Origin of the sequence: Sulfurimonas autotrophica DSM 16294 (genome assembly GCF_000147355.1) — a bacterium.
GTDB lineage: Bacteria > Campylobacterota > Campylobacteria > Campylobacterales > Sulfurimonadaceae > Sulfurimonas > Sulfurimonas autotrophica.
In genome coordinates this window covers 461,372-518,892 of the sequence record NC_014506.1, presented here as the reverse complement: position 1 = coordinate 518,892, position 57,521 = coordinate 461,372, and the positions used below count along the sequence as shown (strand labels likewise).

Below are 57,521 nucleotides of genomic sequence, written 5' to 3'. Positions count from 1 at the left end.
CCCTTGTCAGCGGTCGTGTCACACGTGTCGATGCACAAAACAACACATATATAGAAGTAGATGAAATTCGTGCAGTGCTGCCGATGAAAAGTCGTATAAAAGGTGAAATATTCGATGTAGGCGACCATATAAAAGCTGTTGTAAGACGTGTAAATATGGACAAAGAAAACGGTATGCAAATCGAGCTTTCACGAACAAGCCCAAAATTTTTAGAAGCACTGTTAGAGCTTGAAGTACCTGAAATAGCAGAAGGTTCTGTAATTATAGAAAAAGCTGCACGTATTCCAGGTGAGCGTGCAAAAATCGCTCTTTTAAGTACACATCCTCAAGTAGATGCTGTCGGTGCGACTGTCGGTGTAAAAGGTGTACGTATAAATGCGGTAAGCCAAGAACTTATCGGTGAAAACATTGACTGTATAGAGTACACAACTATTCCTGAACTTTTTGTATCTCGTACTATGAGTCCTGCTATCATCTCTCATGTAGAGATTGTCAAAAATGAAGAAGGCGAAAACGAAAAAGCCATCATCACTCTGCCTGCAGATCAAAAAAGCAAAGCAATCGGAAAAAGCGGTATCAATATCCGTCTGGCTTCAATGCTCACAGGCATGCAGATAGAACTTCTTGAAAATGATGCTGTCACTACAAATGAAGATGGTACAGTCGAAGAGAAAAAAGAAAATGTTGACGCGTTAGAGGCACTTTTTAGTTAATAACGTTTACATGTAAAAATGGAGTTGTGTGTCTCTAAAGCCTAAAAGGCAAGGTTAAAACCTTGCTTCCGAAGAGAATGTTTTTCGGAACCTAGGACTGTACGTCTTTCAAGCAACACAGCCCCCGAGTTCCCTACCCTCTACTCATATACGGATTCAATTTCACAAGTATCAAATCCGCTATCATATTCCCCAGTAATGTCAGTAATGCCGTTATCATTAGTATTCCCATAATTATAGGATAATCACGCGAAAGTGCTGATATATAAAATAACTGCCCCATTCCCTCTATACCGAAAATTGACTCCAAAATAACACTTCCGCCGATAAGCCCAGGTAATGAGAGTCCTAACAGAGTTATAATCGGCGGCATTAAATTCGGCAGTATATAATACCGCAGCAGCTCTTTTTCTTGTAATCCTCGCGACAAAGCAAAAAAGTAATAATCACTTTTGAGTATTTCCAAAGTCAGCGAACGCACATAAATAATCATGCTTCCAAGCCCTGTAAATATCATCACAGCTATAGGAAGAGTCACATGCCATGCCATATCTATATAGTTTGCAAAGCCTTCTTTTGGCTCAATGGCGTGCAGCCCTGCTATAGGAAACCACTCCAGTTTAATAGAAAACACAATAATCAACAGCAGTGCAAGATAAAATGAAGGCATGGAAAAAGAGACCAAAGAGATTTGACGTATAATATAATCACTTTTTTTTTCAAACGAAAGTGCCGCTTTTATGCCCAAATACAAAGACAAAACAAAAACAACGACAAGAGAGATGATGTTCATCCACAGTGTAATAGGCAGCCGTTTGAGTATTTCACTGCTTACATCCTGCCCGCTGACAAAAGAGATACCGAAGTTCAGTGTTAAAAGATTTTTTATCCAGTCAATATACTGAGCAAAAAGAGGTTTATCAAGCCCGTACACGGCTTTAAGTTTTTCTATTGCCTCTTTTGTCATATTTGGATTCAGTTCCCCTGCTCCAAAAAAGCTGTTTGGTGCTGCGTGTATTGCTAGAAAGGAGATGATGGAAATGAGTAATAACATAAAAATAATGTAAGAGAGTTTTTTTATAAGTGTTTGCATAAAAAATTATAACATAAAAGAAAAGATGATTATGAACTTGTCTTTGAAAGTTTTAAAAGAGGGGAACTAACTCCCGTCAGGGAATTAGTTGTACTTCGAGTTTAGGGGTTAGACTAGAAGTTTAATGTTAAATAAGCTTGAATTGCATTTGTTGTTTCATCATCACCAACAGTTGCAGTTTTAACATCTGAATAGATATAAGCTAAAGTTGCATCTAATGGTCCAAATGATTTACCAGCAGTTAAAGTAAATTCAGTCATATCATTATCACCTGCAGCTGCAGTTTGATCTGCATCAGTATAGTAAAGACCTAAGTCAAATAAACCTTGAACCGGAGATGTAATAGTAATGTTATATGCATCAGTATCAGTTTGAGTTATTTTCCCATAGTTCCACCATGCTTCAGTATATAATTTTGATTGTGCTGTACCAGCTGCTGTTGCAGTATTGAAACCAGCATAACCAATTGTACCATTATCATTCACTGAAGAATAAGCTATGCTTGCAGCAAATAAATCTTTCATTTCATAACCTAATTTTACTGCATATACATTATCTGCTTTAGCACCAGAAGCAACAGATTTTACAGAAGTATATTGAACGCCAGCAGTAAGACCTTCAGCGCCTAAAGAACCAGCATCTAAATCAGCTTGTAACCAATATGCATCTGCAACAGCAGTTACGTTATAATACCATGCTTGAGCAGTTAATGGTTTAAATGAGTTATTAACTACACCGATAGCATAAGCACCTGATTTACCATAAGTGTCAAATGCACCATCTTGGTTTACTACTGCACCCATTGCAACAGGACCTTGAGGCATAGTTGAACCACCAAGACTTTCTGTACCATTTCCATTCCCTACATAAGCACCAACTAAAGTAGTATCAGGGACATCTTGATTTATAACTACTGCCGCTTCAAAAGTATTTTTCTCAATTGTCCAAGTTTCTGTAAATGCTAATGGAGTGTCTAATTCCATACGACCGATTTTTGCAGTAGTTTTACCAGCAGTTGCTGCCAACCACGCTTCAGTCATCCAGTTAGGAGTACTTACATGTGCACCACGGCTTGATGAGTTTCCCTTAATACCATGAGCTCCACCCCATACAGAGCTAACAAGGTTTTGCTCTAATCCAAGAGTAGAAAGTACTGTATAACCAGCACCTGCACTCACTGCAACAGTACTGTTTTTAATTAAGTCTGTTGTAACATTTAAGTTAATAGCAGTATCTGCTGCACTATTATCTTTATCAAATAAAGAATTACTTCCTGCATCAGTTGTGTTGTAGAATAAGTTAGCATCACCACTAACTTTTGTGTTTTCAATTGCAAATGCACTTGAACCTATTAGTAGCGCAGCCACCAAACTCATTTTTGTAAATTTCATATTTTCTCCTTATCTTTTTACAAATTTCACGGGTAGTATAGCATAAGTCTTTCTTAACTTTCGATTAAAATGATTAATTATTATACAAAATAAGATATAATTACCATATGAAACAATTAATTACAACATCACTAACAGCATCTCTATTTATTTTACTGAGTGGTTGCGCTACTGACGCTCCTGTGGCACCATCACAAAATAGTGATTTAAATAAGATAACTAATTCAAACGGCAAAGAAAAACCGGGTTTAATACAAAAAAGTCTCGATAGTTGGCTCAAAAATGAGTGGACACTTACTGTAAATAAAGACAAAAAGGTACAAAAGAAGTATCTTAAAAAAGCAGATGGAAGTCTTAGTAAAGACACGAACAATAGCACTGAAAAAATAGACAACGATACTGAAGTAAAATATGTAGAGAAAGAGGACAGAAACTTTACACTTCAAGAGTATATTGATAAAGCATCAGCGTATATGAAAGTACATCCGTCTGATGATAAAGATTCTAATGTTCAAAAATTGGAGAGTATGCCTGTTATTGGGAAGTAAGCTTACTTACATGTAAGCTTATTTACAAGCATCCCAGGAAAGCACTGTTTTCCCCTCTTCATTTGTCTCAGCCATTGCCATACCCATAATGTTATAACCTGCATCTACATAATGAATCTCACCTGTTACACCTGAACTTAAATCACTCAGCAGGTACATAGCAGAATTGCCCACCTCATCTATAGTGACGTTTTTCTTCAGCGGTGCATTCACTTCATTCCAGTTAAGTATCTGTTTAAAGTCACCTATACCCGCTGCGGCAAGTGTTCTGATTGGTCCTGCTGAAATTGCATTAACACGCTGTCCTTTTTTACCTAAATCTACTGCCATATATCTTACACTTGATTCTAGTGCTGCTTTTGCAACGCCCATAACATTGTAGTTGACTATGTATTTTGGTCCGCCAAGGTATGAAAGTGTCAGTATTGATGCATCATCAGACAAAACAGACTCCAAACGGTTTGTTAAATCAATGAAAGAGTAAACTGAAATATCCATAGCGATTTGAAAAGCCTGTTTTGTTGTTTTCATAAAAGGTTCAGAGAGTGCCTCTTTTGGTGCAAAAGCAACAGAATGTACTAAAAAGTCAATTTTTCCGAAATCTTTTTCGATTTTTGCAGCTATGCCAGACATATGCTCTTCGTTTGAAACATCAAGTTCATATACATATTCACTGCCAAACTCTTTGGCTATGGGTTCAACTCTTTTTTTAAGTGCATCATTGAGGTATGTAAAAGCCATCTCGGCACCTTGTGCTGCACATGCTTTTGCTATTCCGTATGCTATTGATTTATTGTTTGCAAGGCCTACGATTAGGCCTTTTTTTCCTTTCATTAACATCTGTGTTTTTTCCTTATAATTAAATTTTAATTTTTAAAGACTCAAGAGGCAAGGTTACAGAAAAAATTTAGTTTTTTCCTAATTCCTCTGCTGCTTGTATCATGGAGCAAAAGTGGTCTGCATACAGAGCCGCACTTCCTACTAAAACACCATCAACATTTTCTACTTTCAAAATATCTTTGACATTGTTTACTTTGACACTTCCTCCATATAAAAGCGGTGCGGATGATTTTTTCTTCAGCTCTTTATGTATGTCTTGTATATCTTCTAGTGTCGGTACTTTTCCCGTGCCTATTGCCCATACAGGTTCATACGCAATAACTAGGTTTTCATACTCCGTGTCGATACCTTCATATTGATTATATATATATGTAAGCATTTCTTCTTTTGAGGACTCCCTCACTGCAAGAGGCTCACCCACACAATAAACGATTTTAAAACCCTGTTCTTTAAAATAATCGAACTTTTTTGCTATAAATTCTTGACTCTCACCTAAAATATGACGACGTTCACTATGTCCTATAAGTATAGTTTTAATTCCAAACTCGTTTAAATGATCAAGTCCTATTTCCCCGGTAAAAGCACCATGCTCTACAGGGTAGGCATTTTGCGCTCCGATAGTTATCTTTGTGTCATAACCGTCAAGTGATGATGTTGCAGGAAAAACCAGAACCTCTTGTGAACTGTTTTGTACACATGTTTGCAATTGTTTTATATACTCATGTGTCGCACTTCTTGTAAGGTTTGTTTTCAAATTCGCTGCAATTATCATCTTTTAGTCCTTTGTTTGAGTCATTTTAATCATTAGCGGTTCAACACCGGGAAGCGTTTTACCTTCTAAAAGTTCCAGCGAAGCACCGCCTCCTGTTGAGATAAAGCTAATATCTTCATCAACACCGACTCTTTGCACCAAGTCAGCCGTATCTCCGCCGCCGACAACAGTTGTAGAGTAGCTGTCTGCCACAAAATGCGCTATCTTAGATGAACCTCTTGCAAATTTATCCATTTCATAGACACCCATAGGTCCATTCCATAAAATAGTCTGCACATCATTGAGCCCTTCTCTGTAAAGTCTCACAGTGGCCGGACCGATATCCAGTCCCATCCATTCATGCGGAATTTCCTGTGCGGTTACAATTTTACTTACCGAATCTTCTGAGAACTTTTGTGCTGCAACAACATCAACCGGCAGATAAAACTTCACACCGAGTTTTTTAGCTTCATCCATTATATGCTGTGCTTCTTCAAGCAAATCATCTTCTACCAAAGAAGCTCCGATCTCATAGCCCATCTGCTTTAAAAATGTAAAAGCCATACCGCCGCCGATAAAAATCTTATCTACTTTTGGAAGTAAATTAACGAGAGCTTCAAGTTTTCCAGAAACTTTACTCCCGCCTACTATGGCTGCAAAAGGGCGTACAGGGTTATTCATCAATTTAGAGAAAAAATTTATTTCTCTCTCGAGTAAAAAGCCTGCAGCTTTATGCTCATTATCAAAAAACTTTGTAATACCATGAACAGAAGCATGCGCGCGATGACTTACACCAAAAGCATCATTCACATAAAACTCTGCCATTGAGGCAAGTTTTTTTGACAACTCTTCATCATCTTTTGTTTCACCCGGTTCAAAACGTAAATTTTCAAGCAACAGCACTTCATGGCGCGGAAGTTTGCGTGCTATTTGCATTGTCACATCATCTACTACACCCGGTGCTAATTCAACATGACGTTTTAAAAGCTGCTGCAGTCTTCTTGCTATCGGTGCCATAGAGTATTTTTCTACAACCTCACTTTTTGGACGTCCAAAATGTGATGCTAAAATAACAGCACAATCCTGGTCAAGACAATAATTTATAGTAGAAATAGCAGAACGAATCCGACGGTCATCCGCGATATTGCCAAATTCATCCATCGGTACATTAAAATCACATCTTATAAAAACTTTTTTATCTTTTAAATTTAATTTTTTCAGTTGTAGTAGTTCCAAATTGTTTCCTATTTTGAAATATGGAGTGCCATATCTAAGAGTCTTGATGAATATCCCCACTCATTGTCATACCATGCCATAACTTTTATCATATTGCCGCCGATAACCTGTGTCAAATCTTCTGCGACGATTGAGCTATAGTTACACCCTACAAAATCCTGAGAAACTCTCATCTCTTTGTCCATCAGTAAAAGACCTTTAAGTCTCGTATTTGCCATTTCATTAAATACAGCAGTCACTTCTTCTTTTGTAGTGTTTTTTGAAACAACAACATTTAAATCAACCATGGAAACGTCAGGCGTTGGAACACGTACTGACTGGCCATGAAGCTTGCCTTCAAGCTGAGGCATAACAAGACTGATGGCTTTTGCGGCACCTGTCGTTGTAGGAATCATATTTATAGCACCGGCACGTGCACGACGTTTGTCTTTTGTATGCTTTACATCTAAAATATTTTGATCATTTGTGTAAGAGTGAATAGTCGTCATCAAACCTTTTTCAATGCCAAAAGCATCGTCAAGCACACGGGCAACAGGACCAAGACAGTTTGTAGTACATGAAGCGTTTGATACTATTTTTTGTCCTGCATATTTTTCTTCATTTACGCCCATTACAAATGTCGGTGTCGCTTTATCTTTTGCCGGAGCAGAGAAAAGAACTTTTTGAATACCATTGTCAATATGCACCTGTGCAGACTCTTGTGTTAAAAACACGCCTGTACACTCTAAAACCATATCAGCGCCGCAATCAGCAAACTTCAGATTTTTAGGGTCACGGTCAGAAAAAACTCTTATTTTTTTACCGTCAATTGCAATATTTTCATCATCAAGCTGCACAACTTCGCTCTCAAATGTTCCGTGAACAGAATCATTTTTCAACAGATACATCATCATATCTATACTTGCAGTGTCGTTTATAGCTACAACTTCCACATCATCTCTTTTGTGTGCAATACGTGCTACACAACGACCTATTCTACCAAATCCATTAATTGCTATTTTTAGTGCCATTATATATCCTATATAAAATAATTGGGTAATTTTATCCAAAATTAGTTATAATTCGCATTAAATGAAAACAATAGCACTTTACGGAGGTTCATTTGACCCTCCACACCTCGCGCATGAGGCAATAGTCAAGGCTTTAAGAGAACTGGATTTTATAGATAAAGTGGTAGTGATGCCTACTTTTTTAAATCCGTTTAAAGAAACTTTTACAGCTCCGGCTGAGCTGCGATTACAATGGCTCAAAGATATTTTTTCATCTTATGAAGATGTCCAAGTCAGCTCGTATGAAGTCGATTTGAAAAAAAAAGTACCGACTATTGAGACGGTAAAATATTTACTCAATAGTTACGACAAAGTTTATTTGATTATTGGCGCTGATAATTTAAAGTCACTGCATCAATGGTATAAATTTGATGCACTAAAAAGAGTGGTAACATTTATAGTTGTAACAAGAGATGAAATTGCTATACCAAAAAATTTCATTCGACTTGATTTACATGAAGATATTTCTTCATCAGATTTAAGAAAAAATTTTGACAGCTTAAAAATACCAAAAAAAGTTAGAGATAAAATAACACAATATTACAAGGAACACAATGCAAAACAGAATACAAAAAATAGCAGATACACTCGATAAGAACAAGGCCGAATCTATAGAGGTTTTTGACCTCCGTGATAAAAACTACTTTGTAGATTATGCCATTATAGCTTCTTCACTTGGACAAAAGCATACAACTGCACTTTTAGACCATTTAAAAAATGACTTGAAGCCAGAAGAACATTTTAATAATGTTGATGAGAGCGGTGACTGGGTTGTCGTTGACTTAGGCGATATACTTATTCATATTATGACTCCAGAATACAGAATCAAATACGATATGGAAACATTTTTAGGTGAATTAGGGAATCACTAAAGCCTTTTTTTGTTTATCTAAAATATCTTTATAGTTGTATATAGATTCAACATATTTTACAGGTTCTGCTCCTCTTGCATATCCGTATTTCAGATTTCTGTAATACTTTTTTTGTGAAAGCAGCGGCAGGACTATTTTCAAATCACTCCAAACATTCTGATTTAACCCAAGTTTTTTTGCCAATCTTTGCGCATCTTTTATATGTCCCATTCCTATGTTGTAAGCGGCTAGTGCAAATTTTAATCTGTTTTCGCCCTCTACCTCTTTTGGAACAAATTTTATCATCTGTTTGAGATGTCTTGTGCCGCCAATAACACTCTGTTTGGGATTAAGTCTGTTTTTAACGCCTAAAATTTTTGCTGTACGTTTTGTCAGCATCATCAAACCGCGCACGCCTGTAAAACTTTTCGCCCGCGGATTCCAGTGTGATTCCTGATACGCAACAGAGGCTAAAAGCGTCCATGGAATTTTAAATTTTTTAGCGGCACTTTGAAAATATTTTTCATATTTTGGCAGTCTGCTTTTCATCCTTTTATAAAACATTTTTGTATTATAATAATCAAAAAAGAGTATATAGCTGTAGTAGTGGTCTTTTAACTGTGTCATCATTCCTTTTTGATTATAATCGTTCAGCCAGGCATACATATCTGCTTCAAGTTTCTTTTCATTTTTTGGTAATAACCATGCCAGTTGTTCTCTGCCGCTGACAGAAAATGCAAGGGCAATTTCGGGGAAGTATCGTAAATTCAACGCATAAATATTTGAGTCGGCTATTGTACAGTCTATTTCATGGTTGGCAACTTTTTCAAGCAGTTCTTCTGTGGAGTATTCTGAGGTTGTTGTAGCATTTATTTCAAAGCCGTCTGCTTGAAGTGATTTGATTGTTTCGCTGTAACTTGTGTCATCGCCTACCATGATGCTCAGTCCTGCCAAATCTTCAACATCTCTTGGAAACTTTGAACTGCGCAGCATTCCCCGGTTACATATCACCTGTTCTTGTACTTCAAAATAAGAAGGACCAAAATGAAACTTCTGCTCTCTTTGTGGTGTTTTTGCCAAAGATGCCGATGTTATATGAATATTGGGATTTTTAGATAATTCTATAGCTTCTTTAATAGTATGAGCAGCCGTAATATTTAAATCTACACCTAAATGGTCTGCATATGATTGAAGTAAATCATATTCAAACCCCTGTGGTCCTTCTGTTCCGATATAATAAGTTGAAGGAGCATTTAAAAGCACTACATTCAAGTTCTTTGCTTGTTTGATTCTATCTAAAGTAGAAAGCTCTTCTTTTTTTATATATGGCACATACGCAGTATGGCTCAACCAGCCAAATGCAAAAAAAGAAAGTGCAAAAAAGAGGAGTAAAAAGCTGTCAAGGTATTTATTCATTGCATTAGTTTACATTTTTAAACTTATGCGAATATAAAACGATTGACTCCATTTTCATACTCATGTGCTAAGACTTCTCCATGTGCTTTTAATATAGAATCAACAAGATAGAGTCCTAACCCAAAGCTGTTTTTTGATGGGTTTTCTTTTGTAAAAGGCTCTATATAATACTGCAAAGGATGTGCCAGACACTCGCCTTTACTTTCAAAACAAAGTTCATTTTTGTCATTCATAAGAATTGTTATATGCGAATCAGTTGAATACTTCATAGCATTATCTATCATGTTCTTAATAGCTGTTGTATAGAGTCTGTAGTTTACATGTACTTTTATTTTTCCACTGATTTTCATTGTTACATGTTCTTTGTCAACCATAGCCATGTCTATGGCGCCGTCTATCACATCAAGCAGCCTATACTCAGAAAAATCCTTTTTATCATCCAGACTTGTCACCTCTTCTATCATGGCAAATTCAGTAACTAGCGTTTCTAAACGTTTAAAAATAGAGCTGAACCTGTCTCTTTGTTTTTGAGAATCGAGCATCTGAGTAGCAATTGTACCCTTGGCAATCGGCGTTTTAAGCTCATGCATCAGATTTCTCAAAAAGAGCGTACGGGATTCTAAAATAGTGTTTATTTTTTGTCGTGCATGTTCAAGTTCATTGGCAACGGCCCCAATTTCATCATCTCTGTTTGTTTTAAAAGATATGTCCATATTTCCATTACCGTAAAGTTCAATCTTTTTTCTCAATCTGATTAATGGGCGTAATCTTTGCAGTATCAAAATAAAAGAAAGGCTGATAATCATAAATATTGTAATATATGAGTAAAGCAAATTAATATAACTGTATGGCTTTAGTTCATTGTCTTTAATCAAAATATCGCCGTTTGGCGTCTCTATATGAAAATATATATTTCTTTTATACTGAATCATTGTCGCCCGGAGGTTTGTCACGACATTTTTTGTATATAAACCTTTGTCGTTTATAAGCAATGAAGTGTTAAAACTTTTAAAACCTTCCCTCTTGAGGATTTTGCCTTTTTCAAATATCTCTTTTTTAAGTTTTTCATCTTTTGTTACTTCTAAATTATACACAGCCAAATTGGCTTCAAGCATAATCTCAGAACTTTGACGCTGCTGATGCTCACGATAAATTTGGGTAATAACTGAATATTTTGTAAAAATATGGTTGATGTACTGCTCTTTATTGAGTTTGTAAAACTCCCAAAAGATTGCACTCAAACTCACGAGAGAGACTGTCAGTGCAAAAAGAACAGTAAGTAAAACAGCGTGGCGTTTTATCATTTGAGAAGTTTGTACCCTACTCCGCGGACGGATTCTATAAGAGATTTGTCTCCGAGTTTATTTCTAATACGTCCCACCATAACATCTATACTTTTGTTGGATGAGTCTTCATTGATGGCATTGACGTTATGAATCAAATCTTCACGTGAAACGACTAAGCCCTGTTTGCTAATCATATAGGATAATATGCCGAACTCTGCATTAGTAAGATCTATATTACGACCTTTATAGCTAATAGTCATCGTTGATTTATCGCATTTAAAATCACTTTTAGACTCGGCTTTTTCTTCACTTTTTGCTTCATAACGACGCAGTACGGAGTGAATTCGTGCTTCAAGTTCTCTCGGGTCATACGGCTTTGGCAGATAATCATCTGCACCGAGTTCAAGTGCTTTTATTTTATCAGTTACATCACTTCTCGCACTTGATATAATTATAGGAATATCCTGACGCTCGCGAATAGCCTCGCATACTTCCAGCCCGTCCATACCCGGCAAAGTAAGATCCAATATAACCAAGTCAAAAGGTTCTAATTTTAATATACTTACTGCTTTAAAAGGGTCATCTTCGGTGATAACCTCAAACTCAAATTGTTCAAGATACTCTGTAAGTATCTCCGCCAGTTCCAAGTCATCTTCAATCATTAATATTTTTTGCATAATTTATTTTAACTAATATAATCTAATATTGAGTTAATAACCCAGCAGTAATGTTATATGATATGCCAAAAATGCAAGAACATATGCCGTTATGGTAGTAAATGCCAGTAAATAGAAGAAATATTTAATCCCTCCTGCTTCACGGGTAAAGACAATCGAAGCTGCAAAACACGGCAGATACACCATAATAATCACTATAAATGCCACAGCTGAGGCAAAAGAGATATTTTTACTGATGGCATCTTTAAGAGAGTAAGTCGTTTCATCTACATTCTCACCCAGTGCATAGAGTACACCCAATGTTGATACGACCACTTCTTTTGCCGAAAGTCCTGCTTCAAGTGCTACTGCCATTTTCCAATCTAAGCCTAAAGGTCTAAAGACCGGTTCTGAAAAGGCTCCTATACGTCCTAAATAACTCTGTTCTAAATTTTTACTTGCAAGTTCATTTGTCAACTTGTTTTTTTCTTCTTTTGATTGCACCTGTGCTATTTTAGCTTCATAACTTTTTTCCAATTGGGTATCATGTGGATAGTTACTCAAAAACCATATAAGCACCGTAGCACCGGCGATGAATGTTCCCGCTTTTTTCAAATACATCAAAGTTTTTGAAAGTACTGTGTGCCAAATCAGCTTTGCTGAAGGCAGACGATATTTTGGCATTTCCATGACAAAAGGCTCATCCTCACCCTTAAATGCTGTCATTTTCAAAACTTTAGCAGCTATAAGACCGAGCATTGCTCCTGTTATATAAATCGCAAAAAGAACATTTCCCGCAATTGATTCACTGAAAAACGCTCCTGCAAAAAGCACATATACAGGAAGTCTCGCTCCGCAGGACATAAAACTTATAATAAAAAGCGTTAAGAGTCTGTCTCGGTCATTTTTAAGAATTCTAGCACTCATATAAGCCGGAATAGAACATCCAAAACCGGTTACCAAAGGAATAAAGCTCTGCCCGTGCAGACCAAATTTATGAAAAAATCCATCAAGTAAAAAAGCAACCCTTGACATGTAACCGGTACTCTCCAGCAAAGCAATTCCAATAAATAAAATAATAATATTGGGTGTAAAAAGAATTACCGCACCGACACCGGCTATAAGCCCGTCAACAATTAAAGAACGCATATCATCATTGGTAATTGTAGCGCCTACAGCATCACCGAACCAGCCAAAAAATGCATCAATCCAGTCCATAGGGACAGCACCCAACACAAAAGTAAGCTGAAAAAGTCCCCACATTAAAAATAAAAATATAGGAATACCATATACAGGATGGATTAAAATCGAATCTATCTTTTCTGTAAGCGTTTTTTCCTCTTTTTCCTGCTTTTTCACTTTAACAACTTCGGCCACAATACCTCTGTTAAAAGATGCATACTCTTCAGCAAATGCTTCTTTAATATCATCTGTATTATGATGCAGTTCTATATGTTTTGATGCTTCTATTAAGATAGGTTGCAACTCTGTCCAAATTGGATTATCATGCAGTTTTTCATAGGTTTTTTTATTTTCTTTTAAAAGGTTTGTTGCAATATTTCTATAACTGTTTGTTGCTTCGTATTTATGTTTTTGTAAATATGTAACTATATTTTCTGTTTCCTCTTCTACAGCCTCACTAAAAACAAGCTTAGGCTCTGCTTTTGGTTTTTCATGTACTTTTACTACTGTATTAATTAACTCTTCTATACCTGTTTTTTGTGCTGCTGAAACTTTTACACAGGGGATATTGAGTAGTTCAGACATATACTCGGCATTAACTTCTATGCCTTCTTTTTCGGCCTCATCACTCATATTTAACGCAATGACCATTTTTTTACTCATAGTAAAAAGTTCTGCCGTGAGTTGAAGGTTTTTCTCCAGATTCGTAGAATCCACAACATTAATAATTATGTCATAATCTTCTGCACAAAGATAATCTCTTGTCACTCTCTCTTCTATAGTATAATCTGTAAAAGCATAGGTTCCCGGTAAATCGACGACCGTAAAATGATAGTTTTTATAATCAAACAATACTTCAGTTTTATCAACTGTCACTCCGGAAAAATTACCTACATGTAAGTGCGCATTTGACACAGAATTAATAAGCATACTTTTACCGACATTTGGCTGTCCGACTAGTGCTACTTTTATATGATTCGCTATTATAGGACATGTTTTAACATCTTCATTCATACTTCTTCAACCTCAATCAATTCTGCTTCTTCGGCGCGTAACGCTATACGCATTTTACCGACTTTGACTTCTATTGTTTTTTTTCTTGGCGCATGTTCCAGCACTTGAATCTGTGCATCTTTCATAACACCAAACGAAATTAGTCTCTGTTTTAAATCATAATTTGCATCTAATTTTAAAACTTTTACTTTCTCGCCTTTTTCACAATCTATTAATCTTTTCATATTTTATTCTTTTTAAAAATTATAATTTACCATGAGTTGAAAACGATTCCAATCATGGTCTGTTTTTACAGAGTTTGCTTTGTCCTCTTGCATAGCATATACACAAGCAACTAAAAACTCATCATTCACATTATACTCTAAACTTACATCTTGTTCTATTATATGGGCTTTCTTGCCTAAACTGTCGGCATCTCCTTTAAAATCTCCATATGCATACAAAAAACTAAAATTCTGTATCTCATACCCTATACTCGGTACCAGCGAGTGTGTATCTCTGTCATCGGCTATATCATCCAAGATGAGTGTATCCATACTTGTAAAAAGTGTTCCGCCTCCAAAACCGCTGAAACTCATTTTTGATTGAGTGCCAAAAGATTTGTTATAAGCAATGCCTACACTGACACCATGCGATACAAATTCAGCCATCGCACCGTATATTGTACTTTCATACCCGCTTAAAGCTAATTCATTTTCATCTAAATACTGTACCATAGCGTGTATCAATATATCTTTATTTATGTTATATTCAATACCACCGTCAAAATAAAAAGCATTAACGACATCTGTAATATTATAATACCAAAGATTAAGTTCCCATACATTATTATACGCAACACCGCCAAAATTCGTACCGTTTTTACCTGTTTTTTCCCAGGGTGTATCTAAACCGGCATCATATCCCTGCCAAGACTGAATATTTCCCGCCATAAATTCAAAACCGTTGTAGTTATATGTTGCCACATATGCTTCAAAACTATTGCTTATCATTCTAATATCGTCGCTATCTGCAAGCGGCGTATCTAAAACCTGACGTCCTGCTCTGAAATTAAAGTCCTGATACTTATAGTTTAAGTATGCCTCAGCCGTTTGCGTATAACTGCCGTCGCTTGAGGAAAGTTCATTATTGTGATATGTATTATCTCCGCTTGCAAAATTCAAATCATGTGATGTATAAAAAGCAACACCTGCATTAAAACCCTGCAGTTGCGCCAACTCGTACTTTAACTTGCCCCCAAGAGCCGTTGCATAATTATTATCTACATTTTGTTCTTTTTGTTCATACCCTGCATACATAGCTCTGATTTGCCCTGAGACTTTAGCATCTTTAAACATATGTTTCAAATTGTCTGTTACAGAAACCTCTTTGACTTCCATTACTGCTTCTTTATCTATATTTTCTCTTACAGAGTGAAGACGTTTATCTTCTCCTATTTCTTGTTCTGCAGCAGCAAGCGCTGTAAAAAGGGACAAACAGAATATACTTACTTTAATGATATTGCTCATAAAATTTCCTATTTTATTTTTGATTTGCAAATGATAATCTATATCAACTTAGATACAGCTTAATAATATTGATAATATTTATCATTTGTATCTTCACTCTGTTTAATATGATTTTGCTATAATTTCAGTTATCAATTATGAAGGTAAATATTTATATGAAATTCTTATGGACACCCTCTTCACACTTTAATCTTGCAAATATGTTTACATTTGTCAACATTACAGCCGGTCTTATGGCAACCTATTTTATAACACAAAACAATTTTACTTTAGCAATAATTTTAGCATGGATTGGCGGTGCTTTTGATATCTTTGACGGTAAGATTGCCAGAAAATATAAACTTTCAAATGAGTTTGGTGTACAACTTGACAGTTTTGCAGATTTTTTAAGTTTTGTGCTTGTACCTGTGTTTTTAATATTTCAAGCTTCTTATGCACCGTCTTTGCATGGATTTTGGCTTATTGTAGCAGCAATTGTAAGTATATACTATGTAATATCAGGACTTCGCCGTCTTATACATTTTAATTTAAATGCAGATGCCGGTGCGATTGAGAAGTATTTTACAGGAGTGCCTACTCCGCTTGGAGCGATTCTTCTTTGGCTTGTATATTTGTTAAATGCGTATAATATTTTACCGGCATACGGAGTTATGTTTTGTATGTTGGTGATTGGATGGAGTCTAAATTCTACTATTAAAGTACGACATCCGTAACTAAAAACTCTGTTTGCTCTTCGGAAGCAAGGTTGAAACCTTGCTTCCGAAAAAGTTTACGAGCCTACATGTAAAAGATAATACCTATTTAGAATTTACTGCATATTTCCCACTACCTAACAACACAACAAGTAAAGACATTATAAAGTAAAACAATGGAGTTTCCCATGCAAGCCCTCCGAATTTTGAAAGCGTCAGAGAAAACCCATAGGCCAAATATATGGCAACAAACATATTCAGTGCCAGAACTGTAGAAGCAACTCTCGCATACAATCCTAGTATAATAAATATTGGAGCAATTAATTCTCCAACATAAACACCATAGGCAAAAAACTCCGGCAATCCTGCACTCACAACCATACTCTTCACTCCGCCGATTCCATGTATCACCTTATGAATACCGTGAAAAAGAATCAAAACACCTAAACTGACTCTGAGCAATAATTTTGCTATATCCGGATTTATAAACATTTTTTGTCCTTTTATTTTTGCAGTCGAAACTTACATGTACCGACACTGATTTCTTTTCCATTTTTAATAGCTTCTTTTATATAGACAAGCGTACCCTGCGCACCATCACTGCTGCCCACTTCTTCTTCTATAATTTTAAGCAAATCTTTCTCCTGTGTCAGCGTCCATACTTTTTCATAATTGTAGCGCGTCTCTATTTTCATACTTCTTCCATATCATTTTCACTCTGCAGCGGCAGCTCTTTTTTAGGTTTTAACCCAAGCGCTTTCATATTTTGCGCTCTTTTTATAACATTACCGCGTCCAGTGCTAAGCCTGTTCATGGCTTTATCATAAGAGTCTTGTGTTTTTTGCAAATGCGTTCCTATATGCTTCATCTCATCAACAAAAAGTACAAGTTTGTCATACATAGCCTCGGCTTCGGCAGCTATTTTTTTTGCATGTTCTTCTTGTCTTTGTGTTCGCCAGATATGCTCAATAGTTCTAAGTGTTACAAGCAGAGTCGAGGGTGATACGACTAAAATATTGTTCTCATAAGCACGTTTAAAAAACTCTCCATCTTGCTCCAGGGCAAGCAAAAAAGCCCCCTCAATCGGCATAAAAAGCAAGACAAAATCAAGTGTGTTTACGCCTTCAAGCTTTTCATAATTTTTTGCACTCAGCTCTTTGATATGAGAAGATATACTTGCTATATGCTCTTTTAATGCTTTTGCCTTTTGCTCCGGCTCTTCGACATTGACAAATCTTTCGTACGCTGTTAAAGATACTTTAGAATCCACTATAATATCTCTGTTTTGCGGCATATGAATTATGACATCGGGCCTGTAAGCTTTCCCTTCGTTTGATTTTAATGTTGCCTGGAGTTCATACTCAACACCTTCGCGAAGCCCGGACTGCTCCAAAATGTTTTCTAAAACCAATTCTCCCCAGTTGCCTTGCGTTTTATTCTCACCTTTGAGCGCATTAGTCAGATTCAGTGCTTCTTGCGCAAGAGTCTCATTCATAAGTTTCAAACGCCCGAGTTCATCTTTTAGCAGATGTCTCTCTTTTAACTCTACTTCAAATTGTGAGCGAGCCTCTTTGGAAAAATTTGTTATCTGTTCTCGAAACGGTTTTAAAAGCAGTTCTAACTGCTCTTTATTGGATGATGTGAACTGTTTTGATTTGTCTTCAAAAATTTTGTTTGCCAAAAGTTTAAACTCCTGAGAAAGCTCGTCTTTTGCATTTTTGAGTACTTCTAATTTCTCACTTGATGCTTTCATTTCATCTGTATATCTAGCACTTAATACTGCATATTCAATTTCTAAGGCATTATAATCTTCTTTTAACTGCTCATATGAATTACTAATCGTAAAATAAGAATTTTGTAACTCTTCTGCCTTTACATGTAATCTTTGATTCATGTTTTTTTCTTTGAAATAAAAAAACAAAACAATCAAAAAAGACAAAACTAAAAAAGCAATTACTGCAAAATATATATTTTCATTCATACAAAACCTTATGTAATTTTAATTTATGTATTATACTGAATTTTTACATGTAATGATAATTTGTAGCATTATAAACTTAAGTAATTTAAAATATTCATTACTTTAATCTAAACTTAGTAAAATTTGGGTATAATTCCACAAATATTTTAAGGGGAAGATGCCCTGATAGACTTAAGTGGAAATTTTAGTAGAACTTGCGTCATCTCCTTATGTATAAAAAGACTTTTAGAAGTCTCATTAAAGGATAATGATGCAAGAAAATGCACAACAAACAAACAAACAAACAACAAATGAAGAACCTACAATCACTTTTGATTCTTTAGGCTTAAAACCGGAAATACTTAAGAGTGTTAAATTTGCAGGATTTACAATACCTTCACCTATTCAGGCACAAGCTATTCCAATAATACTAGAAGGCCGTGACATGGTCGGTCAGGCACATACAGGTACAGGAAAAACAGCAGCTTTTTCACTGCCGGTTCTCTCAAACATGAAACTAGACGGCAGTGTAGAGATGCTTGTCATCACACCTACACGCGAGCTTGCAACACAGGTCAGTGATGAAATCTTCAAATACGGACGCAACTTAGGCGTAAAAACCGTTACAGTATACGGCGGAAGCTCATACAAGCGTCAACTTGACCTTATCGGACGCGGTGCTAGTGTTGTCGTAGCAACGCCGGGAAGAATGTTAGATCTTTTAAAAAGAAATATGCTTAATAACTTTGCACCAAGCGTGGTTGTGCTTGATGAAGCCGATGAAATGCTTGATATGGGATTTTTGGATGATATTAATGAAATTTTTTCATACCTTCCGACAAACAGACAGACATTGCTATTCTCAGCAACTATGCCACAGCCTATAAAAAACCTTGCAAACAGAATTTTAAAAGATCCTGCTTTTGTCTCAATCACAAAAGGTGAAACGACAAATACAGATATTGAACAAGAGTATTATGTAATTGACGAGCATGAAAGAGATGATGCAATTATTCGTCTTATGGATGCAGAAGATACAAAAAAAGCAGTAGTATTTTGTAGAACAAAATCTGAAGTTGACAGACTCAGTAACGTACTCTCAAATGCAGGTTATTTGGCAAACGGACTTCATGGAGATATGGAGCAGCGTCAACGTGAAACTGTCATTAAAGGTTTCAAAAACGACTCTGTAAAAGTTCTTGTTGCAACTGATGTTGCAGCTCGTGGTATACATGTAAACAACATTTCACACGTATTTAACTACCATATTCCATTTGACCCTGAGTCGTATGTTCACCGTATTGGTAGAACAGGACGTGCAGGTACTAAAGGAAAAGCTATTACACTTTTAACTCCTTTGGAATTTAAAGAACTACAGCGTATTAAGCAAAAAGTAGGCACTTCCATGAACCATGCTTTTGTGCCTAGTAAAAATGATTTAAAAGCTTCTACTGTTGATAAAATGGTAAAAAGCATTGAAGATCAAAAAATTTACGATGAAGCGCACAAAGTTCTTGACCGTTTAAAAGAAGATATAGATGAAGAGACAATTATGTTCAAACTTATCTCTATGATTTTAGACAGACAAGACATTAAAGGACCAAGTAATATTGGTATTCCTGCTGATAAGCTTACAGCTATTTTAGAACGTGCCTCTAAGCGTAATGACAGTCGTGGACGTAATGGAAGAAGCCGTGGTGGATTCCGTGGTAACAGTCGTAACCGTTCAGGCGGTGATAGAAATCGTTCTGGTGGAGAAAGAAATCGTGACGGTGGTGGATACCGCGGAAATAGAAGTTCTTCTAATAGAAATAGAAACAGAGACTAATGACTCAAGTTCCCATCTTTGAAAATGCTCATTTATATGTAGAAAAAGAAGCCAGTGAAATTCCCTGGCTGAAAATCTTCACAAAAGAGCCCTACAAAGAGTTGGGAGATGTTCCAAAAGAGTTGCGCCTGCAGCTCTTTGAAGTCTTTGATATCATTGAAGACGAAATGAAAAAATACTACAAACCTACAAAAATCAATATGGCTTCGTTTGCAAATATGCTCCCACGTGTACATTTACATGTAATGGCAAGATTTGAAAATGACAGCTACTTTCCTAACCCGATGTGGGGTGCAAAATTAAGAGATGCTGATTTGGATTTACCTGATGAGGAAGAGTTTCATAAAAGAGTTGTTGAGGCTTTAAAACAGCTCAGTCTAGACTGAAGTCTTGTTTCAAAAAGACAGACAATAAAATAAATAGAATAAGTACACTCTTTTAATTTAGCTTGTTAAAATTCACAATTTTGTTTAAATTCAAGGCGGATTTTTATTTTTAAGAGGAGCATACTTTAGTATGTGACGAAGAAAAATTAAAGTCCAACGCAGAAGTTGGACAAAAGTGTTATTTTAACGGGCTAAATGGGACTAGGGCGCTTCCCCAGGTTAATCCTCCGCCAAACGCGTCAAGCAACATCAACTCACCTTTTTCAAGTTCACCCGCTTCATATAAATCATTGATAGCCATCGGGATTGAGGCACCGGAAGTATTTCCATATTTTTCTACAGTAATAACAACCTGATCATCTCTCATTTTCAAGGCATCACCGACAGCTTTAATGATTCTCAAGTTTGCCTGATGCGGAATAAAGTGTTTAATATCTTCACTTTTAATGTTATTATCTTCGAGTATTTCTTTGACATCTTTTGTCAATGTACGTACGGCAACTTTAAAAGTTTCATTTCCTTTCATCTGCATAAAGCATGTTCCTGCTTCTGCATCAAGGGCATCATGAGCAGAACCGCTTCCACCGTTTGGTGTCATAAGCAAGTCTGCATATTCACCATCAGCACCGGTATGTACATCTATAATAGCTTCACTTTTATTATCAGTAGCACTTATCACTGCAGCCCCTGCCCCGTCACCAAAGAGTATACAAGTTCCACGGTCACTATAATCTGTAATGGCAGAGAGTTTTTCAGCACCAATAATTAAAATATTTTTTTTCATTCCTGATTCTATAAATGATTTTGCAATTGCCAAAATATAAATAAAACCTGTACATGCAGCAGAAATATCAAAAGCAGTCGCATTTTTAATACCTAGTTTTGTAGAAATAACCGTTGCCGTTGAGGGCATACAAAAATAATCCGGTGAAATAGTAGCCGTTATAACCATATCAATCTCAGATTTATCTATGCCACTTCTATCTAATGCTTTTTGAGCAGCTTTTGCACCTAAGTCACTTGTAAACTCATCTTTAGAAGCAATATGACGCTCTTTTATTCCTGTTCTTTTTGTAATCCATTCATCTGAAGTGTCAACCATATGAGAAAGTTCTTCATTAGTAAGTATTTTTTGAGGTACATAAGCACCTATAGAACGAAATGCAGCATAAGCCATCTTAGATTTCCTTTTGTTTTAACTCTTGAAGTCGTGTAATAATGTGTTCATTTACACCTGTATCTACATAACTTATTGCCTGATAAATTGCATTTTCAATCGCTCTTGCATTACTTTTACCATGACTGACTATAGCACAACCTTTTATACCGATAAGCGGAGCTCCACCGATTTCAGCGTAATCTATCTCTTTTTTCAGCAGTTTAAAAACTTTTCTCATTAAAAGTGCACCAGTGATACGAATAGGAGATTTTTTAATGTAGTCTTTTATAAGTTGTGAAATTGTTGAAGCGACACCCTCCCCCGTTTTAAGCACTAAGTTTCCTACGAAACCATCACAAGTGATTACATCGCAACTGCCGTTGAAAATATCGCCACCTTCTACGTTTCCCTTAAAACCTTTATAACCTTCTAAAAGTTTAAAAGCTGCTTTTGTAACTTCATTTCCCTTAGATGCTTCTTCACCATTTGCTAAAAGACCGATACTCGGTTCTTTGATGCCTAAAACATCTTCAGCATAACAGCCACCCATTACAGCAAATTCGGCTAAATGTTCAGGTTTTGAATCAACATTGGCGCCAACATCCAAAAGTACAGAACGGCGACTTGTTTTTGTAGGCATAAGTGTTACTAATGCAGGACGGGAAACACCTTTTAAGCGCCCCAGTCTTAGAGTAGCCAGGGTCATAGTTGCACCACTGTGTCCAGCCGATACTATACCATCAGCTACACCATCCCTTACTAAATCTACAGCTTTATAAATACTACTTTCTTTGCGTTTAACAGCATCTGTTGCAGCATCACTCATTGCAATAACATCATCACAGTCGATGATTAAAATCTTATCTCTATAACGTTTTGGTAACAGAGGTAAAATTTCTGATTTGTTTCCTACGAGTATAGGTGTAAATTTTTTCTTTTTGAGTGCTTTGATGCATCCGTTTACAATCGGCTCAGGACCAAAGTCCCCGCCCATTGCGTCAATAGCAATTTTTACCATTGACTACTTGTACTCACCAGTAGTTGGATTAATGTGGTGTGGTAATCTGTAAGTTCCGTCTTTATCTTTAACCGGACGAGCTAAAGAAATTTTATAATGAGTTCTTCTCTTCGCTGAACGTGAATGAGAGACTCTTCTCTTAGGTACTGCCATAGTAATACTTCCTTAATTTAATTTTTTTCAAAAATAAAATGAAGGAGACCCCTCATCTTATTAGTCCGTAAAAGAAACAAAGTCCCTTTTACTTCGCTTGCGCCGCTGAGGCGACTAAAGCTCTGCAATTATTACAAGAGTGATAATCGCTTTTGATAAGTTCAATCTCGGAGCGTAAAAGCTCTTCGATGTCTACATTACCATCTAAAGATTCCACAACATCTAAAAGAGTGCTGTCGTCATCTTCAAATATCCCGTCGTTAATGAAAAATTCAATATCTTCATTAACCATAAGATCAAAATCTTCTGCACATATGTCACAAGATTTTTCTAGTGTTCCACTGATTTTTGCTTTAAGTAAAATCAATTTTGCACTATGATACTCCAAATAACCTTTAAAAGCTATTTCATTAGAAACAACTTCAAAATCTAAAGGAGTTTTTGTTACTTTTCTTAGCACAATCCTCATTGGATTTACTTACGAAATTTCTCTCTCAGCAAAAAAGAATGCAATTTCATTAGCTGCATTTTCAACTGAGTCACTGCCGTGAACTGCATTAGCATCGATATTTTCAGCAAAATCTGCACGGATAGTACCTGCTTCAGCCTCTTTAGGGTTTGTTGCACCCATTAAATCACGGTTTTTCTGCATAGCATTTTCACCTTCTAAAACTGAAACAACAACTGGCCCACTGATCATGAAATCAACTAAGTCGTTGAAAAAAGGTCTCTCAGCGTGAATAGCATAAAATGCTTCCGCATCACCACGAGAAAGTTGTAGTTTTTTTGTTGCTGCAATTTTAAGACCATTGCTTTCAAAACGATCTAAAATTTTGCCTATAACACCTTTTGCAACTGCATCTGGCTTGATTATTGATAGTGTACGTTCCATCAAATCTCCTCTGAAAATATAAAATTAGAATGGAATTATACCTAAAAAAGATTGTTTTTAGTTTAAAAAGTAAATTTTTTGATTTATATAGATTATAAGGGGGTTTATTAGAGCATAGAATGCTCTAATAAACTATTCTACTACTGGTTCGTGGTTTGAACGTTGTTCAGCACTAACATCTTCACGATGTTCTGGACTCTCACCAACAGCATCCCATGTGATACATCCTTCAGTAGGACATGCTGTAGCACATGCAGGTTCATCATGGTGACCAACACATTCTACACATTTATCACCATACACATAGTAAATTTCTTCACCTGTTGGATTATCATCTTCATCTACGATTGCTTCTACCGGACACTCATCTATACAAGCACCACAATTAATACATGTATCTGTTATTAATACTGCCATATTTTCTTCTCCTAATTTTTATTAAAAGTAACTATACACTTTAGACTTTTAAATACAGCTAAAAGTGCTCAGCTAATCTAAAAATTATAGCTTATAGTTACATTTATTTGAAATATCTTAGATGCTTAAATACTCTTTTATTTCATCAACTTTATCTGTTCTTTCCCAGTTAAAGCCGGCTTCTTCACGACCAAAATGTCCATAAGCTGCCGTTTTTCGATAAATCGGTTTTAATAAATCCAATGATTTAATAATACCTGCCGGTGAAAGATCAAAAATATCTTTTACACAAGCTTCAATTTTCTCTTCAGCAACTTTGCCCGTATTGTGTGTATCAACCATAATAGAAACGGGCTGGACAACGCCGATTGCATAGGCAACTTGAATTGTAACTTTATCACATGCACCTGCAGCTACAAGGTTTTTTGCAACCCAGCGAGCAGCATATGCAGCGCTTCTATCAACCTTGGTTGGATCTTTTCCGGAAAATGCACCACCACCATGCGGGCAGCTTCCTCCGTATGTATCTACTATTATTTTACGACCTGTAAGACCGGCATCTCCCTGAGGGCCACCAATTACAAACTTTCCTGTTGGATTAATATGAAAAACTGTATTTTCATCCATCATTTGGACAGGAATTACTTTTCGTATTACCTCTTCGATTACATCTTTGTGAATCTGCTCTTGAGAAACTTCAGGAGCATGCTGTGTAGAAATAACGACAGTTTCAACTGATACAGGTTTATCTCCTACATATTTTACACTGATTTGTGCTTTTCCATCAGGACGTAGGTAAGGAACTATACCTTCTTTTCTGACTGCGGCCAATCGCTCTGTTAAACGATGTGATAAGTGAATCGGTAAAGGCATAAGAACATCTGTCTCACGACAAGCGTAACCGAACATTAAACCTTGATCACCTGCGCCTATTTCACCCCCTGCCTGATCAACACCCTGGTTGATATCCGGTGACTGTTCACCTATTCCGTTTAAAACTGCGGCTGATCTATAATCAAAGCCATATGTTGCATCTGTATATCCGATATCTCGAATTACTTGTCTTGCAATCTCTTGCATTGGGGCATAAGCCGTCGTTTTCAGTTCGCCTGCAATTACACAAAAACCATTTGATACCATTGTTTCACACGCAACGCGTGCATTGGCATCATGCTCAATAATATAATCCAAAATTGCATCACTGATTTGATCTGCCATCTTATCAGGGTGCCCTTCTGTTACAGACTCTGAAGTAAATATATACTCTTTCGTCATCGATTTTCCTTATTGAAGTACAGAGTCTCGCTCCGTAAATCGAGCGAATTATATCACACTATTAGACTTTTATCATCTTCTCTATTGTATTCACACTGAAAAGTTGTATGTTCTATACCAAAAGTATCATGAAGTATTTTTTCCAACGTGTCAATTACCTTATTTGATTCAGACAATGTCACATCTTCGTTAAAATCCAAGTGTGCTTCTAAATGTATACGGTGATCATCAAGTTTCCATATATGTAAGTGATGCACATTCGCAATCTCTTTTTCTTGCATTATAAACTTTACAATTTCATCAATATCAATGCCTTTAGGTGTGAACTGCATCAAAATTGCGCTTGATTCTTTTACCAAATCAAACGATGCCCAAATAAGATATAAAGCAATTAAAAATGAAATGAGCGGATCAATCCAAAATATTTGATAAAAATACATCAACACACCGCCAAGTACAACTGCAACACTTGTCATAACATCAGTTAAAAGATGTAGATAAGCTGCTTTTATATTCATATTGCTATGAGCGTCATCTTTTATAAGCAATACACTTGCAGCATTAAGCACAATACTGAGCAGACCAAGGCCAATAACCCAAATAGAATTTATCACTTCAGGATGATAAAACTTATGAAAGGCCTCTATAATTAAAAATATTGCTATTCCTATTAATACCGATGCATTAAATAAGGCAGCAATAATTTCGGCTCTTTTATAGCCGAATGTTTTGGCTTTTGTATTTTCTTTTGCTGCAAGCCTGTTTGCAACATACGCTATAAGTAGTGCTAAAACATCACTGAAATTATGCATAGCATCACTCAAAAGAGCAAGTGAGCCCGAGAAAATTCCTCCCACGATTTGTGAGAGTGTTATGATAATATTTAATACTATTGTAATGAAGAGATTTTTTCCGCTTACATCATGATGATGGTGATGTTCTGACATTCTTTTCCTTTTTTTTAAATGTATACTTTATAAAAACTGTTAAGTTCTTTAAACAGCTCTGGAAAATGTTTTTTCAAGGCTTCAGACTTTTCAAAATAACGTTCCGTGACAACAGCAAAAAATTCTGCTTCATTTGTTGCGGCATATGAGCCAATAAGCTTGTATTTTCCCCAGTCACGATTTCTCAGTGCTACTTTTGAGAGCTTGTTAAATTCCTGTGAAAGCACCTTTGCCCATTCATGATATTTTGAATAGGGCAAGGGCGGTGTCCCATCTGCACTGCCGTCAAGAAAGTCTATTTCATGCGCAAATTCATGCAGCATAACATTATTTTCATGCAGATGGTAAGCATCTTTTTTGGCATCATGCCAGGCTACAATAACAGTATCGCTCGCAGATTGGCCTTCAAGAAAGAACTCACCTTTGGTGTATATACCGCCATTTGCACTCACTTGTTTGGCAACCATAGTATGCGGATATATCAGGACTGTCGCAAGATTTTCATAACAACTCACCAGCTCTACATGTAAAAGCAGTAAACAGGCATGAAAAGCAATCACTATTTTCATTTCCTCTGTCACCCCAATATTTATACCCACAAACTCTTTTGTATTTATAAAAATAAGAATAGATTTGTATATTTGTTGTTTTTCTTTTTCGTTGAGTCTGCCATACAGCGGAATGTTGTCAAGTATATCTATATACTCTTTCCTGATTGGCTGTGCCAAAATATTTTGCAGTTTTTTTTGTTTGTAAAATGTATAAATAAAATAAGCACCAAACAGCGTTAGTCCGATACTTATCATTAGCAGCAAAAGAGCAAAATAGTAGTTCATTATTTTTCCTTATCATATAAATATTAAAATAAATGATTTTTTCATTATATCACCATCTTCGGTTTTTTCATCCATTTAGCACTATCTTTGATATAAAGAGATTTATGTTTTGCATACATTTTTACAAAATCGAAATGCCCGTTAGAAACAATCCAAGTTCTACAGCAATTCCAGTGAGAAATATCCACAAAATATTCATTTCATAATAGCGAACGGCAATTAACGCGCCTATAGCCCAGATGTATACAGACGGAGAGATAAGACTGACTGTTCCCATACTCAAAACAACGAAAAAAAGCATCCCGGTAAAGGCAGCCAAAATACCTTTAATTACTTTACGAATGAACAAATATTTTTTGATTTTACTATAAAGTTCTGACATCACGATGGTATAAAAAAATGAAGGATAAAACATTCCAACAGTCGCGAGCAAACTCCCTATTAATCCACTTACTTTGTAACCGATAAATGTTGCAGTAATCAAAAATGGTCCCGGTGTAATCTGTCCAAAGGCAATGCCGTCGGCAAACTGCTTCATACTCAGCCAATGATGTGATATAACAGCTTCTTGCTGGAGTAGCGGCATTATAGTCATACCATTTCCAAAAGCCACAGCTCCCACTTTAAACATTGACAAAAACAAAAGACTTAATTCATTTTTCCACAATAAACCAAGCACAATCATAGCAAGAAAAACAGAACCGCTCAATACAATAGATACTAAACGCCACTGCCATAATCCAGGTATGGGAACACTTTGTATTTGTTCATTTTTTTCACTATCAATATTCATTTTATCTCGCCAAAAAAGCATAGTTCCCACGACAACAGCAAGTAAAATAACCCAAAATGCGTTGATTTTATAAAGCATCAACACAAATGCAATACCAGCTATAAATGCCGTTTTTCCATCATCTATATAGCGTGTTGCAAAATCAAGAGAAACATGAATAATGATACCCACGACCATAGCTTCTAGCACAATAAAAAGTGGATGTACCCACGCTACATTACCATAATTAAAATAGAGCCATGAAAGAAACAGCATCAACAAATATGAAGGAAGTACAAACAAAAATGTTGCGATCAATGCACCCCAAAACCCTTTGATACGATAGGCAGAGTAGGTTGCAAGATTGAACATAATTGGTCCTGGATAAAGTTGTACCATAGCCAAGCCTTCATCCATCTCTTTTTGCGAAAGCCATTTACGACCCACAACAAGCGTTTTAAGCTGCTGCAGCATAGCAACACTGTACGCAGTCAAACCAATAATCAAAAAAGCCCAGCTTAACTGTAGCAAAGAGGGTGTTGTTTGCAATTTTGATTCTTTTTCAGCGTTCATTTTTCTCCCCTTAAAAAAAGACAACTATAGGTAAAGCAGTGCTTTGCACATAAGAAGTTCCTGCTAATTTACATTTTCTTTGAAATTTCATATAAATAATCATGCATATCAAAATAACCTATCATCGCTTCAAAAATCATGCGCCAACAAAGTTCCATACAAAGAAAGAGCGTTATAAAAGTTATCCAAAACACTTTTTGTTCTGTAGCGCTCAGTGAAATATAAAAATCTTTTACTTTGTCATTCACAGTTTTGAAAAGAGAAAAATTCTTCATAAGATAATCTCTAAAATAATACAAAGTAATCGGAATCACAAGTGCTCCGATATAATAAAAAAATAACAATACATCCTGCGTAATAAAACTGTTAAAAGTTAAAAAGTCCCACATAATTCAGCTCCTAAGCAAATAATAACATAACTTGATAAAATACAAATGACACGGTATATGCAAATAAAGGGAGGAACATAATTTCAAATATCATAAAAGCATTTCCAAATTCTTGTTGTATTGCTGCCATGGTGGATATACATGGAATATAAAGCAGTATAAATATCATATAACTATAGGCTGCAGCCTTGGAAGAAAATTGTGATTTTATCACTTCTTGCAGTTTTGAAGCCACATGTTCATCAGATGTTATTGCTGGTTTTATTTTTACGACATTAAATATAGATTCTCTCAAAGCATTTTTCAAAAGTATCATTTGACTTCTTATGTCGTTTTTAATATCTGCTTTTTCTTCTGTCATTTTATTTTGCGATTCTATCCCATATATAGTTCCCAAAGAACCTACCACAACCTCTTTTGCTAGTGTTCCCGGGATTAAAACTGCTACAAGTTCCCAGTGCTCACCAAAGCCCAAAGGTTTGAAAATTGGGGTAATTGTTTTTGCGCCTTTTGCAAGATATGATGTTTGTGGCGTTGAATTAAGAGGCAGACTTATGACTACCCAGAGTATGACAGAAGCCAAAATGATAAACTTTCCGGCTTTAAAAATAAAATCTATAAGCTTTGGTTTCATCAAAATCCAAATAGAGTTAATATTTGGCATATGATATGTTGCAAGTTCCAAGAAAAACGGTTTTTCTTGTTGCTTTGGCAGTAGTTTGTTTGCAATAAAGCCAACTAAAAATGCAGCAATAATACCAAGTAGATAAATAGAAAGTACTGTTAGAGCCTGATTTTCCTTAAAAAAGATAGCAACAAAAAGGGCATAAATAGGCAAACGGCCACTACAACTCATAAAGGGTATCATAAGTGTTGTGATAACTCTTTCTCTTTTCGTTGTCAATACCCGTGTACCATAAACTGCGGGGACATTACACCCAAAACCAATAATCATTGAGATAAAAGCATTTCCTTTGACTCCCAGTTTTTTTGCCAGAGCATCAAGCAAAAAACTCACTCGAGACATATACCCGCTCTCTTCAAGTATTGCCATAAAAAGATATAAAAAGAAGAGTAAAGGTAAAAAGGAGAGCAGTAATCCCACACCGTTAAGCACACCGTCAACAACCAGCCCTTTCACCCACTCAGGAGAATCATAAAGCACTATCGTTATATATTTTGCTATAAAATCTGTAAAAAAATTATTCATCCAATCTACAAGCGGCATACTCAATGAGAAAGTAAAATCAAACATCATATACATTACAAGTATAAAAATAGGAAATGCCAAATATTTATTTAAAATTATTCTATCAATCTTTTCGCTTAATACCACTTTATCCATTAACGGTTTACTCAAGACCTCATCCAAAATTTTATCTATCAAGGAGTATCTTGAGTTGGATATAATTGTTTTTATTGGAAGTTGTGTATGTGCTTCTATCCGTTTTCTTGCCTCTTTTGTAAATTCAATTACATTTTTAAATGATTCATTAAGTTGCAAAGATTTTATAAAATTATCATCTTCAAGAAGTTTTATAGCAAAAGCTCTGGGCGAGTAATTAAAATTATCAATCATCTGGAGTTTATGCTCCATAAAGACTATTTCTTTTTCTATATGGTGCTGCAGCGGTTGTATTTTTGGTAAATTATTATCTGTAATAGTTTCAACTGTACTCTCAAGCACTTTTTGTGAGCCAATCTTTTTTGAAGCAATAGTCGGAACAATTTTGACACCCAAAATATCTGAGAGTTTTTTAGTATCTACTTCATAGCCTCTTTTTTTAAAATCATCAAACATATTAAGTGCTAAAACCATTGGTTTTTGTATATCTATGAGAGAAAGTGTTAGGTAAAGATTCCTTCTTAAATTCGTTGCATCCAGAACATTGATAATTCCATCAATACTGTTATCCAGCAAATAGTCTACTGTAACTTTTTCTTCAAGAGAATAGGGTGTCAGCGTATAAATTCCCGGTAAATCTATAAGATTTATTTCTTGATTTTCATACTTGAAATGCGCTTCTTTTTTCTCAACCGTCACACCTGGCCAATTTCCAACTTCAAGATCACTTTTTGCAATGGCATTAATGAGTGCAGTTTTTCCTGTATTTGGATTTCCAATGAAAGCAATGTTCACAGCTCTTCTACCTCTATTTTTTTTGCATCCTCTTTTCGCATAACTATTCTCTCATCGTGAACTTTCACCTCCAAAGGATTACCCAAAGGTGCTACTCTGACAAGTTTGATAATTTCTCCGCACGTAATGCCAAGCTCCACTAGTCTATGGCTTAAATCTCCCAAATCGCCTATATGTTTAATAATTGCTTTTTGATTTGGCTTTAAATCAGTTACATTCATCTCTTTCTTTTTTTAAAGTAATTTTATCAGTTTATCTGTTGCCTCAAGCGCAAGATCCGGTGGCATATGCCCTTTATTATAATAGAGATAATTATCAAATCCCCATTTCATCATTTTTGCAATCGGTGAGTAAAAACCAATATCGACATTTCCGCCATATAAAACATTCGATTCTATGAGTGTTGTATTATGCCCGCCCATATTCATAATACAAAAGACAGATAAATCATGCGGAGGAATCTCTACATCTTCGCCAAGTTCTTTCATCAAGCTCGCAGCTGCTATACCGCCTTGTATAATGGCAACATGTCCAAGTTTTGGTTGAGCAAGCGCTGTAATGTCTCCTGCTGCAAAAATATTGTCAAAGTCTAAATGACGCATTGTTTTATCTGTTGGGATAAAACCTTTTTCATCGCCGATATTTGAATCTTTTAAAACTTGTGGCGCAGAATACGGCGGAATAATAATTGCCAAATCACAATCCATTTTCGTACCATCTTCAAAAGCTACAAAATCCTTGCCTATTTCCGTCAATTCTTTATTGTTTGACAAGTTCATTTGATACTCTTTCATAAACTTGCCAATAGCTTCACGCGGGGTATCGCCTACATCTTCAAAAAACACTTCTCCAGGAGTAAAAACATTTATACTGTAATCCTCGGCTCTTTTTTTGCCTTTATCTTTGTCAAGATAGTAATCAAGCATGAACATAATCTCGCCAATAGGACCTTCACAAGGTGCGCTAAGCGGTGGTGCATCGACACGTGTTCCCCAGGTACTTTTTGCAGCACCGGTAACTACTTTTCCGCCTTCAAAGGTTTTTACTCTTTCCCAAAGTCTTTGTGCCTGTTCATCATCACAAACAGAATATCCATATTCTCTAAAACCTTTGATGGCGTCATAGTCTTTAAGTGCACCGAGTGTTACCATCAGATAATCATACCCGACACTTTCTCCGCTTTTTAGTGATAAAGAATTGTTTTTTTCATCAATACTGACAACTTCATCCTGAATGAACTCAGCTCCGCGACTCTCAAGTGTATGCTTCAACTCTACCAAAGAGTGAGAAATCGGCGCACCTTCAAACGCAACCTCAGGCAAAGAAGGCTTTAAAAGTGAATGAGAACGTGAGTCAATAACTGTTACATCTATTTTTTTACCGATAAGATGACGGATTTTATAAAAGATATGTAATCCTGCAAACCCTGCACCTAAAATAACTACTTTTTTCATGACACTCTCCTTAATTTTTTATTTTACCCAAACCAAACCGGATTTATTAACCAAACCTCTTAATTCATTTAAAAAATCCGCTATATCCTCTTGTTTTGTCGATGTGACTTCAAACTCCATATGAGCAGGAGTATTTTCAAGCAAGCCTTTGAGTGTAGGTACTTCAAGTTTTAAATTGACTATATCAACAGCTTTGTCCTGTATGAACTCTTGAAGATTTTTCAGAAAGTTCTCTTCTGCAAATTCTCCTGCTATCATTACTCTTTGTTTTGTGACTTTTTCAGGTTTTGACTGTTGTTGATTACGTTCTTGAAGTGCCTGCAGTTTTTCTCTTTTTTCTTTTGCCTCTTTGTGGACAACTGAAAAGATTTTATGTTCTTTTTCTGCCTGCCAGACAATTTCTTGTGAAGGAAAAGATATGGCATGTGTCGGGCAGACACTTGCACATGTTGTGCATCCGACCATGCAGTTGTAAGGGTGCAAGACTTCTGCCTTTCGATGTTTACCATCGGGCAAAACCATATCGTAAACATCTCTTCCGCAAGTCACGAAACAAAGCTCACAACCGATGCACTTTACCTTGTCAACCGTTGGAAACCATGGAATCTCTTCTCGCTCTATTCCGTGCCACTGCGTTTTGCTGAAATCTTTTGCCATTTTACATCCCTTTATTTAGCTTCATGTTCCTTGATGATTTTAAGAACATCTTCCGCAGCACCGACAATACCGCTAAACGCAGCGTGTCTCACTATTTTAACAACTGAGAGCAGTTCTTCTTTAGAAACACCGGCATTTAATGCAGCATATGTTAAAGTATCGATACATGACTGATCTTTCATGCCAAGTGCGGCAGAAAAATAGACCAAAAGAGATGTTTTTGGATCAAGTGCATTTGTATCACTCTGCATACTCATTTTAGAGCTCATAGCTTGTTCTACAAGCATTTCCGGTGCTACATCCATCGCGAGACGAATTGAATTAGGAACACCCTCGTGTCCAAACTTTTCTTCCATTTGTGCTAAAACTTGTTCTGGTGTTGGCATTTGCATGACAAACTCCTTGTAAAATTAAATTGAGACAGGCTAAATCCTATCTTCAAAACACTCTGGAAACAGAGTGTTTTAAGCATAGTTTTACTTCTCTTTCTGCGCGCATTTTTTTGCACGTATCGCTTCTAAGTTTTTAACTTTTTTATCAAGTTCAAGCAACATATCATACTGCTCACTCCCCTTGAGATGATGTTCTTTCATAGATTTCTCTCTTTCTTCTATAGTCTCTCTCCATTCATCAAGAACTTCATCAGGTATAGTACAATCAAGTGCGGATTTTTTTTCGTTTTCAATGAGCCAATCAGCTATTCTCGCCATTACATGTAACATTATAAACGTCCTTTTCTAATCAGGTTTCGTACATTTTTTTGCACGAATCTCTTTAATCTTCTTTACCTCTTTTTCTACACCCAGTAGCATATCATACTGTTCCGTATCTGTTTTATGATGCTCTTGCATTCTTTTTTTACGTTCTTCTATAGTATCTAACCACTCATCAACAACTTCATCTGAAACACTACAGTCTAAAGCATCTTTTTTCTCATTTTCCAGCATTTTCATAGCTATTTTTTTCATTATATGTAACATTTTTACACTCCTATAAGTTTATAGATCATTTTTGCTGCAAGCAGCAACAATACGACTGCAATCAATTTTTTTACCTGCGAAGGTGTTAAACGGTAGTGCATAATTCTGTCACCCAGGTAGCCGCCTATGATTGCCGCCACTGTCACGACACCTAAAAGAATCCAGTCCATGTGTACAAAACTAAGATATGTCGCAAATGCACCAAGAGTTGAAAATGGAATCACAAAACTGATGGCATAGGCAGCTTTTTTCGCATCAAAACCCAAAAGAATCAAAAGCGGCATAATGAGTGAACCGCCACCGACACCAATAGTTCCTGAAATAAGCCCAACAGTTCCACCTATAACATAAAGAATCCATGCCTTGTCATAGACCACTTTTTGTTCTCTGTTTGAAAATATCAGCAATAAGGCACTTACAACCAAAAATGCAACAAGTACCCACTCCACAATCTCTTTTTGCACATACTGACTCATCCATGCACCTACAGGCGTTGCTATCATAATGGAAACGATCAGGGGAATCGCAAAACCAACATCCAAAACACCGCGAAAAAAGTTCATAATTGATGCAGTGATCGTTGAAGCGGAGTTTATGAACAATCCTATGGCTTTTGCCAGATTTAAGGGCATACCCATCATTGAAAATATAGGAACAAGCCCTATGGCTGAGCCTACGCCACCCATAGAAAAGAGTGTAGAGAGTGCCAATGTCAAGAAAAAGTATATGACATAATATTCCATCTTAGAGTTTTATCCCTTTTGCTTTTCCGCCTTTGAGTGCATCCATCAAGCCTAACAGCCCGCCTACAAGATACTTCACTTCAAAACCTTCACTTGCAAGATAAGTTCGTGCCATATTAGAGCGGTCAGTCTTTGGGCAAGCTACGACAATAAGCTTGTCTTTTGGCAGTTCATTTAATCTCTCAGGTAATTCGTTTGCCGGAATTTTTAATCCAAAATTCACTTGCCATACTGCTGTTTCAAAAGGCACACGAACATCAACAAGTTCACATTTCCCTTCATTATATAAAGAGACAAAATCTTCAATCTCTATACGCATATTGTTCATTTCACTCGGTACTATTTTTCTTGCTAATTCATTCATTTTTTTCTCCTTCACTATTTACTTAGAGCTATATGATATAGAACCTTGAGGTAAATTTGTAATTATTTTTTTCACAACCTCTTGCTGTATTTTAGCAAGTTTCATTATCTCTTGTTTTGTAGCTTTATGTTGCCCTACTTTTGGTTTAATAGTTTGGATTACTTTTGCTTCTTCTTTAGATAATATTTTCATTCTGTCTATAACTGCAGTCACGCTTTTTTTATTATCTTTTCTTGTAAACTTAATAGTGATAGTTCCTTTTTTACCTTGTAGGTTTGGATCTATAATAAAGTCATAATTAGTTTGTGCACGATTAAATCTTGTTCCTGTAAGATATGTAATAGCATCAACTATATCCATATTGTAAGTTGACATCTCTACATTAACACCGCGTCTTAGTGGTGTAGTGTTTGGGTAGAGTTTTTTAAGTGCATTTTTAGTGATAATAAACGCAGCTGTTGTACATCCACAGATATGTCCTGTAATAATTCCTGTATCTTCAAGAGATATCTTAAAGTTATCATGTCCCGGTGCTTTTGAGCCTGCTACCATTGCCTTATGGTCAACAATATTAATAGTACCTGCTTTTTCATAGAGTGGATTTCCTCCAAATGCCAATGTACCTGTTAAAATTGTTCCTAGAACTACTTTTGTTAATGTTGTTTTCATATTTTTTCCTTTGATTTAATTTAGTCTTTTAATTTTTTCATATAATCGCGTGCTTTATCACCACGTAAACCTTCAACTAGCCCTAACATTCCATCTGTGAGATATTTTGCATCAAAGCCCTGCAGTTTTAAATAAAGGCGTGCTATTTCAGCACGGTCGTAATGAGGACACATCGTTACTATGGTTTTGCTTTTATCTATCTCATCGAGTCTATCCGGCAGCTCATTGAGTGGTATATGATCGCCAAATCCTATATGCCATGCTTCATACTCTTCATTGAACCGAATATCTATTATTTGCAATTCGCCTTTTGCATATCTCTCAAAAAGCTCATCACGCTTTATTTTCATATCTTTTCGTTCTTGATAATCAAAACTTCTAAGATATTTATCGAACTCTTCTACTTTACTTTTCATAATTCTTCCTCTTATATCATAACTAACTATTTAGTTAATTATATACCTCTATCTCTAAAATATAACTTAATTATATCTCTACATCAACCGCTTTATCATCCGATAATGCTGCATATAGTTTGTCAAACAACATCTCAACACTGTCACCAGTTGTATACTGGGCAATAGCAATATGCTCTATACATGTAAAATGCTCTTTTATTTTATTTGCAAATTCCAAAGAGTTATCAACATCATTATGAGTTAATAAGATAGCATAGGTTTGCGCATTTATTTTTCCAAAATAGTCACTTTTTCTGACAAGCTTTTTATAAATTTGATGTGCAGTTAAAGCATCTGTTTGAAACGCCATCAGCGAAAAATCATATTTATAACGTTGTGCACGTTGAATCTCTTTTTCTACAATATCTTCAAAAGCCATCTCATTATATGCTTTTGAGAGTTGTTCTTTTTGGAGTAAATCCTGCACATTTTTTATCTCAAGATGATGTTCTTTTGCCGTATCAGAAATAAGCTTGTCTTTATTTGTATAAAGATATGCCATCAAAACTATAGTATAAAAGAAAATTGACAAGATAACAACGCCCAGAACAACCGCCAAGAACATCTCTTTATAAACGAAATTATCACTCAAAGAGACTATCATAATAAGTGCGAGCCCGCCTTTCATACCAGAGAGTGTCAAAATATTGTTCCAGAGTAATGAAAGTTTTCGGTATTTCACTAGAGGAACAATAACGATATAACGTATAATTGTTGTTAAAGTAAAGACATATAAAATTTCGACCTTATATTTTAAGAGCAGATCCAAATCTATAACATTTGCAATAGCTATGAAGATGACAGCATTGGCAAATTGGCCCAAATAATAAGCTTCTTTTTTATAGGCACGAAAAGAGCTCTCCAAGCTGCTTGGAGTATTGAGATGTTTAATGATCGCATTGTAGTTTCGTTTCTTGTAATGCCCTTCTTTATCGAACAAAAATTTAAAAAGCAGTACAGATATGACAACAGATAAAATTCCCGAGAGCTGCATTTTATCGGCTACTAAAAAAGCCATAGATGCCATTACATAGATAGATAAAAACTCTTCAAAACTGTTTTGTGATATTTTAAAACTGTAGTATCCAACCAGTCCCATCACGACACCGATAACAGCAGAAATAACAACTGTATAAATTGTTGTCTGTGTAAGCGTAGCAAAATCTAAATTATCCCCGTGTAAGATCGGTAATGCGATAAAAAAGAAAATAAGCATTGCCGTAATATCGTTAAAAAGACTTTCACCTTCAGCATATAACTTTAATTTTTGAGGGAGTTTGAACTTTGCGAAGATTGCACTCACAGAGATAACATCCGTTGCCATTAAAGGGGTAAAGACAATCAGCAACTCAAAGAGAGAAAAATGGTATTTAGTATCAACATAAAATGTCGCACCAACGGCTAGAGCGATAGAAACAATAACAGCTACAAATGCCAGATAAAAGATATCACCTGCATTCTCTTTTAATTCACTGCGTGAGAGTCCCAAAACATCAGGGATGAGGATGATAGGAAGCATCAGGTAAATAATCTCTTCAAAATTATTTCCTAATGTACTCAAATCTAAAAATGTATCTGCAATATATGCCAAGATAATAACAATCAGTACAAAAGGTACTTTTGTTTTATCTTCAAGAAATTTTGATACTAAAATAATCAATAATATAGCAGAAAAAACTTCGAGCACTAAAGATTCCTGCTATTACTATTTTTTCCCATTTTATATTATCCTTCTTAATTACGCTTTGTTATTGAGTATAATTGTTTCATAGAACGGCTCAACCGGACCTTCAACTATATATGGGAAAATTTTCATAACGTCAGCTCTAAAACGAGGGTCAGTATGAGAATTTTCATGGTCATATACACTCTCCCAAGTACCATGGAAAAGATAATGTGTTTTATCTCCATCAGAAAATGCACTTTGTAAAATCTCTGTAGAGATCGCTCTTCTATAGTGAAGATTTTGATAAGAACCAGGAATTCCTTTAGGAAACTTTGGATTATAGTCATAATCACCTTTTGCAGGACGGAAAGTATTTTGTGCTACTTTTAAAAGTGATGTACTCTTTTTATTAAATGCATTGACATCTTTTGTAAAAATACCAACATGATTGTTTACCGTAATATATCTGTTCGTCGGTTTGTCCTGTTGATTTTTTAAGAATTTTTCTATATCTGACTGCGAAGTATAAATGTGCTCTCGATCTCCTGCTGAAACAGTTTTATAAACACCTTCGCTGTAGTTTTTACTTAAAGGACCGTATTTTGAAATCACTTTACTAAACCACTCAGTTGTTTTGGATGCCATTAAATCATGATAATTTTCAAAACGGATAAAAAGAGAATAAAATAGAGGCATACTTCCCTCTTTACTTGCATCAAAATAAGCAGAACTAAGTACTCCTTTTAATTTTGTATCATAATTGTGTACCATTGTAGAATCACCAACCATGTTTTTTAAACTAAGTGATAAAAAACCTTTTGTTTTAGCTAAAACTTTATTGTATTGATTAACTTTGTCTAACAAATCATCTTTAAAGTTAGGCATAATACGAAATTCAATATAAAGTGTCACTGCACCCTTTGGAATTGTTTCACCTTTTGCCGGTTTCAACATACTTGAAGATGCCACTGCAGGCATCATTGCCATTGTTCCTGCAGCTACTGCTGCTGTTTTTAAAAAATTACGTCTTTGCATGATATATCCTTTGTTTATTTTAATTTTGTTTATGCCACAACGCCAAAAAGTTGACCTACTGCAGCTGTTAAGCCCATAGCAAGGGCACCCCAAAAAGTTACCCTGATGGCACCTTTTGTCATTGATGCACCACCTGCTTTTGCAGCGATTGCACCCAATACTGCCAGAAATAAGAGTGATGCCACGGATACGCTTATTATCAGCTGCTCTTGAGGCACTAACCAAGCAGTAAGCAGAGGCATTGCCGCACCTACCGTAAAAGAAGCTGCTGATGAGAGTGCTGCTTCTATAGGATTTGATTTGCCACCTTCGGTGATGCCCAATTCATCTCTGGCATGAGCATCAAGTGCATCATGTTCCATAAGTTGAGATGCCACCTCTTTTGCGAGTTCCGGCTTAATCCCTCTTGCTTCATAAATCTGTGCCAACTCTTCTTTTTCATAGGCTTCATTCTCTTGAAGTGCTTTTTTCTCCAATTCCAAATCTGCATTCTCGGTGTCAGCCTGAGAACTGACAGATATGTATTCTCCCGCTGCAATACCGACAATAAGACTCGCAGTAGAAACTATTCCATCATTGGCACCAAGCACTGCAGCTCGTAGCCATCCTATACGATGGGACTTATGCGCTTCTTCTATATGAATGGTAACTGTTGTATTTTCATTACTCATTTAACCTCCTTTAAAAAATTACTAACTAACTATTTAATTAATTATATTCCTTTAAATATTAATTTGTACTTAATGTAATATCTAGCGTCTCAAACAATGCTAATATATTTTCATCTATATCTTTTTTGTTTACTACAACTTCATCTACATTATTTCTTATCATCCATGCGACGAGTTTAAAGGCTTTGGCTTTGCCATCACTTGCAACAGGACTTTTTATTATCTGTTCACTAAGTACTTCTTCATCTGTTTTTTTAATGATTTTTAACCATACGGCATGTTTGAAATCTTCACTTATATTTTTATTTTCATCCAAAAGTTCTATGATTGTTTTATAAGGCAGATGTTGTGGTTCATAATGTATTGTTACGGCTTCAAGTTCTTCTATCTCATTATGTAATTGATTGACGATCTTATCTATCGTTGTATGTGCTTTTTTCATCATTGTTTCATCGATGTTCACTTCAATATCTGCAAAATAAACACTACCTGATTTTCTCACCATAATTCTTTTAATTTCTGTAATATCACTGTATGAGAGGATAATAGATTTTATTTTCTTAGTAAGTTCAATATCTGCTGCATCTAAAAGAGAAAGTGTCGCTTCTTTTAAAACATCATACGCACCTTCAAAAATCATAAACACAATGATAACTACAGCAATTTCCTGCGCATAAGCAATATGGTATTGATGTGCGATTAAACCTACTACAACAATGAACCCTGCACCAATGTCACCAAGCCAGTTAATTGCATCAGCTTTTACACCTGGAGAATTCAGCCTTTTTGCAGCTTTTAATTCAAAAAAATAAAATATAAACTGAATAGTAATAAGCACTAAAATAAAGAGAACCGTACTGAGTATATTTGTTGGTGTTTGTATACCACTTTCAAAAAAAACAGAATGAACTATTTCATAGCCGGCAAATAAAATACCAAAACCGCCAAAAAATGCCGCCATATCTTCTAATTTATGCAGACCGTAGGGGAAACGTTCAGATTTATGCGCCGCAAAAAAGAGTGCCAAAAAAATGAGTAATGCACCAAAAACATCCGATATAGAATGGATTCCGTCTGCCATAACCAGCGTAGAACCCATAAACCAGCCCCATCCTAATTTTGCAGCTGCTAAAGATGCGTTTAGTAAGGTGGAGGCAAAAAGCCAGCTTTTTTTTTCATCGACGTTTTTTAGTGCATTTATCATAATTTATATTCAAATTGCAAAAACAGATGCTGTGCATTGTTGTCGGCAACACTGTTTTTTACAAATGCTCCTGCTTTAAAATAGGCATAAATAAAAGAGACTTTTATATTTTTTACAGGCTTGTAAAAAAATTCTGCGTCTATTTCATCCCCTAATTTTTTATCAAGATAGCCTGATTTGTTTACATATCCGTAATATGCCCACTTTCCGCTTGCGTCTGCAAGACTAAAATCATGATAGGTAAATTTTGTATTTATTTTACTTGTTGGATATAAATAGAGTGCTATTTGATTGTCTTGCATATTTGCCCAGTTTATTAAATCCATCCGTCCGTAATGACTGCCGTCTGTTGAACCGAAGGGCGTTGTAAAATCTTTACCTGCGTATACTCTGCCAAGCACGATTTTTGGTTTTAATACTGCTGTTTTAAATTGATAACCGCCTTTAACAATGTAAGCGAAATCATTGATTTTTTGGCTGCCTTCTTTGCCTGATTCATTCACATAGGTCACATCATAAGTAAAATTCTTGTAATCGTTTTCATATAATCTTGCTCCGGCATAGTTAAGATACTCATAACTTTTCTGCTCTGAACTAATCTTTGGAATTAAACTATGTTTATAAACATAAAAAGGCTCAACAACGCCTTGTAATATCGTTTGAAAATGAGAATATACAATGGCACCTTCATACAGATGTTTCTCGATCATACTAAATTTATTCGGATCTTTCGTCCTAGTGCGTCCGTACCAGGCATCTATAAAATTTTCATCAAACTTGTAAGAGAATCTGCCCGCATCCCAAAGCCATCCGATTGTATTGCCCCAGCTTCCTGGACCTATAATACGTTTGTCACCATAAGCAATGTCTTGACGGCCTACTTTAAAAGATAAATTCTGTATGCCTAGAGATTTAAATGTTAGAGAAGCATCATAGAGTTCAAAATGTTCATGGTAAGGGTTCATAGCATAGGAGTAAGGTGTATTTTTATTTTTTATGAAGTCAGAGTCAGCTAAAGAACTACCCCACTCTCTTGCATCATACATAATGAGTGAGTAGTCTATGTTGGAAGTTTTATATTCTCCTCCGAGCATAATTCTTTGGAGTAAAATAGCGTCATTACTATCACCTACTTTTTTACCATTAGCATCTATTGAAGAATCTCCATACGCTTTTTTATTAAAACCACTCCAACTCTCCACACGCTCTCTCAAAGAACCTACAACAGAAAGTCCATCAGCATAAAGAAAAGAGGCCAAACTCAATAAAAGCAGAATATTTTTCATAACTAATTTCTAAAAATCGTCGTTTTCAAACTCTTGATCGGCTTTTTCATCTTCAATTCTTTGCAATTCTGCATCACTCGTCATTATTTTTTTCATTTTTTTAGTCAAGTTTGTTCTGTCGGGTAGTTTTGTCATATAGGCAAATGCCCCATAGAACATAGCAATCGCGGTAAGTATAACTATTATCTTTTGTATAGGGTTAAATCTTTGAATAGGTTCTTTAATCTTCATTTCACAAACATCACCGGGGCAATGTGTTGCCTTTTCTCTTTTAACAAGATTAAAAATTTTACAGCCCAAACATACGGAAAAAGCAGATTCAAAAAAGAGCAGTCCCATACAAATAAGACATACTAATACTTTCAGCGGGTTTGGCTGAAAATCAATCACAAGATAATAAAACATAGGCCATGCCAAAATCATTCCCAAAGCCCAGGCAAATCTTTTTTGTGCTGCGCCTACATACTCAGGTGTTTGATTACGCACAAAAAAACGTCCTAACAACAAACTTGGGGCATATCGCGGTTGAATAACTCGCATTGTAAAATCAATTGCAAAAAAACTCACAAAATATTCGGAAAATACTGCCGTTCCTAACATCACACCATTTGTAAGGCCTAAAAAAGCACCTACAAAAAGTATTGCAGCTGCTGCTCTGGCCTCACGTTCATTCAACATCCGGACATCATACCCGGGTACTTTTTCACCATATGCAAAAAATTCTTTCATTTTTTTCCTTTTAACTAAGAGTTTAATTATAACACAAATTATATTAATATCAATATATCTTGATATTTTAACCTATTAAAACATTTTTCTCTATAATTTTCATATCACAGTCAAAAGTATATACAATTATTTCTCCCGTTGGTATCTCAAAAGAGACTATATTTGTTTCACTGATTTGTTCTAATTCCATCACCAAAGCACGTAAAGAGTTTCCATGTGCCGAAATTAAAACTGTTTTTTGTTCCTGCAGTTTAGAAATAATCTGCTCTGAATAATACTCTAAGACTCTTTTTTTTGTATCTTTGAGCGATTCATTCAGGGGTAAAAGCTTTTTATCAATATTTGCATATTTTTTATCATTTGAAACACATCTTGCGTCATTGGGTTTGAGTGGTGGTGGAGCTACATCATAGCCGCGTCTTACGGCTAAAAATTTTTCTTCTCCATATTCATTTTTTACCTCATCTTTATCTCTACCCTGCCAATCACCATAGTGCCTTTCGTTGAGTTTATAACTTCTAAGCGAATCGATATGCTCCCACTCCAACTCTTTTAGCAAAATCTGTGCAGTATGAATGGCACGATTGAGCCAGGATGTAAAGCAAATATCTGGATAAATATTATTTTTTTTCAAAAGTAGTCCGGCTTTTTTTGCTTCATCTATGCCCTGTTCACTTAAATCAATATCTGTCCATCCTGTAAAAATATTTTTTTGATTATAAATACTTTGCCCGTGACGCACCAAAACCAACCTTGCTTTACTCATTTCATTCTCCCAAATTTTCTGCAAAATAAGAACTTCTCACCAAAATACCCGATGCTACAGCCCTAAAACCCATACCTAAAGCCTCTTCTTTCATCTCGTCAAAAAATTCCGGCGGGTAATATTTTTGTACCTTGTGATGTGACGGAGTCGGCTGCAAATACTGTCCCAGCGTCAATTCACTTACACCGACATCCAGAAGTTCTTTCATTGTTACTAAGAGTTCCTCCTTTGTTTCACCGAGTCCAAGCATCAAAGAAGACTTTACATGTAACCCTGAATTTTTTGCATAATACTCTAAAACTTTTAACGAACGATCATAATTACTTTGTGGACGCACACCTTTACTCAGACGTCTTATGGTCTCCTGATTATGTGCAAGCTTGTGAGCATTTGCGCTTATTATGGTATCTAAAGCTTCTGTGTTGTACTTAAAATCAGGTGTTAAAAGTTCTATTTTTGTATTTGGATTTTGCTCTTTTATTGCCTGCACACATGCAGTAAAATGCTTTGAACCATAGTCTTTTAAATCATCTCTATCCACTGAAGTAATTACAACATACTTTAACTGCAGCTCTTTTATAGCCTTAGCCAAACGTTGTGGCTCATTTATATCAACATCTTTACCATGTCCTGTTTTTACATTACAAAAAGTACATGCTCTTGTGCATGTGTCGCCTAGAATCATAAACGTAGCACTGTTTCGCGCATAGCACTCTGCCCTGTTTGGACAGGCTGCTTCTTCACATACTGCTGTTAATGCATTCGATTTTAGAATACTTTGCATGTTTTGTAAAAATTCCGGGTTTGGTACTTTTATTTTTGGCTTATATATCATCAAAACTCCTTTTTGAAGATACTTTATAATTTATAAAATGTTCTCTCTAATGCTTCACTAAATGTAGGGTGTCCAAAAATGGTTCTTTTTGCCTGTGCTGCATCCATCTCACCTGCAAGGCTCATACCGACTATTGCTGCTAATTCCTCTGCATTTGGTGCCAAAATTTCAGCACCGACTATAAACCCATTATTGTCTGTGTAACTAATCATCAAGCCCGCAGAAGCATGATTATACGCGGAATATGGAAACTGACTCAAAGGCACAACACCTGATTTCTCACCATCGGTTTTGCCCACGACAGCATAACTCATAGGCAGGATATGAATAAACTTTACAACATGATCAAGATTTAATGGACGCGGATTCTTTCCCAAAATACGTTCCGTGACATTCAAAACCTCCGCTCTTGCGGCATGTGCAAGTTGGAGTTTGCCGTTACAATCGCCTATGGCGTAATGTTTTGCAAGCGTTGTCTCAAAAAACCTGTCGGTTACAATGCCTTTTTCAACTTTTATATCTTTACATGTAAGAAAATCTACATTTGGTCTGCGTCCTGCTGCTACAAGCAAAACAGGTATATATATACTGCTTTTGTCTTCAAATGTAATATGCACGCCTTTTTTTGTACTTTTTGCTGTTTTTATCCCGTGGTTTTCAAGAATTTTCACACCGATTTTTTCCAGCTGGTTTTTTATCTCTTTTTGAATAAGTGGATTTGACTGTTTTAAAATTTTGCCGCTGTGATTGATAAGCGTCACTTCTACGCCTGCCGTTGCAAAGAAGCTTGCCATTTCCAGCCCTATTGCCCCGACGCCGTAAATGGCAATTTTTTTCGGCAGTTCCTGCATCATTAAAACTTCATCACTCACAATAATATCTTTAGTATTATATTCGATACCCTCAGGAACAAAAGAATGTGAACCCGTTCCCATGACTATATGCTCGGCTTCAAGAATCTCACCGTTTATTTCGACCTTATGCGGCTCTTTGAGCTTTGCTTCGCCCTCTATTAAATCTACATGAGAGCACTGTTTTGTAATTGCATGCCACGCGTTCTCTATCAAATTTGTTTTTTTATGAAAAAGTTTTTGCATACAAAGTACTGCTTCACCCTCTAAAATATCACTTTTACTCTCATACACAACATTTGCATAATGTAAAAACATTTTAGAAGGAATACACCCTTTATGCAGACAAACACCGCCGAGCTGCTTCATATCTTTTTCAATTAAAGCCACTTTTTTTCCGTTTTTAGCAGCAACGATTGCCCCGGCATAGTTCAATCCACCGCCGATGAAAATTATGTCGTACATATTTTACCCCTCTTCTGATTTTAAATTATTTTCTTGGCTCTTTGGAAGCGATGCTTTAGCTTCGCCGTTTAGGCTTTGAAGCAACTCAACCCAGATTTTAGTGTGGATTCTGAAAAAACAGAGGATTTTGCACCTCTTGTTTGACATCCTGTATAAAGAGTGCTGCTTCATAACCGTTTATCAACCTATGATCGGCACTTAGTGTTATAGAAATTTTCCCTTCATTCACTCTGCCCACAGCCACGACACCTGAGTCATTTTTGTTTATCATGGCATCAAAACGCTCCACTCCCAGCATGCCCAGATTTGAAATGCTAAAGCTTGAACCCTGCATATCTGCTGCAGTAAAAGAGTTTTCTTTGAGCTTTGTTTTAAAGTTTTCAAGCTCTTTTGCAATTTCTGCAATAGAGCGTTTATTTGCATCTTTTACAACCGGCATATAAAGATTTTGACTGTCTGCCACTGCCACAGAAATTGAAGCGTTGGAGCTTATGATAAGCGCATCATTTTGCAGACGCGCGCGAAAAGAGTCATGCGCCATCATCACTTTTGCAAAAATCTTTATAAGCCAGGCCGTAATGCTGTAAGCCTCATTTTTTACAAACAATGCCGCATCAATATGCTCATACAGATGATAAACAGGTTTTTGTGCCGAAGCCGTGACATTGGCAATAATTGCCTTTTGCATCTGGCTCAAAGGCTGCGGCAGAGGTGTTTCGTTGTTTGCAATAAACTCTTGAATTTCTGTTTCGTCAATTTTATGATTGAGTTCAAATGTTGCAATATCCAAGCCGTACTTATCCAAAAGTTTTAATGCTTTTGGCGTAAAATAATGCTCTCTTAAGTACTCCTCTACATCCTCTACATGTAACACGCTTTTGGATGTTTTTTGCGCAATTATTTGCGTATCAATTCCATACTGTCCAGCTTTGGCTCTTGCTTTTGGAGATATACCGCTTGTGGCTTCTTTAGATATATGTTTTATAACAGATGTCTGGAGATTTGGCTCTGTTTTTGTTTCTTTTTTAACTGTGGGTTTTGGCTCTTGTTTTACTACAGGCTTTGGCGCTGGTTTTTTCACCGGTAGTTCATCAGTTGCTGCTGACGTTGACTCTTTTGCATCTTTTACACCGCCTGTTTCAATTTTAGCGATAACTTCCCCTACAGGAACAACATCACCCTCTTTAGCCGTTATTTCTTTAACAACACCACTTTTAAAACTCTGCATCTCCATAATCGCCTTGTCACTTTCAACTTCGGCAATCACATCTCCCGGATTTACTTTTTGTCCCTCTTTGACTTTCCAGCTTATTAGCTTGCCCTCATCCATCGAGTCTGAGAGCTGCGGCATTACTATTTCATACATCGTTTTTCTTTCCCCACGCTACAATATCACGAACGATGGACTCCGGTGTAGGAATACTTGCAAGTTCTAAACTTCTGTTATAAGGAATCGGTACATCCTCTCCTGCCAAACGCAAAGGAGCTGCATCTAAAGCATAAAACATCTCCTCTGCCGCCCAGGAGACTATTTGTGCGCCGTAGCCTCCTGTTTTATGATCTTCTTCAACCATTACCAAGCGTGATGTTTTCTCCATTGACTTGCTGAGTGTTTCATAATCTACCGGGTTTAAAGAGCACAAATCGATTACTTCACAAGAGCATCCCAACTCTTTTTCTATTTCAGGAACCGCAAGCAGCACATCATCAAGTATTTTCAAATAGCTCACTATCGTAATATCACTGCCTTCTTTGGCGATTCTTGCCTTAAAAGGATCAAGCTCCTGCTCAAAATCAACTTCCCCTTTTTTGTTATACAGCAATTCATGTTCTATAAAAATAACAGGATCATCCAATAAAACAACATGTTTTAAAGCATGATAGGCATAATTTACGTCATTGACACTAAGGACTCTTAATCCCGGTACAGCAGATAACATCTGCTCATAACTTTCACTGTGTTGTGCCCCAAGTTGACGACTTACTCCCTGCGGAAATCGAACAACCATAGGCAATATAATTTTACCGTTACTCATATAATGCAGTTTTGCCATATGATTGATAATCTGATCAAATGCAAGCAGTGAAAAATTTCCCGTCATTAACTCAGCCACAGGACGCAGTCCTCCAATGGCCATTCCTACAGCATTGCCTACAATGCTCAGCTCTGCTATAGGTGTATCAATGACTCTTTTCTCACCGTACTTTTCAACCAGTCCTTCGGTCACACGGAAACTTCCTCCGTAAAGTCCAACATCTTCACCAAGCGTAACGACTGTATCATCCGCGCTCATCATTTCATCAAGTGCCCTGTTTAATGCTTCACGATACAACATATTAAGCTTCCTCATCAAAAACATTTTCATATAGTACTCTCAACTCCGGTTGGGGAGAATTCTCAGCATACTCTACTGCTTCTTGAATTGTTTTTTGTACTTTTGCCTCTATCTCTTCTAGCTCTTTATCTGTGCACAGCCATTTTTCTTTAAGCTCATTTTTAAAATATTCTATCGGATCTTTTGCCTTGCAGTGTTTCATTTCCTGCGCTGAACGGTAAGCATTAGAATCACTCACTGAATGTCCCTCGTATCTGCAGGTAAAAGCCTCTATAAAAATTGGTCCATGCCCCTCTTCAATCTGCTTTTTAGCTTTTTTCACACACTCATATACAGCCTCTGCATCCATACCATCCACAGAATATGTCAGCATATAAGGTTCGGCTTTTTTTGCCTGTTCTTTAAAAGGTGCAACTCTCGTTATTTTAGTAGCTATTGCATATTGGTTATTTTCACATACAAAAAGAAGCGGAAGTTTATGTGCAGCAGCTATATTTAATGATTCAAAAAATGCACCGCCGTTTGTTGCTCCGTCGCCGAAAATTACCATCACACCCTCCTCACTGCCCTGCAAATCTCTTGCGTAGGCACAGCCGACTGCATTTGGGAGTTGCCCGCCGACTATAGCATCACCGCCGTAAAAAAATCTTGAAGGCTCAAAAAGATGCATAGAACCGCCTTTTCCACCGCTCACGCCGGTACTTTTTCCAAAAAGTTCAGCCATTATTGCTTTTGGTTCTATCCCACGTGTTATTGCCATAATATGTTCGCGGTAGCCTGAAAATATATCGCCTTTTTCAAAAGCTTTTATGGCAGCGACACTAAAAGCCTCCTGTCCAATATCCAAATGTAAAAATCCTGATACATTTCCTTTCATATAGTTCTCTTTTGCCCCATACTCAAATGCACGCCCCAGAATCATTAAATAGTACATATCTTCAGCAACTAATTTATTCATCTTTTTTGCCTTTATATCGCTTTTATTTATTGTATACCTTTTCAAGTAAATATGCAAAAAAACAATCTAAAAAAAGCTATTTTTGTTGTTTATTAATATTTTATACCCTATAATCAAAATATGAAGTCAGCGATAATGCAAAAAATAAAAACAGCCAGTATAAATACTTTAAAAAACCTGTGGATGATAACACCTATGCTTTTAGCCGTCATAGGTCTTGTCGGGCTCTTTGAAACATATATCACACCGCAAATAATTCACTCCCTTTTTAATGCACATGTGATACATGACACAGTTATTGGAACGGTAGCCGGTGCCGTCTCAGTCGGGCAGCCGTTTTTGAGTTACATTATTGGAGGAGAACTGCTCAAAGAGGGTGTCTCTTTTTATGCGGTAACGGCATTTATACTCTCTTTTGTAACTCTAGGTGTTATACAGCTTCCTTTGGAATTTTCCATATTTGGTATGAGGTTTGCGATAATTCGCAATATTTTAAGCATTATTTTTGCACTTATAATTTCATGGGTAACCGTTTATACCTTAAATTTATTCCATGGATTTTTCGCGTGAGTAAGAAAAAACAGCCAAAAAACAGAAGCGGCATTATTATGCTTATAGTTGTAATACTCCTCTATGTTGTTCTCTATTTTTATAATCCCGATAAAATTTTTGCATCCCTTAAGGCAAGTTTAAATGTTTTAAAGATGATAGCCCCGATTTTACTCATTGTTTTCTTTTTGATGGCACTGCTCAATACCTTCATAGATGAAAAAAGCATTGCAAAACATTTAGGCAAAGAGAGCGGAGTCAAAGGCTGGTTTATCGCTCTTTTTGGCGGCATTTTAAGTCATGGACCGGGCTACATCTGGTACCCGATGCTGCAAGAGTTACGCAAAAAAGGAGCACTTGACGGGCTGCTTGTCGCCTTTTTATATGCACGTTCAATCAAACTCCCATGGCTGCCGCTTATGATAAGTTATTTCGGCATAAGTTTTACGATTGTACTGAGTTTTTACGTTGTTCTGGGTGCATTTGTTCAAGGAGTCATTACAAACAGACTGAAATAATACCAATTAGCTGCTCTTTGTAAACTTTTTGAGTAAAATCTGCTTTCCAATTTCAACGCCGGGCTGATCATATGTATTGACACCGAGCATAATCCCGCACAGAGAAGTAAGAAGTTCATAATACATAATGAGTTTTCCGATATTTTTTTCATTTAAAACATCCAGCGTAACTGCATCAACATTAATGCCCTCTTTTACTATGCTCTCTTTTGTAGCTTCACACTCTCCGTCTATAAGCTCGTTAAAACTGTAACCGTTGATATAATCCGTTTTTTCTATGAATTTCAGCGTGATATCGGGTACTTTTATATCTTTTTCAAAATTATCAACTTTTATAAACGTCACTGTTTTATCTCTTGGACCCTGCATAATAAGCTGTAAAAAAGAGTGTTGATCAACCGAACCGATATGTCCGATAGGCGTAAGTCCCGTATGATTTCCCTGCTTGTCTATTTTTCCTAAAGATTCACCCCACAACTGCACATACCATTTAGTAAAATCTTCCAAACAGTTTGCATAAGAAAAAACTACATTCATCGGTGTCTCTTTTTTATGTTTTGTTAAAAAAACTGCTTTTTTTAGTATATGATTCTCTTTTTTTGTAAAAAAACGCTCAGCCATAATGGATGCACCCTCAAGAATACTTTTCATATCGTATCCGGCTATTGCAAGCGGTACGACACCCACAGCACTCAAAACAGAAAAACGTCCTCCGACATTTGAAGGAATAAGAAAAGATTCAATACCGTAATACTTAGAAAACTTATGCAAAACGGAGTCTTCATCTGTTATTGTAGTAACCCGACTCTTATCACCGTCTGCAAAATCAAGTGAAAATCTCTCTATAATCTCTTTAAATATAGATATGGTCTCAATCGTAGAACCTGATTTTGAGACAATTATAAAAAGTGTTTTTTCTTTTTCAATAGAAGCTAATTTTTCAGACAAATCAATCTCATCAGGATTTTCCAAAAAGAGCATCTTTTTTACATCTGTGTTTTGATGTTTAAAAATAGAATCAATGGCTTTTGTTCCAAGCGATGAACCGCCGATACCTATGATTACTATCGTATCACTCTTTTTTATAAACTCATTTGATGCAGCATAAGCAAGTGCATCTTCCATAATCTCCAAAGAATCCTCTCCAAGTGTAAAATACCCAGAAACACCGTTTTCTTTTTCAAGTAGAATCTTTTGATAAGCTTCCTGCATCATTTCATCTATACTTTTATCACTTTCCCATGTAAAATCATTATCAAATTCAATCATTAAAAACCTTCCTTACTTTGTTTTTTTCAAATAAATAACACTGAGCGGCGGCAATGTGATTTCTACACTGTTTTTTCGTCCATGCTGCTCTTTTGCAATTGATTTCACAATGTGAAGTTCTGCACTTGAACCTCCAAAATCAATATAATCAGAATTAAATATTTCGCTGTAAACACCCTTTGCCGGTACACCTAGAGGATAATTTTTATGCTCTTTATCTGCAAAATTACATATAATGAGAACAGGCTTTTGATTTCTTGCCCCTTTTCTGATAAAAGCTATCACATTGGCTCTATAATCATTTTCTTCTATCCATGAAAATCCCTCATTGATTACATCATTTCTATGTAAAGAAGCCTCATCTTTATAGAGCCTGTTTAATGTTCTCACACAGTTTTGCACCCCTTGATGTTCAAAATAATCCAACAGATGCCAGTCTAGACTCTGCTCATAATGCCATTCATTAAACTGTGCAAATTCCCCGCCCATAAAAAGCAGTTTTTTTCCGGGATGTGCCGTCATAAGTGCATAAAGCGCTCTTAAATTAGCAAATTTTTTGTAATTATCACCCGGCATTTTGTTTACCAAAGAGCCTTTCATATGCACAACCTCATCATGACTAAGAGGCAGTATATAACTTTCATTAAACATATATACAAAACTGAATGTTAAATCTTTATGATGATGCTGTCGAAAGAGCGGATTTACTTTCATATATTTTAAAATATCATGCATCCAGCCCATATTCCATTTATAACCGAATCCGAGTCCGCCTTTGTCCACCAACCCTGTCACCATTGAGTAATTTGTCGATTCCTCGGCTGCCATAATAATATCGGGAAAATTTTCATACACGGTTGTATTTAAATCCTGCAAAAACTTCACGGCACCCCTATTGATATTCGAGCCGTCTTCATTTGGTATCCATTCTCCCTCTTCTCTGGCATAATCAAGATAAAGCATAGATGCCACACCGTCAACTCGTATGCCGTCAGCATGATACAAATCAAGCCAAAACATTGCAGAGCTGATAAGAAAAGCGCGCACTTCATTTCTGTCATAATTAAATATGGCACTCTTCCACTCAGGATGATAACCCTTGCGTGGGTCGGCATGTTCATACAAGCAGGTTCCGTCAAAATTCATAAGCCCGTGCCCGTCATTAACAAAGTGTGAAGGCACCCAGTCTAAAATAACACCGATATTATGCTCGTGCATAACATCAACAAACTCCATAAATTCATGTGGTGAACCATAGCGTGATGTCGGAGCAAAATATCCGGTTGTCTGATAGCCCCAGGAACCTTCAAACGGATGCTCCATGACAGGCATGATTTCTACATGTGTATAGTTCATTTCATTAAGGTAAAGGGCTAATTCTTTTGCAGATTCACCATAAGTTAAAAAACGGTTGTCTTCTTCTACCTTACGTTTCCATGAACCTAAATGCACTTCATATATTGAAATCGGTGCTTTATGAGAATTGTTTTTCGCTCTGTTTTTCATCCATTTTGCATCACTCCATTCATAACCGCTCAAATCATAAATTTTTGATGCGGAACTCGGTGCCACCTCCGCATAAAAAGCAAAAGGGTCGGATTTGTCTTTATTTGCATGTTCATTATCGGAATCTACAAAATATTTATAAGTAATTTCTTCTTCAATATTAGATATAAACCCTTCCCAAATGCCGGAGCCGTCTTCTCTTCTTTTTAAAAAATGAGCGTATCTGTTGTAGTGATTAAAATCTCCCTGCACGCAAACACTTTTTGCATTGGGCGCCCACACAGCAAAATAGACACCTTCAACACCTTCACGCTGCATTTTATGCGAGCCGAAATGTTTGTAAAGCTGAAAATGTGTTCCCTCTTTAAAGAGGTAAATATCAAATTCACTAAAAAGTGATACATCGTGAAAAACTTCATATTCCATAATTTTCTCCTCGTTTGTGCTCTAATGCAAAATCATACACTTTTTCATACTCTTTTGCCGAATCTTCCCAGCTAAAGTGCTCCTGCATTGCAAATTTCTGCATTCTCTCAAATGCTTCCTTGTTATTGTTGTACACATCTACTGCCCATAAAACAGTGTTATAAAGTGCTTCCTGTGTGGCATCATAAAATTTAAAACCGTTGCCTATATGATGTTCCTCATCAAAATTCACGATTGTATCATCAAGCCCTCCCGTTGCACGTACTATCGGCAGTGTACCGTATCGCAGACTGTAGATTTGGTTAAGTCCGCAGGGCTCAAAAAGTGAAGGCATTAAAAACATATCACATCCTGCTTCTATTTTATGCGCCAACTCATTTGAATAGCCTACATGCAGCGCAAAATTATCTCTAAAATAAGCCACTTCAGAAAAAAATTCTTCTGCCCAACTCTCACCGGTACCAAGCATCACTACCTGTATATCATGATTCAAAAGTCCATTTATTACTCTTGCGATAAGCTCTATCCCTTTTTGTTCTACAAAACGCCCTACAAAGCCTATAAGAGGCACATCATCGCGTACTGAAAGGTTAAAATATTTCTGTAAATTCCGCTTACATGTAAGCTTTCCCTGTATATTTCCAACATCATAATTTTGTGCTAAGAATGTATCAATTGAGGGATTCCACTCAGCATAATCCACGCCGTTTAATATGCCGAAGAGTTTATAGTTGTGCGCTCTTATGTGCCCGTCAAGTCCAAAACCAAACTCAGGTGTTTGAATCTCCTGCGCATATTTTTTTGATACAGTTGTAATTGCATCTGCTTCGGCAATACCTCCTTTTAAAATATTGACGCCGTCCAAACTCTCTAAAGAGTGCGGATTAAAATATTCCCATCCAACTTCCATAACATCCATTACACCTTTATAAAAATGTCCCTGATGCTGCAAATTGTGAATCGTTAAGACTGAAGCTGCAAAGCCGAAATCATGCACAAACCGTGTTTTTGCAAGAATTGGCATAGCAGCCGTATGCCAGTCATTTGCGTGAATAATATCCGGTGTAAACTGCAGCATCTTACAAAGCTGCAAAGCTGCTTTTGAAAAAAACACAAAGCGGTTGTCATTATCATGGTAGCCGCCATTATCATCTTCGTATAATCCACTTCTCCCAAAATAGTGTTCATAGTCTATAAAATAGATCTCTACCTCGCTTTGCGGCAAAGTTGTTTTATAAACAGCAGCCCAAAATTCCCCCATAATACCCATAGGAACACCTAAAGGTGCAGGAAGTTTTTGCAGTTTCGATTTGTCGATACTGTAATATCTCGGCATTACAACTATAATGTTATGACCCAGCTTTTGTAAAGCTTTCGGCAGAGCACCTGCTACATCAGCCAGTCCACCTGTTTTTGCAAAAGGAACAACCTCTGCAGCCGCAAAAAGTATATTTAATTTTTCACTCATACAAATCCTTTAATAAAAATGCACCCTCCAAAGAGGCATCTTCTAATGTTGAAATGGTAATTTTTATATTTTTCAAAGCAAGAGGCAGAGCATACGCTTTTATTCTTTCTTGAATAATTCCATGTAAATATCTGTTATGCATAATCAATCCGCCTCCAATCACCAAAACTTTCGGGTTAAAAAGCGTTATGGTTGTACCCACCGCATACAAAAGAGCTTCAATAAACTCATTATAAATCTTTTGTGCTTCATCTTTCTTACTTTGATGTAATTGTTCTAAACTCAGCTCCGGTTTGAGTTTATAGTACTCCTTCCATCGTAAAAGTCCGCTTCCTGAGCAAAAAAGTTCTATGCAGTTGTGTTTGCCACAGTTACATGTAAAGGGGGTGTCTTTATAAGGAATATGCCCTAATTCTGTTGCAATGTTATCACTGCCTTTTATAAGCACAGAAGAACTGACAACGCCAAGCCCCAGGCCTGTTCCTGCGTATACTGCACAAATATTTTCTGTTTTACAGCTTTTTGCTTCTGCTAAAACTGCACAGTTTAAATCATTCTCTATAAAAAGTTTTACATTATATTTAGCTTCTATATAGGCTTTTATTTCATGTTTATCTATGGTTATATTTGGCGCAGAGAGAATAACACCCTCATTTACCTGCCCGGCATATGCTATAAAAATGCTTGAAATCTTTTTTTCTTCATGTAAAATCATCTCTAAAAAACTACAAAGTCCTGTTTGTGCGCTTTTTAGAGATGATTTTTTTATTGTTTTATCATTTTCTCTGAGTTCATAACGAAGATATGTTCCTCCTATATCAATTCCCAATTTCATAGCAGACTCTTATAAATTTTGAAGTATTTTTTGGCACTTTTATCAAAAGAAAAATCACATGTAAGATTAAAATCTATAATCTCTTGCATTTTTTTCTTAACTCTATAAAGGCTCATAGCTCTCTCTATAGCATACAAAAACTCTTTTTTATTTTGTTCTTTATAGCTAATACCCTGCCCACAAACAGCTTTTTGCTCATGTACAGAGTCTTTTAACCCGCCGACTTCATGCACAACTGCTACACTGCCGCAGTTCATAGCGATCAACTGATTTAATCCGCAAGGCTCAAACCTTGATGGCATCAGCAAAAAATCAGAGGCAAGATATGCCTGATGCGATAAATCTTCATCAAAGCTTTGAAAAAAAGAAAAATTTCTATATTTTTTAGCAAATTTATTCAACGCTTTAGAGTATTTTGCTTCACCCTCTCCCAAAATAAAGAGATTAATTTTTTTGTTTTGCAGTTCGTCAAATGAGCTTATAAGCAAATCAATACCTTTTTGTTCGGCCAGACGGCTTACCATTATAAAAAGTGGTAATTTAGGATTTTCAAAGCCATACCTTTTGCAAAAATCAGCTTTTGCCTTACTCTTTGTTCCTTTATCTTGTAAAGGTTTAAAAACAGTGTAATCAATCCCATTTATAATGCCGACAAGTTTTTCCTTATGTTTTTGCAAAAAGCCGTTTAAACCGCATCCGAACCCCTCAGTTAAAATTTCCTGTGCATATGTCGGACTTACCGTAGTAATCATATCACTATAAGCAATCCCAGCCTTTAACAAATTTACTTTTGAGTAAAATTCCAAAGCATCCATAGTAAAATATTTATAAGAGATACCCAGAGTTTTGAGCGCCGATTTTTCAAAAACACCTTGATAAGCAAGATTATGTATAGTAAAAACCGTTTTTATTTTTAGCTGATGCTCTTTTACAAAAAGTGCCACCAATGCCGTATGCCAGTCGTTAAGATGAATAAGTTTACAATTTAGTCGTAAAGCAAGTTCAATTATTGCCATACAAAATATACCAAAACGCAGTGCATTATTTTTATAATCTCCGTTTTCATCTGTGTAAAGATTTTGTGTTTGACTAAGATATGGCGCTTTTACAAAGTATGTAACAATATTTTTTTCTTCTTTTATAAAAATTGCAACAGAGTAATCCCCTCCGTCTAAACTTATAGTAAAATTATCATAAAAAAGATATTTATTTTCATCCATAAATCCATACAGAGGCATTACTCTGCTAATTTTTACATACTCTTTTAAAGCAAGAGGCAAAGAGTAGGAGACATCGGCAAGTCCGCCTGTTTTTGCATAGGGGAAAATTTCACTTGCTGCAAAAAGAACATGCATTTTATTCACCTCTCAATAATTTGGCACAGTTTTCAGGTGCAACACCGTTAATTGCCGTTTCTGCAGACATTTCAAATCCGGCTAAAGTGTAAAGCCTTGGCATTATTCGTATATAAAAAGTAAAATTTTCAGCAATATCATCCATATATTTTTCATTTTCAAAATTTTTATTTACCGGTGCAATATGAAAACTGATATTATAATCATAAGAATCAAGCTGAGTATCAAGCATTGTAAAAACATTTTTTATCACTTGTGCCAAATCTGTAAGTTCGTCTTGGGAGCATCTGCTCATATTTGAAATTACTTTACTCGGAGCAATAATCACTTCAAAAGAAAAAAAACTTGCATATGGACAATATGCCGTAAATATGCCCAATTCATCTATGATTCTGACTTTTACCTCTTTTTCATTATGCACCATATCCTGTACTATTCCTCTGCCGTGAACAGAGTAATACTCCTGATTTCTTTTTAAAAATTCTAAAGTATTTTGT

General features: G+C 36.1%; 64 protein-coding genes and 1 pseudogene (2 of these 65 running past the window's edge). 9 read left to right on the top strand and 56 right to left on the bottom strand.

All coding sequences use genetic code 11. The features are described from left to right. Positions 1–713: the 3' portion of a transcription termination factor NusA gene (gene nusA / locus SAUT_RS02695; protein ID WP_013326343.1), read on the top strand. It extends 424 nt beyond the left edge of the window; 713 of the gene's 1,137 nt are visible here — the last part of the coding sequence; the start codon falls outside the window, past its left edge; it ends in the stop codon at positions 711–713. Positions 714–846: 133 nt separating this feature from the next. Here the strand turns inward: nusA and SAUT_RS02690 are convergent, their stop codons facing one another. Continuing rightward, a complete protein-coding gene (locus SAUT_RS02690; protein ID WP_013326342.1) occupies positions 847–1,806 on the bottom strand; it encodes an ABC transporter permease in 960 nt (319 codons plus the stop codon). A gap of 113 nt (positions 1,807–1,919) precedes the next feature. After that, positions 1,920–3,197 (bottom strand): OprD family porin, encoded by a 1,278-nt coding sequence (locus tag SAUT_RS02685; protein WP_013326341.1) that lies wholly within the window; start codon positions 3,195–3,197, stop codon positions 1,920–1,922. A 107-nt stretch (positions 3,198–3,304) separates the two neighbouring features. Here SAUT_RS02685 and SAUT_RS02680 point away from each other — a divergent pair, with 107 nt between their 5' ends. Further along, complete coding sequence (locus tag SAUT_RS02680; RefSeq protein ID WP_013326340.1) at positions 3,305–3,745, top strand: hypothetical protein; 441 nt, start codon at positions 3,305–3,307, stop codon at positions 3,743–3,745. A gap of 18 nt (positions 3,746–3,763) precedes the next feature. Here SAUT_RS02680 and fabI read toward each other — a convergent pair whose 3' ends face one another. The 4 genes from fabI to gap form a co-directional block, all read right to left on the bottom strand. Continuing rightward, the gene (gene fabI / locus SAUT_RS02675) at positions 3,764–4,585 is read right to left on the bottom strand and encodes an enoyl-ACP reductase FabI (RefSeq protein ID WP_013326339.1); all 822 of its coding nucleotides are present in this window, start codon (positions 4,583–4,585) and stop codon (positions 3,764–3,766) included. A gap of 67 nt (positions 4,586–4,652) precedes the next feature. After that, on the bottom strand, positions 4,653–5,357 hold the full coding sequence (locus SAUT_RS02670; RefSeq protein WP_013326338.1) for a triose-phosphate isomerase: 705 nt from the start codon (positions 5,355–5,357) through the stop codon (positions 4,653–4,655). Positions 5,358–5,360: 3 nt separating this feature from the next. Continuing rightward, positions 5,361–6,572, bottom strand: a complete 1,212-nt coding sequence (locus SAUT_RS02665) for a phosphoglycerate kinase (RefSeq protein WP_013326337.1) — start codon at positions 6,570–6,572, stop codon at positions 5,361–5,363. A gap of 8 nt (positions 6,573–6,580) precedes the next feature. Further along, a complete protein-coding gene (gene gap, locus SAUT_RS02660; RefSeq protein WP_013326336.1) occupies positions 6,581–7,582 on the bottom strand; it encodes a type I glyceraldehyde-3-phosphate dehydrogenase in 1,002 nt (333 codons plus the stop codon). Between the two features lie 61 nt (positions 7,583–7,643). Here gap and nadD point away from each other — a divergent pair, with 61 nt between their 5' ends. Beyond that, complete coding sequence (gene nadD / locus SAUT_RS02655) at positions 7,644–8,216, top strand: nicotinate (nicotinamide) nucleotide adenylyltransferase (RefSeq protein ID WP_013326335.1); 573 nt, start codon at positions 7,644–7,646, stop codon at positions 8,214–8,216. Further along, positions 8,176–8,493, top strand: coding sequence for a ribosome silencing factor (gene rsfS, locus SAUT_RS02650; protein ID WP_013326334.1), 318 nt, complete (start codon positions 8,176–8,178; stop codon positions 8,491–8,493). Before nadD ends, rsfS begins: the two co-directional genes overlap by 41 nt. Here the strand turns inward: rsfS and mltF are convergent. Genes mltF through SAUT_RS02620 form a run of 6 tightly spaced genes read right to left on the bottom strand, consistent with a single transcriptional unit; the run spans position 8,479 to position 15,534 of the window. Continuing rightward, positions 8,479–9,888 carry a membrane-bound lytic murein transglycosylase MltF gene (gene mltF / locus SAUT_RS02645; protein ID WP_013326333.1) on the bottom strand — a complete coding sequence of 470 codons (1,410 nt, stop codon included), beginning with the start codon at positions 9,886–9,888 and terminating at the stop codon, positions 8,479–8,481. The genes rsfS and mltF overlap by 15 nt on opposite strands. Positions 9,889–9,911: 23 nt before the next feature. Further along, complete coding sequence (locus tag SAUT_RS02640) at positions 9,912–11,192, bottom strand: ArsS family sensor histidine kinase (protein WP_013326332.1); 1,281 nt, start codon at positions 11,190–11,192, stop codon at positions 9,912–9,914. Further along, on the bottom strand, positions 11,189–11,851 hold the full coding sequence (locus SAUT_RS02635) for a response regulator transcription factor (protein ID WP_013326331.1): 663 nt from the start codon (positions 11,849–11,851) through the stop codon (positions 11,189–11,191). Before SAUT_RS02635 ends, SAUT_RS02640 begins: the two co-directional genes overlap by 4 nt. 33 nt (positions 11,852–11,884) lie before the next feature. Then, the gene (feoB, locus tag SAUT_RS02630; RefSeq protein WP_013326330.1) at positions 11,885–14,026 is read right to left on the bottom strand and encodes a ferrous iron transport protein B; all 2,142 of its coding nucleotides are present in this window, start codon (positions 14,024–14,026) and stop codon (positions 11,885–11,887) included. Continuing rightward, positions 14,023–14,250, bottom strand: a complete 228-nt coding sequence (locus tag SAUT_RS02625) for a FeoA family protein (RefSeq protein ID WP_013326329.1) — start codon at positions 14,248–14,250, stop codon at positions 14,023–14,025. Before SAUT_RS02625 ends, feoB (SAUT_RS02630) begins: the two co-directional genes overlap by 4 nt. Before the next feature lie 12 nt (positions 14,251–14,262). Continuing rightward, complete coding sequence (locus tag SAUT_RS02620; RefSeq protein WP_013326328.1) at positions 14,263–15,534, bottom strand: hypothetical protein; 1,272 nt, start codon at positions 15,532–15,534, stop codon at positions 14,263–14,265. A gap of 155 nt (positions 15,535–15,689) precedes the next feature. Between SAUT_RS02620 and SAUT_RS02615 the strand changes: the two genes are divergently transcribed. Continuing rightward, a complete protein-coding gene (locus tag SAUT_RS02615) occupies positions 15,690–16,247 on the top strand; it encodes a CDP-alcohol phosphatidyltransferase family protein (RefSeq protein WP_013326327.1) in 558 nt (185 codons plus the stop codon). An 84-nt stretch (positions 16,248–16,331) separates the two neighbouring features. On the opposite strand, the gene SAUT_RS02610 is transcribed toward SAUT_RS02615, so the two are convergent. The 3 genes from SAUT_RS02610 to SAUT_RS02600 are packed head-to-tail and all read right to left on the bottom strand — an operon-like array spanning position 16,332 to position 18,207. Beyond that, positions 16,332–16,718 (bottom strand): DoxX family protein, encoded by a 387-nt coding sequence (locus SAUT_RS02610; protein WP_013326326.1) that lies wholly within the window; start codon positions 16,716–16,718, stop codon positions 16,332–16,334. Positions 16,719–16,729: 11 nt separating this feature from the next. Continuing rightward, positions 16,730–16,921 (bottom strand): hypothetical protein, encoded by a 192-nt coding sequence (locus SAUT_RS02605; protein WP_013326325.1) that lies wholly within the window; start codon positions 16,919–16,921, stop codon positions 16,730–16,732. After that, the gene (locus tag SAUT_RS02600) at positions 16,918–18,207 is read right to left on the bottom strand and encodes a DNA recombination protein RmuC (RefSeq protein ID WP_013326324.1); all 1,290 of its coding nucleotides are present in this window, start codon (positions 18,205–18,207) and stop codon (positions 16,918–16,920) included. Before SAUT_RS02600 ends, SAUT_RS02605 begins: the two co-directional genes overlap by 4 nt. 250 nt (positions 18,208–18,457) lie before the next feature. On the opposite strand from SAUT_RS02600, the gene SAUT_RS02595 reads away from it, so the two are divergent. Further along, on the top strand, positions 18,458–20,014 hold the full coding sequence (locus tag SAUT_RS02595) for a DEAD/DEAH box helicase (RefSeq protein WP_013326323.1): 1,557 nt from the start codon (positions 18,458–18,460) through the stop codon (positions 20,012–20,014). After that, entirely contained in the window at positions 20,014–20,400 is a 387-nt protein-coding gene (locus SAUT_RS02590; RefSeq protein WP_013326322.1) for an HIT family protein, read from the top strand. The genes SAUT_RS02595 and SAUT_RS02590 overlap by 1 nt, the downstream gene beginning before the upstream one ends. A 178-nt stretch (positions 20,401–20,578) precedes the next feature. On the opposite strand, the gene SAUT_RS02585 is transcribed toward SAUT_RS02590, so the two are convergent. From SAUT_RS02585 to SAUT_RS02420, 35 genes and pseudogenes are all read right to left on the bottom strand, one after another. Continuing rightward, positions 20,579–21,577, bottom strand: a complete 999-nt coding sequence (locus tag SAUT_RS02585; protein WP_013326321.1) for a beta-ketoacyl-ACP synthase III — start codon at positions 21,575–21,577, stop codon at positions 20,579–20,581. A gap of 1 nt (position 21,578) precedes the next feature. Continuing rightward, positions 21,579–22,577: a phosphate acyltransferase PlsX gene (gene plsX, locus SAUT_RS02580; RefSeq protein ID WP_013326320.1), complete on the bottom strand. Its 999-nt coding sequence runs from the start codon at positions 22,575–22,577 to the stop codon at positions 21,579–21,581. A gap of 3 nt (positions 22,578–22,580) precedes the next feature. Next, positions 22,581–22,730 carry a 50S ribosomal protein L32 gene (gene rpmF, locus SAUT_RS02575; protein WP_013326319.1) on the bottom strand — a complete coding sequence of 50 codons (150 nt, stop codon included), beginning with the start codon at positions 22,728–22,730 and terminating at the stop codon, positions 22,581–22,583. A gap of 88 nt (positions 22,731–22,818) precedes the next feature. Then, positions 22,819–23,199 carry a DUF177 domain-containing protein gene (locus tag SAUT_RS02570; protein WP_013326318.1) on the bottom strand — a complete coding sequence of 127 codons (381 nt, stop codon included), beginning with the start codon at positions 23,197–23,199 and terminating at the stop codon, positions 22,819–22,821. A gap of 9 nt (positions 23,200–23,208) precedes the next feature. Beyond that, positions 23,209–23,622, bottom strand: coding sequence for a nucleoside-diphosphate kinase (gene ndk / locus SAUT_RS02565; protein WP_013326317.1), 414 nt, complete (start codon positions 23,620–23,622; stop codon positions 23,209–23,211). A gap of 132 nt (positions 23,623–23,754) precedes the next feature. Beyond that, positions 23,755–24,039, bottom strand: a complete 285-nt coding sequence (locus SAUT_RS02560) for a 4Fe-4S dicluster domain-containing protein (RefSeq protein ID WP_013326316.1) — start codon at positions 24,037–24,039, stop codon at positions 23,755–23,757. A 117-nt stretch (positions 24,040–24,156) separates the two neighbouring features. Continuing rightward, positions 24,157–25,314, bottom strand: coding sequence for a methionine adenosyltransferase (gene metK, locus SAUT_RS02555; protein WP_013326315.1), 1,158 nt, complete (start codon positions 25,312–25,314; stop codon positions 24,157–24,159). Positions 25,315–25,367: 53 nt separating this feature from the next. After that, positions 25,368–26,261, bottom strand: a complete 894-nt coding sequence (locus SAUT_RS02550) for a cation diffusion facilitator family transporter (protein WP_013326314.1) — start codon at positions 26,259–26,261, stop codon at positions 25,368–25,370. A 14-nt stretch (positions 26,262–26,275) separates the two neighbouring features. Beyond that, entirely contained in the window at positions 26,276–27,097 is an 822-nt protein-coding gene (locus tag SAUT_RS02545; RefSeq protein WP_013326313.1) for a M90 family metallopeptidase, read from the bottom strand. Between the two features lie 121 nt (positions 27,098–27,218). Next, complete coding sequence (gene chrA, locus SAUT_RS02540) at positions 27,219–28,442, bottom strand: chromate efflux transporter (RefSeq protein WP_013326312.1); 1,224 nt, start codon at positions 28,440–28,442, stop codon at positions 27,219–27,221. Positions 28,443–28,510: 68 nt separating this feature from the next. After that, positions 28,511–28,831 carry a DUF4282 domain-containing protein gene (locus SAUT_RS02535; protein WP_013326311.1) on the bottom strand — a complete coding sequence of 107 codons (321 nt, stop codon included), beginning with the start codon at positions 28,829–28,831 and terminating at the stop codon, positions 28,511–28,513. A 10-nt stretch (positions 28,832–28,841) separates the two neighbouring features. Beyond that, positions 28,842–30,971, bottom strand: coding sequence for a ferrous iron transport protein B (gene feoB / locus SAUT_RS02530; RefSeq protein WP_013326310.1), 2,130 nt, complete (start codon positions 30,969–30,971; stop codon positions 28,842–28,844). Next, entirely contained in the window at positions 30,968–31,192 is a 225-nt protein-coding gene (locus tag SAUT_RS02525; RefSeq protein WP_013326309.1) for a FeoA family protein, read from the bottom strand. The genes feoB (SAUT_RS02530) and SAUT_RS02525 overlap by 4 nt, the downstream gene beginning before the upstream one ends. Positions 31,193–31,204: 12 nt before the next feature. Next, entirely contained in the window at positions 31,205–32,425 is a 1,221-nt protein-coding gene (locus tag SAUT_RS02520) for an NAD(P)/FAD-dependent oxidoreductase (RefSeq protein ID WP_013326308.1), read from the bottom strand. A gap of 18 nt (positions 32,426–32,443) precedes the next feature. Beyond that, on the bottom strand, positions 32,444–33,082 hold the full coding sequence (locus tag SAUT_RS02515; RefSeq protein ID WP_013326307.1) for a 4Fe-4S dicluster domain-containing protein: 639 nt from the start codon (positions 33,080–33,082) through the stop codon (positions 32,444–32,446). Between the two features lie 11 nt (positions 33,083–33,093). Continuing rightward, positions 33,094–33,474, bottom strand: a complete 381-nt coding sequence (locus SAUT_RS02510; protein WP_013326306.1) for a carboxymuconolactone decarboxylase family protein — start codon at positions 33,472–33,474, stop codon at positions 33,094–33,096. Between the two features lie 84 nt (positions 33,475–33,558). Continuing rightward, positions 33,559–33,804 (bottom strand): hypothetical protein, encoded by a 246-nt coding sequence (locus SAUT_RS02505; RefSeq protein ID WP_013326305.1) that lies wholly within the window; start codon positions 33,802–33,804, stop codon positions 33,559–33,561. A gap of 15 nt (positions 33,805–33,819) precedes the next feature. Then, on the bottom strand, positions 33,820–34,062 hold the full coding sequence (locus tag SAUT_RS02500) for a hypothetical protein (protein WP_013326304.1): 243 nt from the start codon (positions 34,060–34,062) through the stop codon (positions 33,820–33,822). A gap of 2 nt (positions 34,063–34,064) precedes the next feature. Further along, a complete protein-coding gene (locus tag SAUT_RS02495; protein WP_013326303.1) occupies positions 34,065–34,805 on the bottom strand; it encodes a sulfite exporter TauE/SafE family protein in 741 nt (246 codons plus the stop codon). Position 34,806: 1 nt separating this feature from the next. Then, a complete protein-coding gene (locus tag SAUT_RS02490; RefSeq protein WP_013326302.1) occupies positions 34,807–35,169 on the bottom strand; it encodes a rhodanese-like domain-containing protein in 363 nt (120 codons plus the stop codon). Between the two features lie 18 nt (positions 35,170–35,187). Next, positions 35,188–35,838, bottom strand: a complete 651-nt coding sequence (locus tag SAUT_RS02485) for an FmdE family protein (protein ID WP_013326301.1) — start codon at positions 35,836–35,838, stop codon at positions 35,188–35,190. Between the two features lie 20 nt (positions 35,839–35,858). Further along, complete coding sequence (locus tag SAUT_RS02480) at positions 35,859–36,254, bottom strand: rhodanese-like domain-containing protein (protein WP_013326300.1); 396 nt, start codon at positions 36,252–36,254, stop codon at positions 35,859–35,861. A gap of 70 nt (positions 36,255–36,324) precedes the next feature. Further along, positions 36,325–37,983: a cation:proton antiporter gene (locus SAUT_RS02475; protein WP_013326299.1), complete on the bottom strand. Its 1,659-nt coding sequence runs from the start codon at positions 37,981–37,983 to the stop codon at positions 36,325–36,327. Between the two features lie 51 nt (positions 37,984–38,034). After that, positions 38,035–38,997, bottom strand: coding sequence for a twin-arginine translocation signal domain-containing protein (locus SAUT_RS02470; RefSeq protein ID WP_013326298.1), 963 nt, complete (start codon positions 38,995–38,997; stop codon positions 38,035–38,037). 29 nt (positions 38,998–39,026) lie between these two features. Further along, complete coding sequence (locus tag SAUT_RS02465) at positions 39,027–39,668, bottom strand: VIT1/CCC1 transporter family protein (RefSeq protein ID WP_013326297.1); 642 nt, start codon at positions 39,666–39,668, stop codon at positions 39,027–39,029. A 58-nt stretch (positions 39,669–39,726) separates the two neighbouring features. Continuing rightward, positions 39,727–40,872 carry a cation diffusion facilitator family transporter gene (locus SAUT_RS02460; RefSeq protein WP_013326296.1) on the bottom strand — a complete coding sequence of 382 codons (1,146 nt, stop codon included), beginning with the start codon at positions 40,870–40,872 and terminating at the stop codon, positions 39,727–39,729. Next, positions 40,869–42,158, bottom strand: a complete 1,290-nt coding sequence (locus tag SAUT_RS02455; protein ID WP_013326295.1) for an alginate export family protein — start codon at positions 42,156–42,158, stop codon at positions 40,869–40,871. Before SAUT_RS02455 ends, SAUT_RS02460 begins: the two co-directional genes overlap by 4 nt. 9 nt (positions 42,159–42,167) lie before the next feature. Beyond that, on the bottom strand, positions 42,168–42,887 hold the full coding sequence (locus tag SAUT_RS02450) for a DUF4395 domain-containing protein (RefSeq protein WP_013326294.1): 720 nt from the start codon (positions 42,885–42,887) through the stop codon (positions 42,168–42,170). Between the two features lie 67 nt (positions 42,888–42,954). Then, positions 42,955–43,653 carry a 2,3-bisphosphoglycerate-dependent phosphoglycerate mutase gene (locus SAUT_RS02445; protein WP_013326293.1) on the bottom strand — a complete coding sequence of 233 codons (699 nt, stop codon included), beginning with the start codon at positions 43,651–43,653 and terminating at the stop codon, positions 42,955–42,957. Between the two features lies 1 nt (position 43,654). After that, positions 43,655–44,488, bottom strand: coding sequence for a lipoyl synthase (lipA, locus tag SAUT_RS02440; protein ID WP_013326292.1), 834 nt, complete (start codon positions 44,486–44,488; stop codon positions 43,655–43,657). Positions 44,489–44,511: 23 nt separating this feature from the next. Beyond that, a complete protein-coding gene (locus tag SAUT_RS02435) occupies positions 44,512–45,804 on the bottom strand; it encodes a dihydrolipoyl dehydrogenase family protein (RefSeq protein ID WP_013326291.1) in 1,293 nt (430 codons plus the stop codon). Positions 45,805–45,901: 97 nt separating this feature from the next. Further along, positions 45,902–47,170 carry a dihydrolipoamide acetyltransferase family protein gene (locus SAUT_RS02430; RefSeq protein ID WP_013326290.1) on the bottom strand — a complete coding sequence of 423 codons (1,269 nt, stop codon included), beginning with the start codon at positions 47,168–47,170 and terminating at the stop codon, positions 45,902–45,904. After that, positions 47,163–47,627: a transketolase C-terminal domain-containing protein gene (locus tag SAUT_RS11635; RefSeq protein WP_425358064.1), complete on the bottom strand. Its 465-nt coding sequence runs from the start codon at positions 47,625–47,627 to the stop codon at positions 47,163–47,165. The genes SAUT_RS02430 and SAUT_RS11635 overlap by 8 nt, the downstream gene beginning before the upstream one ends. Beyond that, positions 47,628–48,140: pseudogene (locus tag SAUT_RS11630) on the bottom strand (alpha-ketoacid dehydrogenase subunit beta); the annotation flags it as partial. Between the two features lies 1 nt (position 48,141). Then, positions 48,142–49,098: a thiamine pyrophosphate-dependent dehydrogenase E1 component subunit alpha gene (locus SAUT_RS02420; RefSeq protein WP_013326288.1), complete on the bottom strand. Its 957-nt coding sequence runs from the start codon at positions 49,096–49,098 to the stop codon at positions 48,142–48,144. A gap of 120 nt (positions 49,099–49,218) precedes the next feature. Here SAUT_RS02420 and SAUT_RS02415 point away from each other — a divergent pair, with 120 nt between their 5' ends. Further along, positions 49,219–49,668 (top strand): permease, encoded by a 450-nt coding sequence (locus tag SAUT_RS02415; RefSeq protein WP_245534119.1) that lies wholly within the window; start codon positions 49,219–49,221, stop codon positions 49,666–49,668. Next, complete coding sequence (locus tag SAUT_RS02410) at positions 49,665–50,165, top strand: permease (RefSeq protein ID WP_013326286.1); 501 nt, start codon at positions 49,665–49,667, stop codon at positions 50,163–50,165. Before SAUT_RS02415 ends, SAUT_RS02410 begins: the two co-directional genes overlap by 4 nt. A 6-nt stretch (positions 50,166–50,171) precedes the next feature. Here the strand turns inward: SAUT_RS02410 and SAUT_RS02405 are convergent, their stop codons facing one another. The 6 genes in view from SAUT_RS02405 to galT are tightly spaced (at most 12 nt apart) and all read right to left on the bottom strand, a layout consistent with a single transcriptional unit that may run on beyond the window. Beyond that, entirely contained in the window at positions 50,172–51,434 is a 1,263-nt protein-coding gene (locus SAUT_RS02405; protein WP_013326285.1) for a glucose-6-phosphate isomerase, read from the bottom strand. A gap of 12 nt (positions 51,435–51,446) precedes the next feature. Beyond that, positions 51,447–53,366 carry a 1,4-alpha-glucan branching protein GlgB gene (glgB, locus tag SAUT_RS02400; RefSeq protein ID WP_013326284.1) on the bottom strand — a complete coding sequence of 640 codons (1,920 nt, stop codon included), beginning with the start codon at positions 53,364–53,366 and terminating at the stop codon, positions 51,447–51,449. Beyond that, on the bottom strand, positions 53,356–54,834 hold the full coding sequence (gene glgA / locus SAUT_RS02395; RefSeq protein WP_013326283.1) for a glycogen synthase GlgA: 1,479 nt from the start codon (positions 54,832–54,834) through the stop codon (positions 53,356–53,358). The genes glgB and glgA overlap by 11 nt, the downstream gene beginning before the upstream one ends. Next, entirely contained in the window at positions 54,827–55,669 is an 843-nt protein-coding gene (locus SAUT_RS02390; RefSeq protein WP_013326282.1) for an ROK family protein, read from the bottom strand. The genes glgA and SAUT_RS02390 overlap by 8 nt, the downstream gene beginning before the upstream one ends. Further along, on the bottom strand, positions 55,666–57,024 hold the full coding sequence (locus tag SAUT_RS02385; protein WP_013326281.1) for a glycogen synthase: 1,359 nt from the start codon (positions 57,022–57,024) through the stop codon (positions 55,666–55,668). Before SAUT_RS02385 ends, SAUT_RS02390 begins: the two co-directional genes overlap by 4 nt. A 1-nt stretch (position 57,025) precedes the next feature. After that, positions 57,026–57,521: the final stretch of a galactose-1-phosphate uridylyltransferase gene (gene galT, locus SAUT_RS02380; protein ID WP_013326280.1), read on the bottom strand. The gene runs 518 nt beyond the window's last position; only the last 496 of its 1,014 coding nucleotides appear in the window; its start codon lies off the right edge, out of view — the gene reads right to left on this strand; the stop codon is at positions 57,026–57,028.

Coding starts and splice junctions, on each gene's coding strand:
- SAUT_RS02600 (WP_013326324.1), bottom strand. CDS start 18,207: ATGAATGAAAATATATATTTTGCAGTAATTGCTTTTTTAGTTTTGTCT.
- SAUT_RS02550 (WP_013326314.1), bottom strand. CDS start 26,261: ATGTCAGAACATCACCATCATCATGATGTAAGCGGAAAAAATCTCTTC.
- SAUT_RS02625 (WP_013326329.1), bottom strand. CDS start 14,250: ATGAAAAGATTAATAGATTGTGAAAAAGGCGAGAAAGTAAAAGTTTTA.
- SAUT_RS02595 (WP_013326323.1), top strand. CDS start 18,458: ATGCAAGAAAATGCACAACAAACAAACAAACAAACAACAAATGAAGAA.
- SAUT_RS02485 (WP_013326301.1), bottom strand. CDS start 35,838: ATGAAAACAACATTAACAAAAGTAGTTCTAGGAACAATTTTAACAGGT.
- SAUT_RS02450 (WP_013326294.1), bottom strand. CDS start 42,887: ATGAAAGAATTTTTTGCATATGGTGAAAAAGTACCCGGGTATGATGTC.
- SAUT_RS02690 (WP_013326342.1), bottom strand. CDS start 1,806: ATGCAAACACTTATAAAAAAACTCTCTTACATTATTTTTATGTTATTA.
- SAUT_RS02480 (WP_013326300.1), bottom strand. CDS start 36,254: ATGAAAAGTAAAGTAGAAGAGTTCGATAAATATCTTAGAAGTTTTGAT.
- SAUT_RS02470 (WP_013326298.1), bottom strand. CDS start 38,997: ATGCAAAGACGTAATTTTTTAAAAACAGCAGCAGTAGCTGCAGGAACA.
- SAUT_RS02545 (WP_013326313.1), bottom strand. CDS start 27,097: ATGAACTACTATTTTGCTCTTTTGCTGCTAATGATAAGTATCGGACTA.
- ndk (WP_013326317.1), bottom strand. CDS start 23,622: ATGGAACGTACACTATCAATAATCAAGCCAGATGCAGTTGCAAAAGGT.
- SAUT_RS02500 (WP_013326304.1), bottom strand. CDS start 34,062: ATGTTACATATAATGAAAAAAATAGCTATGAAAATGCTGGAAAATGAG.
- SAUT_RS02505 (WP_013326305.1), bottom strand. CDS start 33,804: ATGTTACATGTAATGGCGAGAATAGCTGATTGGCTCATTGAAAACGAA.
- SAUT_RS02685 (WP_013326341.1), bottom strand. CDS start 3,197: ATGAAATTTACAAAAATGAGTTTGGTGGCTGCGCTACTAATAGGTTCA.
- SAUT_RS02680 (WP_013326340.1), top strand. CDS start 3,305: ATGAAACAATTAATTACAACATCACTAACAGCATCTCTATTTATTTTA.
- SAUT_RS02435 (WP_013326291.1), bottom strand. CDS start 45,804: ATGTACGACATAATTTTCATCGGCGGTGGATTGAACTATGCCGGGGCA.
- gap (WP_013326336.1), bottom strand. CDS start 7,582: ATGGCACTAAAAATAGCAATTAATGGATTTGGTAGAATAGGTCGTTGT.
- SAUT_RS02455 (WP_013326295.1), bottom strand. CDS start 42,158: ATGAAAAATATTCTGCTTTTATTGAGTTTGGCCTCTTTTCTTTATGCT.
- fabI (WP_013326339.1), bottom strand. CDS start 4,585: ATGTTAATGAAAGGAAAAAAAGGCCTAATCGTAGGCCTTGCAAACAAT.
- SAUT_RS02590 (WP_013326322.1), top strand. CDS start 20,014: ATGACTCAAGTTCCCATCTTTGAAAATGCTCATTTATATGTAGAAAAA.
- mltF (WP_013326333.1), bottom strand. CDS start 9,888: ATGAATAAATACCTTGACAGCTTTTTACTCCTCTTTTTTGCACTTTCT.
- SAUT_RS02495 (WP_013326303.1), bottom strand. CDS start 34,805: ATGGAATATTATGTCATATACTTTTTCTTGACATTGGCACTCTCTACA.
- SAUT_RS02620 (WP_013326328.1), bottom strand. CDS start 15,534: ATGAGCAATATCATTAAAGTAAGTATATTCTGTTTGTCCCTTTTTACA.
- SAUT_RS02385 (WP_013326281.1), bottom strand. CDS start 57,024: ATGCATGTTCTTTTTGCAGCAAGTGAAATTTTCCCCTATGCAAAAACA.
- SAUT_RS02585 (WP_013326321.1), bottom strand. CDS start 21,577: ATGGCTTATGCTGCATTTCGTTCTATAGGTGCTTATGTACCTCAAAAA.
- SAUT_RS02640 (WP_013326332.1), bottom strand. CDS start 11,192: ATGATAAAACGCCACGCTGTTTTACTTACTGTTCTTTTTGCACTGACA.
- feoB (WP_013326330.1), bottom strand. CDS start 14,026: ATGAATGAAGATGTTAAAACATGTCCTATAATAGCGAATCATATAAAA.
- SAUT_RS02510 (WP_013326306.1), bottom strand. CDS start 33,474: ATGCAAATGCCAACACCAGAACAAGTTTTAGCACAAATGGAAGAAAAG.
- SAUT_RS02430 (WP_013326290.1), bottom strand. CDS start 47,170: ATGTATGAAATAGTAATGCCGCAGCTCTCAGACTCGATGGATGAGGGC.
- SAUT_RS02670 (WP_013326338.1), bottom strand. CDS start 5,357: ATGATAATTGCAGCGAATTTGAAAACAAACCTTACAAGAAGTGCGACA.
- SAUT_RS02515 (WP_013326307.1), bottom strand. CDS start 33,082: ATGGCAAAAGATTTCAGCAAAACGCAGTGGCACGGAATAGAGCGAGAA.
- SAUT_RS02490 (WP_013326302.1), bottom strand. CDS start 35,169: ATGAATGAATTAGCAAGAAAAATAGTACCGAGTGAAATGAACAATATG.
- SAUT_RS02405 (WP_013326285.1), bottom strand. CDS start 51,434: ATGATTGAATTTGATAATGATTTTACATGGGAAAGTGATAAAAGTATA.
- SAUT_RS02390 (WP_013326282.1), bottom strand. CDS start 55,669: ATGAAATTGGGAATTGATATAGGAGGAACATATCTTCGTTATGAACTC.
- glgA (WP_013326283.1), bottom strand. CDS start 54,834: ATGAGTGAAAAATTAAATATACTTTTTGCGGCTGCAGAGGTTGTTCCT.
- chrA (WP_013326312.1), bottom strand. CDS start 28,442: ATGAACGCTGAAAAAGAATCAAAATTGCAAACAACACCCTCTTTGCTA.
- SAUT_RS02465 (WP_013326297.1), bottom strand. CDS start 39,668: ATGAGTAATGAAAATACAACAGTTACCATTCATATAGAAGAAGCGCAT.
- SAUT_RS02415 (WP_245534119.1), top strand. CDS start 49,219: ATGAAGTCAGCGATAATGCAAAAAATAAAAACAGCCAGTATAAATACT.
- SAUT_RS02525 (WP_013326309.1), bottom strand. CDS start 31,192: ATGAATGTAACTGATTTAAAGCCAAATCAAAAAGCAATTATTAAACAT.
- SAUT_RS02570 (WP_013326318.1), bottom strand. CDS start 23,199: ATGAGGATTGTGCTAAGAAAAGTAACAAAAACTCCTTTAGATTTTGAA.
- SAUT_RS02635 (WP_013326331.1), bottom strand. CDS start 11,851: ATGCAAAAAATATTAATGATTGAAGATGACTTGGAACTGGCGGAGATA.
- glgB (WP_013326284.1), bottom strand. CDS start 53,366: ATGGAATATGAAGTTTTTCACGATGTATCACTTTTTAGTGAATTTGAT.
- SAUT_RS02445 (WP_013326293.1), bottom strand. CDS start 43,653: ATGAGTAAAGCAAGGTTGGTTTTGGTGCGTCACGGGCAAAGTATTTAT.
- SAUT_RS02535 (WP_013326311.1), bottom strand. CDS start 28,831: ATGTGGGACTTTTTAACTTTTAACAGTTTTATTACGCAGGATGTATTG.
- SAUT_RS02420 (WP_013326288.1), bottom strand. CDS start 49,098: ATGAATAAATTAGTTGCTGAAGATATGTACTATTTAATGATTCTGGGG.
- SAUT_RS02615 (WP_013326327.1), top strand. CDS start 15,690: ATGAAATTCTTATGGACACCCTCTTCACACTTTAATCTTGCAAATATG.
- SAUT_RS02460 (WP_013326296.1), bottom strand. CDS start 40,872: ATGATAAATGCACTAAAAAACGTCGATGAAAAAAAAAGCTGGCTTTTT.
- plsX (WP_013326320.1), bottom strand. CDS start 22,577: ATGGTAAAAATTGCTATTGACGCAATGGGCGGGGACTTTGGTCCTGAG.
- metK (WP_013326315.1), bottom strand. CDS start 25,314: ATGACGAAAGAGTATATATTTACTTCAGAGTCTGTAACAGAAGGGCAC.
- nadD (WP_013326335.1), top strand. CDS start 7,644: ATGAAAACAATAGCACTTTACGGAGGTTCATTTGACCCTCCACACCTC.
- rsfS (WP_013326334.1), top strand. CDS start 8,176: ATGCAAAACAGAATACAAAAAATAGCAGATACACTCGATAAGAACAAG.
- SAUT_RS02560 (WP_013326316.1), bottom strand. CDS start 24,039: ATGGCAGTATTAATAACAGATACATGTATTAATTGTGGTGCTTGTATA.
- SAUT_RS02605 (WP_013326325.1), bottom strand. CDS start 16,921: ATGAAAATAGAGACGCGCTACAATTATGAAAAAGTATGGACGCTGACA.
- rpmF (WP_013326319.1), bottom strand. CDS start 22,730: ATGGCAGTACCTAAGAGAAGAGTCTCTCATTCACGTTCAGCGAAGAGA.
- SAUT_RS02610 (WP_013326326.1), bottom strand. CDS start 16,718: ATGTTTATAAATCCGGATATAGCAAAATTATTGCTCAGAGTCAGTTTA.
- lipA (WP_013326292.1), bottom strand. CDS start 44,488: ATGATATATAAGCCAAAAATAAAAGTACCAAACCCGGAATTTTTACAA.
- SAUT_RS02520 (WP_013326308.1), bottom strand. CDS start 32,425: ATGAAAAAAGTAGTTATTTTAGGTGCAGGGTTTGCAGGATTACATATC.